Origin of the sequence: Wolbachia endosymbiont (group B) of Villa cingulata (assembly GCF_964028285.1) — a bacterium.
In the GTDB taxonomy this organism is placed as follows: domain Bacteria; phylum Pseudomonadota; class Alphaproteobacteria; order Rickettsiales; family Anaplasmataceae; genus Wolbachia.
Window position 1 is genome coordinate 115,344 of the sequence record NZ_OZ034766.1, and the last position, 57,671, is coordinate 173,014.

At 34.1% G+C, this 57,671-nt stretch carries 59 protein-coding genes and 3 pseudogenes (2 of these 62 cut by a window edge); 37 read left to right on the top strand and 25 right to left on the bottom strand.

Features of this window, described 5'->3' with window-relative positions; all coding sequences use genetic code 11:
* Window positions 1-528, top strand: partial view of an NADH-quinone oxidoreductase subunit C gene (locus ABWU52_RS00650; protein ID WP_214249946.1) — the 3' portion only. The gene continues 48 nt to the left of window position 1, outside the view; 528 of the gene's 576 nt are visible here — the last part of the coding sequence; its start codon lies beyond the left edge, outside the window; it ends in the stop codon at window positions 526-528.
* Between the two features lie 3 nt (window positions 529-531).
* On the top strand, window positions 532-1,476 hold the full coding sequence (mdh, locus tag ABWU52_RS00655; protein ID WP_211907691.1) for a malate dehydrogenase: 945 nt from the start codon (window positions 532-534) through the stop codon (window positions 1,474-1,476).
* A 5-nt stretch (window positions 1,477-1,481) separates the two neighbouring features.
* Here the strand turns inward: mdh and ABWU52_RS00660 are convergent, their stop codons facing one another.
* From ABWU52_RS00660 to ABWU52_RS00670, 3 genes and pseudogenes are all read right to left on the bottom strand, one after another.
* The gene (locus ABWU52_RS00660) at window positions 1,482-2,270 is read right to left on the bottom strand and encodes a TatD family hydrolase (RefSeq protein WP_353277025.1); all 789 of its coding nucleotides are present in this window, start codon (window positions 2,268-2,270) and stop codon (window positions 1,482-1,484) included.
* Complete coding sequence (locus tag ABWU52_RS00665) at window positions 2,260-2,748, bottom strand: RNA pyrophosphohydrolase (RefSeq protein WP_007302261.1); 489 nt, start codon at window positions 2,746-2,748, stop codon at window positions 2,260-2,262. The genes ABWU52_RS00660 and ABWU52_RS00665 overlap by 11 nt, the downstream gene beginning before the upstream one ends.
* Window positions 2,741-3,339, bottom strand: a pseudogene (locus ABWU52_RS00670) (hypothetical protein). Before ABWU52_RS00670 ends, ABWU52_RS00665 begins: the two are co-directional and overlap by 8 nt.
* Window positions 3,340-3,468: 129 nt before the next feature.
* Here ABWU52_RS00670 and rsfS point away from each other — a divergent pair.
* Together rsfS and tyrS are read left to right on the top strand one after the other, a co-directional pair.
* Entirely contained in the window at window positions 3,469-3,786 is a 318-nt protein-coding gene (gene rsfS, locus ABWU52_RS00675) for a ribosome silencing factor (protein ID WP_007302263.1), read from the top strand.
* 230 nt (window positions 3,787-4,016) lie between these two features.
* On the top strand, window positions 4,017-5,279 hold the full coding sequence (gene tyrS / locus ABWU52_RS00680; protein ID WP_264337800.1) for a tyrosine--tRNA ligase: 1,263 nt from the start codon (window positions 4,017-4,019) through the stop codon (window positions 5,277-5,279).
* A 102-nt stretch (window positions 5,280-5,381) separates the two neighbouring features.
* On the opposite strand, the gene ABWU52_RS00685 is transcribed toward tyrS, so the two are convergent.
* Entirely contained in the window at window positions 5,382-6,134 is a 753-nt protein-coding gene (locus ABWU52_RS00685; RefSeq protein WP_353277027.1) for an ankyrin repeat domain-containing protein, read from the bottom strand.
* 509 nt (window positions 6,135-6,643) lie between these two features.
* Here ABWU52_RS00685 and ABWU52_RS00690 point away from each other — a divergent pair.
* Window positions 6,644-7,026, top strand: a pseudogene (locus ABWU52_RS00690) (IS4 family transposase); the annotation flags it as partial.
* 79 nt (window positions 7,027-7,105) lie between these two features.
* Here ABWU52_RS00690 and ABWU52_RS00695 read toward each other — a convergent pair.
* Window positions 7,106-7,657, bottom strand: a complete 552-nt coding sequence (locus ABWU52_RS00695) for a hypothetical protein (RefSeq protein ID WP_353277029.1) — start codon at window positions 7,655-7,657, stop codon at window positions 7,106-7,108.
* A gap of 74 nt (window positions 7,658-7,731) precedes the next feature.
* Window positions 7,732-7,968 carry a hypothetical protein gene (locus ABWU52_RS00700; protein ID WP_353277031.1) on the bottom strand — a complete coding sequence of 79 codons (237 nt, stop codon included), beginning with the start codon at window positions 7,966-7,968 and terminating at the stop codon, window positions 7,732-7,734.
* Between the two features lie 79 nt (window positions 7,969-8,047).
* Between ABWU52_RS00700 and ABWU52_RS00705 the strand changes: the two genes are divergently transcribed.
* Both ABWU52_RS00705 and ABWU52_RS00710 read left to right on the top strand, forming a co-directional pair.
* Window positions 8,048-9,067: an Mrp/NBP35 family ATP-binding protein gene (locus ABWU52_RS00705; protein ID WP_353277032.1), complete on the top strand. Its 1,020-nt coding sequence runs from the start codon at window positions 8,048-8,050 to the stop codon at window positions 9,065-9,067.
* Window positions 9,068-9,216: 149 nt separating this feature from the next.
* Window positions 9,217-9,444: pseudogene (locus ABWU52_RS00710) on the top strand (IS5/IS1182 family transposase); the annotation flags it as partial.
* A gap of 200 nt (window positions 9,445-9,644) precedes the next feature.
* On the opposite strand, the gene ABWU52_RS00715 reads toward ABWU52_RS00710, so the two are convergent.
* Window positions 9,645-10,208, bottom strand: coding sequence for a DNA-3-methyladenine glycosylase (locus ABWU52_RS00715; RefSeq protein WP_353277663.1), 564 nt, complete (start codon window positions 10,206-10,208; stop codon window positions 9,645-9,647).
* 68 nt (window positions 10,209-10,276) lie between these two features.
* Window positions 10,277-11,263, bottom strand: a complete 987-nt coding sequence (locus tag ABWU52_RS00720; protein WP_353277034.1) for a hypothetical protein — start codon at window positions 11,261-11,263, stop codon at window positions 10,277-10,279.
* Between the two features lie 157 nt (window positions 11,264-11,420).
* Here ABWU52_RS00720 and mraY point away from each other — a divergent pair, with 157 nt between their 5' ends.
* Complete coding sequence (gene mraY, locus ABWU52_RS00725; protein ID WP_353277036.1) at window positions 11,421-12,401, top strand: phospho-N-acetylmuramoyl-pentapeptide-transferase; 981 nt, start codon at window positions 11,421-11,423, stop codon at window positions 12,399-12,401.
* A gap of 5 nt (window positions 12,402-12,406) precedes the next feature.
* Window positions 12,407-13,000: a ribonuclease HII gene (locus ABWU52_RS00730; protein ID WP_211907682.1), complete on the top strand. Its 594-nt coding sequence runs from the start codon at window positions 12,407-12,409 to the stop codon at window positions 12,998-13,000.
* A 7-nt stretch (window positions 13,001-13,007) separates the two neighbouring features.
* On the opposite strand, the gene virB9 is transcribed toward ABWU52_RS00730, so the two are convergent.
* From virB9 to ABWU52_RS00750, 4 genes are all read right to left on the bottom strand, one after another.
* Window positions 13,008-13,793, bottom strand: coding sequence for a P-type conjugative transfer protein VirB9 (gene virB9 / locus ABWU52_RS00735; RefSeq protein WP_007302273.1), 786 nt, complete (start codon window positions 13,791-13,793; stop codon window positions 13,008-13,010).
* Window positions 13,794-14,403: 610 nt separating this feature from the next.
* On the bottom strand, window positions 14,404-15,261 hold the full coding sequence (locus ABWU52_RS00740; protein WP_353277038.1) for a reverse transcriptase domain-containing protein: 858 nt from the start codon (window positions 15,259-15,261) through the stop codon (window positions 14,404-14,406).
* Window positions 15,242-16,120, bottom strand: a complete 879-nt coding sequence (locus tag ABWU52_RS00745) for an IS3 family transposase (RefSeq protein WP_353277659.1) — start codon at window positions 16,118-16,120, stop codon at window positions 15,242-15,244. Before ABWU52_RS00745 ends, ABWU52_RS00740 begins: the two co-directional genes overlap by 20 nt.
* The gene (locus tag ABWU52_RS00750) at window positions 16,096-16,395 is read right to left on the bottom strand and encodes a transposase (protein WP_064085359.1); all 300 of its coding nucleotides are present in this window, start codon (window positions 16,393-16,395) and stop codon (window positions 16,096-16,098) included. Before ABWU52_RS00750 ends, ABWU52_RS00745 begins: the two co-directional genes overlap by 25 nt.
* A gap of 122 nt (window positions 16,396-16,517) precedes the next feature.
* Here ABWU52_RS00750 and ltrA point away from each other — a divergent pair, with 122 nt between their 5' ends.
* From ltrA to hemA, 11 genes are all read left to right on the top strand, one after another.
* Window positions 16,518-17,561, top strand: a complete 1,044-nt coding sequence (gene ltrA, locus ABWU52_RS00755; RefSeq protein ID WP_353277665.1) for a group II intron reverse transcriptase/maturase — start codon at window positions 16,518-16,520, stop codon at window positions 17,559-17,561.
* A gap of 314 nt (window positions 17,562-17,875) precedes the next feature.
* Window positions 17,876-19,270: an ankyrin repeat domain-containing protein gene (locus ABWU52_RS00760; protein WP_353277040.1), complete on the top strand. Its 1,395-nt coding sequence runs from the start codon at window positions 17,876-17,878 to the stop codon at window positions 19,268-19,270.
* A gap of 139 nt (window positions 19,271-19,409) precedes the next feature.
* Window positions 19,410-19,997, top strand: a complete 588-nt coding sequence (gene recR, locus ABWU52_RS00765) for a recombination mediator RecR (RefSeq protein WP_353277666.1) — start codon at window positions 19,410-19,412, stop codon at window positions 19,995-19,997.
* A gap of 118 nt (window positions 19,998-20,115) precedes the next feature.
* Window positions 20,116-20,988 carry a hypothetical protein gene (locus ABWU52_RS00770; protein ID WP_353277042.1) on the top strand — a complete coding sequence of 291 codons (873 nt, stop codon included), beginning with the start codon at window positions 20,116-20,118 and terminating at the stop codon, window positions 20,986-20,988.
* Window positions 20,989-21,039: 51 nt separating this feature from the next.
* Window positions 21,040-22,242, top strand: coding sequence for a P-loop NTPase fold protein (locus ABWU52_RS00775; protein ID WP_353277043.1), 1,203 nt, complete (start codon window positions 21,040-21,042; stop codon window positions 22,240-22,242).
* Window positions 22,243-22,392: 150 nt separating this feature from the next.
* Window positions 22,393-24,297 carry a molecular chaperone HtpG gene (gene htpG / locus ABWU52_RS00780; RefSeq protein ID WP_353277045.1) on the top strand — a complete coding sequence of 635 codons (1,905 nt, stop codon included), beginning with the start codon at window positions 22,393-22,395 and terminating at the stop codon, window positions 24,295-24,297.
* Between the two features lie 38 nt (window positions 24,298-24,335).
* Window positions 24,336-25,034 carry a hypothetical protein gene (locus ABWU52_RS00785; RefSeq protein ID WP_353277047.1) on the top strand — a complete coding sequence of 233 codons (699 nt, stop codon included), beginning with the start codon at window positions 24,336-24,338 and terminating at the stop codon, window positions 25,032-25,034.
* Between the two features lie 95 nt (window positions 25,035-25,129).
* Entirely contained in the window at window positions 25,130-26,722 is a 1,593-nt protein-coding gene (locus tag ABWU52_RS00790; RefSeq protein ID WP_353277048.1) for an ankyrin repeat domain-containing protein, read from the top strand.
* Entirely contained in the window at window positions 26,700-27,494 is a 795-nt protein-coding gene (locus tag ABWU52_RS00795) for a hypothetical protein (protein WP_353277049.1), read from the top strand. Before ABWU52_RS00790 ends, ABWU52_RS00795 begins: the two co-directional genes overlap by 23 nt.
* A gap of 149 nt (window positions 27,495-27,643) precedes the next feature.
* On the top strand, window positions 27,644-29,476 hold the full coding sequence (locus ABWU52_RS00800; RefSeq protein WP_353277051.1) for an ankyrin repeat domain-containing protein: 1,833 nt from the start codon (window positions 27,644-27,646) through the stop codon (window positions 29,474-29,476).
* Window positions 29,477-29,540: 64 nt separating this feature from the next.
* Window positions 29,541-30,737, top strand: coding sequence for a 5-aminolevulinate synthase (hemA, locus tag ABWU52_RS00805; RefSeq protein WP_214303449.1), 1,197 nt, complete (start codon window positions 29,541-29,543; stop codon window positions 30,735-30,737).
* A gap of 287 nt (window positions 30,738-31,024) precedes the next feature.
* Here the strand turns inward: hemA and ABWU52_RS00810 are convergent, their stop codons facing one another.
* Genes ABWU52_RS00810 through rimM form a run of 3 tightly spaced genes read right to left on the bottom strand, consistent with a single transcriptional unit; the run spans window position 31,025 to window position 32,844 of the window.
* Window positions 31,025-31,717: an inositol monophosphatase family protein gene (locus ABWU52_RS00810; protein WP_353277053.1), complete on the bottom strand. Its 693-nt coding sequence runs from the start codon at window positions 31,715-31,717 to the stop codon at window positions 31,025-31,027.
* Complete coding sequence (gene efp, locus ABWU52_RS00815; RefSeq protein WP_353277054.1) at window positions 31,718-32,284, bottom strand: elongation factor P; 567 nt, start codon at window positions 32,282-32,284, stop codon at window positions 31,718-31,720.
* Window positions 32,285-32,343: 59 nt separating this feature from the next.
* Window positions 32,344-32,844 carry a ribosome maturation factor RimM gene (rimM, locus tag ABWU52_RS00820; RefSeq protein ID WP_353277056.1) on the bottom strand — a complete coding sequence of 167 codons (501 nt, stop codon included), beginning with the start codon at window positions 32,842-32,844 and terminating at the stop codon, window positions 32,344-32,346.
* Between the two features lie 97 nt (window positions 32,845-32,941).
* Here rimM and ABWU52_RS00825 point away from each other — a divergent pair, with 97 nt between their 5' ends.
* On the top strand, window positions 32,942-33,076 hold the full coding sequence (locus ABWU52_RS00825; protein WP_353277058.1) for a hypothetical protein: 135 nt from the start codon (window positions 32,942-32,944) through the stop codon (window positions 33,074-33,076).
* A 22-nt stretch (window positions 33,077-33,098) separates the two neighbouring features.
* Here the strand turns inward: ABWU52_RS00825 and ABWU52_RS00830 are convergent, their stop codons facing one another.
* The 3 genes from ABWU52_RS00830 to ABWU52_RS00840 all read right to left on the bottom strand — a co-directional run bounded on the left by ABWU52_RS00830 (window position 33,099) and on the right by ABWU52_RS00840 (window position 34,956).
* A complete protein-coding gene (locus tag ABWU52_RS00830; protein ID WP_353277659.1) occupies window positions 33,099-33,977 on the bottom strand; it encodes an IS3 family transposase in 879 nt (292 codons plus the stop codon).
* On the bottom strand, window positions 33,953-34,252 hold the full coding sequence (locus tag ABWU52_RS00835; RefSeq protein ID WP_064085359.1) for a transposase: 300 nt from the start codon (window positions 34,250-34,252) through the stop codon (window positions 33,953-33,955). The genes ABWU52_RS00830 and ABWU52_RS00835 overlap by 25 nt, the downstream gene beginning before the upstream one ends.
* A 545-nt stretch (window positions 34,253-34,797) precedes the next feature.
* Window positions 34,798-34,956, bottom strand: coding sequence for a type II toxin-antitoxin system RelE family toxin (locus ABWU52_RS00840; protein ID WP_353277060.1), 159 nt, complete (start codon window positions 34,954-34,956; stop codon window positions 34,798-34,800).
* Between the two features lie 137 nt (window positions 34,957-35,093).
* Here ABWU52_RS00840 and ABWU52_RS00845 point away from each other — a divergent pair, with 137 nt between their 5' ends.
* Window positions 35,094-35,495 (top strand): hypothetical protein, encoded by a 402-nt coding sequence (locus ABWU52_RS00845; RefSeq protein ID WP_353277061.1) that lies wholly within the window; start codon window positions 35,094-35,096, stop codon window positions 35,493-35,495.
* On the opposite strand, the gene ABWU52_RS00850 is transcribed toward ABWU52_RS00845, so the two are convergent.
* Window positions 35,492-36,337, bottom strand: a complete 846-nt coding sequence (locus ABWU52_RS00850) for a rhodanese-related sulfurtransferase (RefSeq protein WP_353277063.1) — start codon at window positions 36,335-36,337, stop codon at window positions 35,492-35,494. The two genes, ABWU52_RS00845 and ABWU52_RS00850, sit on opposite strands and share 4 nt — an antisense overlap.
* A gap of 130 nt (window positions 36,338-36,467) precedes the next feature.
* Between ABWU52_RS00850 and ABWU52_RS00855 the strand changes: the two genes are divergently transcribed.
* On the top strand, window positions 36,468-38,066 hold the full coding sequence (locus tag ABWU52_RS00855; RefSeq protein WP_353277065.1) for an ABC transporter permease: 1,599 nt from the start codon (window positions 36,468-36,470) through the stop codon (window positions 38,064-38,066).
* A 202-nt stretch (window positions 38,067-38,268) separates the two neighbouring features.
* On the opposite strand, the gene apaG is transcribed toward ABWU52_RS00855, so the two are convergent.
* Window positions 38,269-38,673 carry a Co2+/Mg2+ efflux protein ApaG gene (gene apaG, locus ABWU52_RS00860; RefSeq protein WP_353277668.1) on the bottom strand — a complete coding sequence of 135 codons (405 nt, stop codon included), beginning with the start codon at window positions 38,671-38,673 and terminating at the stop codon, window positions 38,269-38,271.
* A 106-nt stretch (window positions 38,674-38,779) separates the two neighbouring features.
* Here apaG and ABWU52_RS00865 point away from each other — a divergent pair, with 106 nt between their 5' ends.
* A complete protein-coding gene (locus ABWU52_RS00865) occupies window positions 38,780-39,856 on the top strand; it encodes a 5-(carboxyamino)imidazole ribonucleotide synthase (protein ID WP_353277670.1) in 1,077 nt (358 codons plus the stop codon).
* 1 nt (window position 39,857) lies between these two features.
* On the opposite strand, the gene ABWU52_RS00870 is transcribed toward ABWU52_RS00865, so the two are convergent.
* Window positions 39,858-40,886, bottom strand: a complete 1,029-nt coding sequence (locus tag ABWU52_RS00870) for an aspartate-semialdehyde dehydrogenase (protein WP_353277067.1) — start codon at window positions 40,884-40,886, stop codon at window positions 39,858-39,860.
* 137 nt (window positions 40,887-41,023) lie between these two features.
* On the opposite strand from ABWU52_RS00870, the gene ABWU52_RS00875 reads away from it, so the two are divergent.
* Window positions 41,024-41,449 (top strand): hypothetical protein, encoded by a 426-nt coding sequence (locus tag ABWU52_RS00875; protein WP_353277069.1) that lies wholly within the window; start codon window positions 41,024-41,026, stop codon window positions 41,447-41,449.
* A 28-nt stretch (window positions 41,450-41,477) separates the two neighbouring features.
* On the opposite strand, the gene ABWU52_RS00880 is transcribed toward ABWU52_RS00875, so the two are convergent.
* Together ABWU52_RS00880 and ABWU52_RS00885 are read right to left on the bottom strand one after the other, a co-directional pair.
* Window positions 41,478-42,764, bottom strand: a complete 1,287-nt coding sequence (locus tag ABWU52_RS00880) for an APC family permease (protein ID WP_353277071.1) — start codon at window positions 42,762-42,764, stop codon at window positions 41,478-41,480.
* Window positions 42,765-42,834: 70 nt separating this feature from the next.
* Entirely contained in the window at window positions 42,835-44,109 is a 1,275-nt protein-coding gene (locus tag ABWU52_RS00885) for an APC family permease (protein WP_353277072.1), read from the bottom strand.
* Window positions 44,110-44,254: 145 nt separating this feature from the next.
* On the opposite strand from ABWU52_RS00885, the gene ABWU52_RS00890 reads away from it, so the two are divergent.
* From ABWU52_RS00890 to surE, 3 genes are all read left to right on the top strand, one after another.
* On the top strand, window positions 44,255-44,617 hold the full coding sequence (locus tag ABWU52_RS00890) for a hypothetical protein (protein WP_353277074.1): 363 nt from the start codon (window positions 44,255-44,257) through the stop codon (window positions 44,615-44,617).
* A gap of 81 nt (window positions 44,618-44,698) precedes the next feature.
* Window positions 44,699-45,694: a hypothetical protein gene (locus ABWU52_RS00895; RefSeq protein WP_353277076.1), complete on the top strand. Its 996-nt coding sequence runs from the start codon at window positions 44,699-44,701 to the stop codon at window positions 45,692-45,694.
* A gap of 204 nt (window positions 45,695-45,898) precedes the next feature.
* On the top strand, window positions 45,899-46,669 hold the full coding sequence (gene surE / locus ABWU52_RS00900; RefSeq protein WP_353277077.1) for a 5'/3'-nucleotidase SurE: 771 nt from the start codon (window positions 45,899-45,901) through the stop codon (window positions 46,667-46,669).
* Here surE and hisS read toward each other — a convergent pair.
* Complete coding sequence (hisS, locus tag ABWU52_RS00905; RefSeq protein ID WP_353277078.1) at window positions 46,666-47,889, bottom strand: histidine--tRNA ligase; 1,224 nt, start codon at window positions 47,887-47,889, stop codon at window positions 46,666-46,668. The two genes, surE and hisS, sit on opposite strands and share 4 nt — an antisense overlap.
* Window positions 47,886-48,458: a NifU family protein gene (locus ABWU52_RS00910; protein ID WP_353277080.1), complete on the bottom strand. Its 573-nt coding sequence runs from the start codon at window positions 48,456-48,458 to the stop codon at window positions 47,886-47,888. The genes hisS and ABWU52_RS00910 overlap by 4 nt, the downstream gene beginning before the upstream one ends.
* Before the next feature lie 169 nt (window positions 48,459-48,627).
* On the opposite strand from ABWU52_RS00910, the gene ABWU52_RS00915 reads away from it, so the two are divergent.
* The 9 genes from ABWU52_RS00915 to ABWU52_RS00955 all read left to right on the top strand — a co-directional run.
* Complete coding sequence (locus tag ABWU52_RS00915) at window positions 48,628-48,879, top strand: DnaJ domain-containing protein (protein ID WP_353277082.1); 252 nt, start codon at window positions 48,628-48,630, stop codon at window positions 48,877-48,879.
* A gap of 90 nt (window positions 48,880-48,969) precedes the next feature.
* On the top strand, window positions 48,970-49,140 hold the full coding sequence (locus ABWU52_RS00920; protein ID WP_353277083.1) for a hypothetical protein: 171 nt from the start codon (window positions 48,970-48,972) through the stop codon (window positions 49,138-49,140).
* A gap of 14 nt (window positions 49,141-49,154) precedes the next feature.
* Entirely contained in the window at window positions 49,155-49,958 is an 804-nt protein-coding gene (locus ABWU52_RS00925; protein ID WP_353277084.1) for a hypothetical protein, read from the top strand.
* A 258-nt stretch (window positions 49,959-50,216) separates the two neighbouring features.
* Window positions 50,217-51,383, top strand: a complete 1,167-nt coding sequence (locus tag ABWU52_RS00930) for an ankyrin repeat domain-containing protein (protein ID WP_353277086.1) — start codon at window positions 50,217-50,219, stop codon at window positions 51,381-51,383.
* A 275-nt stretch (window positions 51,384-51,658) separates the two neighbouring features.
* Complete coding sequence (locus tag ABWU52_RS00935) at window positions 51,659-52,831, top strand: ankyrin repeat domain-containing protein (protein ID WP_353277088.1); 1,173 nt, start codon at window positions 51,659-51,661, stop codon at window positions 52,829-52,831.
* Between the two features lie 130 nt (window positions 52,832-52,961).
* On the top strand, window positions 52,962-54,188 hold the full coding sequence (locus ABWU52_RS00940; protein WP_211907500.1) for a cytochrome b: 1,227 nt from the start codon (window positions 52,962-52,964) through the stop codon (window positions 54,186-54,188).
* Window positions 54,188-54,949 carry a cytochrome c1 gene (locus ABWU52_RS00945; RefSeq protein WP_353277089.1) on the top strand — a complete coding sequence of 254 codons (762 nt, stop codon included), beginning with the start codon at window positions 54,188-54,190 and terminating at the stop codon, window positions 54,947-54,949. The genes ABWU52_RS00940 and ABWU52_RS00945 overlap by 1 nt, the downstream gene beginning before the upstream one ends.
* Window positions 54,950-55,035: 86 nt before the next feature.
* Window positions 55,036-56,970 (top strand): excinuclease ABC subunit UvrB, encoded by a 1,935-nt coding sequence (gene uvrB, locus ABWU52_RS00950; protein WP_353277091.1) that lies wholly within the window; start codon window positions 55,036-55,038, stop codon window positions 56,968-56,970.
* Window positions 56,971-57,276: 306 nt separating this feature from the next.
* A protein-coding gene (locus ABWU52_RS00955; RefSeq protein WP_353277093.1) for an MFS transporter crosses the window boundary here: on the top strand, window positions 57,277-57,671 show its beginning. 802 nt of this gene lie beyond the right edge of the window; the window shows 395 of its 1,197 coding nt (coding positions 1-395); it begins with the start codon at window positions 57,277-57,279; its stop codon lies beyond the right edge, outside the window.

Sequence of the window (57,671 nt, forward strand, 5' to 3'; positions counted from 1 at the left end):
ATTCAGAAAAATGATGGCACTATTGTAATATATTCAGCTTTGAATGACATTGAAAATCACTTACTCTTTCTACGTGATGATGAAAAGTGTAGGCTTGAATTATTAGTTGACGTTTTTGGAGTTGATTACCCAGATAGAAAAAAACGTTTCGAGCTAATATACAATTTGCTCAGCCTTGTGCACAATATCAGAGTGCACATAAAGCTTCAGTTATGTGAAGGTGATATACCTCTAAGTGCAGCAAAGATATTTAACGCAGCTTCGTGGTTTGAGCGTGAAGTATTTGATATGTATGGAATAGAGTTTTCTAATCACCCAGATTTACGTAGGATTTTAACGGATTATGGATTCAAAGGTCATCCAATGTTAAAAGATTTTCCTCTCACTGGCTACGAGGAAGTAAGATACGATATAGAGGCAAAAAAGGTTGTATATAATCCTATAGACTTACCGCAAGATTTTCGTATGTTTGACAGCTTATCCCCTTGGGAAGGTAGTAAAGCCACAAAAGTAAATATAAAGGAGTAGAAAATGACAGCACAAAGAAAAAAAATATCTTTGATTGGTGCAGGAAATATCGGTGGGACTCTTGCCCATATGATTGCACTAAGAGAGCTAGGAGATGTTATTTTGCTTGATGTAAGCGATGGAATACCACAAGGTAAAGCACTTGACATTACAGAATCATCTCCTATTGATCGATCTAATGTCAATATTACTGGTACAAATAGGTATGAAGATATAAAAAACTCTGACGCAATTATAATAACTGCTGGCATTGCCAGAAAACCTGGAATGAGCAGAGATGACCTTCTGCAAACTAATGCTGCAGTAATGAAAGAGGTTGGGGAAAATATTAAAAAACATTCTCCAAACGCATTTGTAATAGTGGTTACCAATCCTTTAGATGCTATGGTTTCAGTAGTATACAAATCTTCAAGCCTGCCAACTAATATGATTGTTGGTATGGCAGGAGTGCTTGACTCTGCTCGTTTTCGTTATTTTCTTGCAAGTGAGTTAAATATTTCTGTCGAAGATGTATCTGCTTTTGTGCTTGGAGGACATGGTGACACTATGGTACCACTAATCAATTATGCTTCAATTGCTGGCATTCCACTTACCCAAATCATTGAGATGGGTTTGATTACGCGAGGAAAAGTTGATGAAATAGTTGAGCGTACTCGTAATGGTGGAAAAGAAATAGTTGATCTACTTAAATCTGGATCTGCATACTATGCTCCTGCATCTTCAGCCATAAGCATGCTAGAATCATACTTAAAAGATAAAAGGCGTATATTACCATGCGCTGCTTATCTTAATGGTGAATATGGTGTGAAAGACTTATTCATTGGTGTTCCTACTATTATTGGCAAAAATGGAGTTGAGAAAGTTCTAGAAGTTAAAATGAACGATAGTGAACAAGAGATGTTTTATAAATCTGTAAGTGCAGTAAAAGAGCTCTGTCAGCTAAATTAATTGCCCTATAGAATTTCTTTGAGCTCAAGCTTCGAAAACAGTCTAAAAAAATTATTTGTAGTTATTTTTGCTACTTGTTCCGGCGATTCATTCCATAATTCTGCTAAACAATTCACAACATATTTCACCATTGCCGGTTCATTTTTTCTTCCTCTGTAAGGCTCAGGAGATAGATAAGGTGCATCAGTTTCAACTAAAACACGCTCACGTGGCACATTTTGTGCAATTTCTCTTAGTAAGTTCGCATTTTTAAAAGTAATAATTCCAGAAAATGAAATGTATAATCCCAAGTCCATAGCCTTATAAGCAAGCTCTTTAGAAGAAGCAAAGCAATGCATTACTCCACTAAAAGCGTCCTTCTTCATTTCTGAATTTAACATATCAATCATCTCACTATCAGCATTTCTAGTGTGAATAACTAAAGGTAATCCTGTTACTTTTGCCGCTTCTATATGTGATGCAAAATTTTTTTTTTGATTGCTTTTGTTATCAGATTTATAAAAATCTAATCCGGTTTCACCGATACTAATTACCTTTTTGCCCTTAGTAAATTCAATCAATTCATCAGCATTTATACACTCACCTTTTTCCACAGTAGTATCAAGCGGATGTATACCAACGGAGCAGTAGACTTGATCATAGGATGAAGAGATTTTTAATAATTTAGGGATATCATTAATGCTTATACATATGTTATGCAAAATTCTCACACCATTTTGCTCTGCTCTTGAAATTACCTTTGGTATTTCATCATCAGAAAAATAAATTAGATGACAATGAGAATCAACTATCATAAATAGATCCTTTTATGATAGAAGAAAACTCTTCTATCACTTTTTTATAAACTTCTTTTTTGAACGGTATGGCACTGGCTACCAAATCATCCACATTTTGCCAACGCCACTCTTTGAACTCTGGATGATCAGTATAGTTAATATTAATATCCTTATCCTTCCCACAAAATTTCATTAAGAACCACCTTTGCTTTTGGCCAGAATATCTCCCATTCCAGCATATCGGTATAACTTCCTCGGGTAAGTTGTAATATATCCACTCTTTATTTTGAGCCACAACTTCTGCTTCATCAGTACCAACTTCCTCCAATAGCTCACGTAGCGCTGCCTGCTCTAGCTCTTCACCTTCATCAACTCCTCCTTGTGGCATCTGCCAATAAGAGTCACTATCAAAACGTTTTCCAATAAAAATATTTCCCTGTTTGTTAAATAACATTATGCCAACACAAGGGCGATACTCTTTCTCCTCACTAATCACAAATACTCTCTATTGCTAAATTATCTATCATAGAAGTTCCAACTACTTTTTTACTATTCATTTTTTCAACAATTTTTTTTGCAACTTCTTTTGCGCTTAAGTTTGAGTTATCAATTTCAAGTGAACCTTGAGGCATAAATAGTTTCTTTCCTTTAATTCTTCTCATAGCAAAATCTGAATCAGTAATTTTTCTCTCCTGCTCTCTTTCCTTTAATTGAACGCGCTTTACTAGTTCTCCACTATTACAATATAACACCACAGGGAGAATCTCCACGTTCATTTTTTTACTTAAATTCACCACTGAGTTATATACTTTTTGATCATAGGAATCACCTTTTATCAATTCGTTTGTAAATATATAATGCTTTGATTCTATATGGTATTTTTCCAATATTGCTAACATATTCTCTCTAATCACAAAAATTTCTTCCCATATTTCACTTGTAACCTCAGCGTTTCTGAAATCAATCATATCAAATATGGTATCATTAACAGGTTATTGTCTACTATCACCCCATCAATAATATTACACAGCTCTTTTGCAATCGTAAGTTTGCCACTACCCGGAAATCCGATTAAGTAAATGATCATACCATCAGAAAACTATCATATATTACAAATATATGTATTATAAACGTTACACTAGAAACATATCAAAAATAGTTCATATTCAGAAATTTTGAGTGGTATCATTACAGATAAATTATATAATTTAGAATAATGAATGGTGATACAGAATCAATAAAAAATACAATTGTAGATGTAATAGATCAAAACAAAGGTCAAGATATAGTTACTTTTGATGTACAGAATAAAACTGTCATTGCAAAATATATGATCATTGCATCCGGTGATTCGAGCCGCCATGTAAAAGCATTAGCTGAGCACGTGATGAAAAATCTCAAGCAATATGATAAAATAGATGTAGAAGGTATGGATGAAGGTAACTGGGTGATTGTGAATTTTCAAGGTATAATGGTTCACCTATTCAGGCCAGAAGTAAGAGAATATTATAAGATAGAAGAGTTATGGAATTGATTATCCAGGTAGCTGGTATACACTTGCTCAAATGTTGTAATTTTGAAGGCAACCCTTATGAAGTTGGTGGTGTCATTCCAGTGCTTGACACTGGAATCTAGAAAACTTAATCATAAACGAGCACACTATACAACATTTTTGATGAAATTTCATAATAAACTGGATTCCAGCGTCAAGCACTGGAATGACGCCATCGTTAACAACACCGTTTACACACAAAATAACATATTATGAAACATAAATCCGAGTTTTTAAACTTCATTCAAGAAAGAGGATACCTATATCAATGTACAAACATTGATAGGTTAGACCAGCTATTATCACAAGATAATTATATAATTGCATACATTGGGTTTGATTGTACGGCACCAAGTTTGCATATTGGCAGTCTCATTCAAATCATGATGCTCCGTCACCTACAAAAATTCGGTTATAAGCCAATAGTTCTACTTGGAGGTGGCACAACAAAAATTGGTGACCCATCTGGTAAAGACAAAGCAAGAAGCGTCTTGCCGATAGAAGATATCAATCAAAATATACTTGGTATAAAGAAAACCCTCGAGAAGATGATATCTTTCGATTATGGAAAAACTGGTGCAATCATAGTAAACAACGCAGATTGGTTAGATAACATAAAATATATAGACTTTTTGCGTGATATAGGGACACATTTTTCTGTAAATCGCATGTTAGGCTTTGATAGTGTGAAAATTAGGCTAGATAGGGAGCAAAATCTAAGCTTTCTCGAGTTTAATTACATGTTGTTACAAGCCTATGATTTTGTCGAGTTGAATAAAAAGTATGGCTGTCGTCTCCAGATTGGAGGGTCAGACCAATGGGGAAATATAGTAAACGGAATTGAACTTAGCAAAAAGTTAAATTTACCTGAGCTGTTTGGTCTTACCACACCTCTTTTATTAAACGCACAAGGAAAAAAGATGGGCAAAACTGAAAGTGGGGCAGTATGGCTTGATGGCAGCATGCTAAATTCTTATGACTACTGGCAATATTTTCGCAATGTTGATGATCAAGATGTTGGTCGTTTCTTGAGACTTTTCACTGATTTACCAACTGATGAAATTAAAAAACTAGAGTCCTTGAAGGATCAAGAAATAAATGAAGCAAAAAAGGTCTTGGCAACAGAAGTGACAAAAATATGTCATGGTTGCAAAGAAGCTGAACTTGCACGATCTGCTGCAATCTCTGCTTTTGAAAATGAAGATAGTTCATTGCTTTCTGGTTACACTATCACAAGAGAACAAGTTGCAAATGGCATACTCCTGATAGACTTGCTTCATGACACCGGTTTTGAACCTTCAAAAGGTGCGGCAAAGCGTTTAATACAGGGAAATGGATGTAAAGTTAATGATAATACTATAAACGATGTTAACTATACAATAAACTCTGAAAGCTTTGAAGGTCAGCCATTTATCAAATTATCTGCAGGAAAGAAACGCCATATTAAAATTTTAGTGAGTGAAGTAAGAAAGTAAATTTGTCTCTGTTCAGAAGAATAGCAAAATAAGGTAGCCAAGAAAAGACAATTATAGGGACAAATGGATATCATTGAAGCAGCTGACACTGTGGCAGAATCGCTAGGCAACCCTACTATCGCTAGCAGTTTCTTGCTGTCGATTTGCTGAGATTGGTTTATCAACTTGAGCGTCAGGCTTTGACAATTTATATATAGCATTGCCAACTATTAATGCTGTTGCTGTAATTGCAACTACTGCTATAACTATAGGTATTAACTCAGCTGTAATTGCTCCGGCTGTAAAAAGTGCTATAGATATAGCAGTGCCTAATAATGCAGTTACTCCACCGGCAATCCACCCTTTCTTAATTGCTGGACAATTAAGATAGTATAAAGGAGTCTCTCCCCACATATCTACTGCATTAACATTGACACCTCTTTCTACAAGAGCATCTATTATGGCCATACTGCGAAATAAAGCAGCATAGTGTAAAGGAGTCCTTCTCCATATATTTATTGCATTAACATCTGCACCTTTTTCTATGAGAGCGTTTGCTATGTTTATACTATCAAGATAAATAGTATTATGTAAAGGAGTATCTCCTTTTACATCTTTTTCATTAACATTTGCCCTTTTTTCCATGAGAGCCTTCGCTATATTTTCTAGGTTAAAGGAAGCCACCAAGTGCAAAAGAGTCGCTTTTTCACCATCTTTAAATACATAATTTATATCAAAGCCAGACTTTTCCCACTCTTCATATTCCTTTGAATATCTTTTCAGCTCATTTTGTATTTTTTCAATTACGTTATCTTTGCTTAAATCTTTGTCAACATTAACTAAACTCAATAATTCGTGCCAATTTGAAATTTCCATTGCTATAACCTTACCTTTAATTTTCAATAATGTATTTAATTATATGATAAGAAGTCAATTTAAATAAATTACACATGCATGGAACTTATCAGATAAATATATAATATGAACTAGATTCCAGCGGGCTTTGTTGCATCACTATCTATGAAAGGCTAACTATACAAGCAGCTTATTGAAAATCTTATTTTTTGCAATCAATCTGATTAAATTTAAGAATAGTAATTTATTGTTTGTACTAGTAAATTTAATTCTACTTAAAATAGCTAAAGCATTGAAATTCTTGAATTCTAGCTAGATTAGTGAATGATAGTAAAACTTCTTTTACTTAAATTTAGATATTTACTGACTGTCCTTACTATAAATGCTAGAATAATAAGCTATTGATATTCTAGATTTTATCTTTTATCCATCGTAGACAGCGATGCAACAAAGCCCAATGGCGTCAACTTAAGGAAAGATGTTAAGGAGTAAAATACTGTAAAAAATAGGACCTTTGGTTTCTATTTTATTTCAATAAAGAAGATATCAGTAAAGCTTATCTATTAAGGTGTCACATAGAGGAGTGCTATAAACGACTCAAAGTAGAAGTAGAATTAGAGAATTTTTCTGGGATAAATTTAGAAACAAGAATTTTGTGCAAACTTGGTCATGTGCAATACTTCATATGTGTGATGCACAAGAGCCTTGGAACCCAGATCAAATTGCTGAGTATCGTTTAAATTTTTCAGTTTTATTTGGTGTAATGAGACAGAAACTTTATCAGGTACTTGTTGGAACCAAAAAATTTCCAAGCCCTTTTTAAGTATACGCACTAAAGTTAACGTGAAGATTGTATAGCTGCAATAAAGTAGATAAGCCTAAACGCCATCATGCCTTTAAGAGAGCTTGCTAATTTATTCTCTTAAGTTAACGCCATTGCCTGAACAGATACATAAAAAAGTAGTACTTGCAAGAAAGAGTTACTTAAGAAATTAACTAACTTTGCTATTTTCTCTAACATACCTAGAAGAAATAGATACATTATCTAATGCAGTCCTAATACTAGCATTGTTCTCATTAACAACTACAGCTAGCTCACAAGCATTCAAAGTATATCTACCATATGGAAACAGTACAGTACTTACTTCAGTAAATGCATCTTGTAGCATACTACTATTTTTAGCTCGTATTAAAGTAGAATTGACACATTCATTATTACCTTTATACATAGCAAAGGCAAGTGGTTTAATGACATACGTCACTCCTGTAAGCTGCACAATATCTTTAGAAGTAAGGATATTTCGCAGTGTATCACTATTTTGAGCTCGTATAAAAATAGAATTGATACATTTGTTATTGCCTTTATATATAGCAAAGTTAAGTAGCGTTAAAGTATACGCTATAATATTTAAATACTGTACAATATTTCTAGAAGCAAGAATATTTTGTAATATACCATTTTCTTGGGCTTTTGTTAAAATAACATTAATATACCTTCCCTTATTATGATGTATGGCAAAGCCAAGCGATGTTAAGGTGTACATCAAACCATTTTGATAGTTTATAATATTTGCAGTAGTAAGAATATCTTGTAGTATACCATTGTTTTGAGCTTGTTCTAAATAGAATTAACACATTCATTATTGTCTCTATGTATAGCTAGGCTAAGCAGTGTTAAAGTGCGTCCTCCATCTGTTGGAAATCGTGTAGTATATCCTATTGTAAGAACTTTTAGTAAATCATTCTCTGAGGCTACTTTCAAGATATTACTAATTCCCTCACCATTTGATATTACCTTTTTCAACTTAAAATACAAATTTCGTTGTGCTTGTGTTAAGTTGTTATCATTTAGCATATTCTTGTAACCTCGCTTTAAAGTCAGTGCAGTTTAATTATTCTATGTTAGTATACACCAATAGAAAAAATTTCATCATATGTTCTGGAAAAAATTTACACAGGTTAATGAGGAAATCGTAAGAGAAAGCCTAAAAAAGGTTATAGAGAAGAAAAGTGGTAAGAATGTTGGTGTAGTATCCTCAATTGTTATTAAGGGTAAAGATGTTGCTTTTGCTCTTGAAGTTACTGAGCCAAATGAAGAATTAAGAAAAAATTGTGAGCAAGCTGTTAAGGCGATACCGGGAGTAGGAAAGGTTACTGTAGTTGCTACTGGTCAAAAACAAGCTAGGCAACAAAAAGCTAAACTTCATATCGAAGGAGTGAAAAATATAATTGTCGTTGCTTCTGGTAAAGGAGGTGTGGGTAAGTCGACAGTTGCACTAAATCTAGCTCTTTCGTTAGCAGAATTAAAACATAAAGTTGCGCTAGTTGATGCAGATATATATGGTCCTTCGATTCCTAAAATGTTGGGCACTGAGAAATTAAAACCAGAAATACAGAGTGGTAAAGCAATGCCTATAGAGAAACATGGTCTCTATACTATTTCAATTGGCTATTTTATTGATAAGGACCGCGCAGTAATATGGCGTGGACCTATGATCACAAAAGCACTTTACAATTTGCTAATGGGAACAAGGTGGTCTGATATAGAATATTTAATCATTGATACACCACCTGGCACTGGCGATATACATTTAAGTCTGATGGAGAATTTTAGTTTAACTGGAGCAATAATAGTTTCAACTCCACAGGAGCTTGCTTTAGTCGATGCACAAAAAATTTATGATATGTTCACAAAGCTCAGCGTGCCAATTATCGGCATTGTGGAAAATATGAGCTATTTTGTTCAAGATAATTCAAAAATACACATATTTGGAAAAGGTGGTGCAAAAAAAATGTCTGAAGAGCTGGGAGTCAAACTCTTGAGCAGAGTTCCTCTAGATCCGCAAATATGTAGTGCTTCTGATTGTGGAAATCCTTCAATACTAAGTGAGGATTTAGTAAGGATTTATGAAGGCATTGCTAAAGATGTTAGGTCTTTTGTATGCAGTCTATAAAGTTTTTTTAAACTACTTTTAAAATAGGTAGAATGTAATTTTAGGTGAATAAAATATTTCAAATGGCAGCAGCTACCTCGTATCTGAACAGGCAATAGACTTCTTGGATAACTTAAGAAACAAGTAGTAGAAGCAATATTAGGGAAGGTATAAATTTTGAGCAGGTAAGTAAACTTGATGAAGAGAAGCTTCGAAGACTAAGAGGAGTAAAAAGAAAAACATTGGAAAAATAATAGAAATTTTAATAGAGGAAGAGGCCAAGAAAAAGGCAAGAGGAGGAAAACCAAATATATTTATTAATAGCACTCGAATATTTGTGTAAATACCGTACATATTTCCATATAGTGCAAAGCTATGGAATAAGTGAAAGTTCTTGCTAACGGCTGAATAGAAGATGCATTGATAAAACATCCAGATTTCAGGAAGATAAAGAGCTATTAAAGTTAAATAGGAGTATGCAAAAGTTTTATAAAAAGGGAATGTTCAACTCCCCCATAGAAGATCAAAAAATATCCTTAGGTTATCCAAGAAGTCTATTGTTGGTAAACATAAAAGGCTATTTGCCTTTTTATCTAGTTTATGCAGAAGGTCTATATTTATTGTTGAGTGTGATTTTAGGCATTTCTGCTAAAACGCAACTTTTAAATCGCCAAAATTTCTCCTTGCCTTTACTAATTCCGATTCTTGGAGTGCACACATAATCTGGTTTGAGGTGATATTCATAGAGACAAAATTCATGACTTGTAGTAAGGTCTTGTTTATTATGTTCTTTTGTAATGTTTAATTTTTTGCACAGTATGCCTGGCCCGCCTAAATTTGCTTCAAGCGGTTCAGTGAGCTTTAATCCTCGTATTAACACTGCTGCTGGGAATCCTTCTGCTTCTGTTACAATATTTAGACAATAGTACATTCCATATATAAAATATACGTACGAAAACCCTGGCGTACCAAACATTACTGAGGTTCGATTAGTATAGCCTCTTGCTGCATGACAAGCTGGGTCATCCATTCCTATATACGCTTCAACTTCAGTTATTATTCCACTAAAATTAGAAAATTTCAGAATCTTCCCTAGCAGCTCCCCAGCTACGGTTAAAGTTGGCCGTTCATAGAAATTTCTTGGTAATATTGTGTTATTCATCATAGAAGTACAAGTTACTTACATTTGTAAGCAAGTTATACTATTTTTGCTTTTTCTTATTTATTTAGTCAAGAGCATCTCTGAGAAGTAGAAGTTGGTGTTGTTGTCACATTTGTTACATCTGTTGAAGGCTGCTGTAAAACCTTGACTGATTCAGAGCTCTTTTGTTGCAATTGCGGTACTAACGCTTCATATAAAGATTTTGGCTCACGTCTCTTACCTATTTTGACTTCTTTATTTGCACGCAACTGCTCTGCAGTAACACCGTTGCCTTCAAGGAGAGTTACACCATTCTTACCATCAATGTTAACTTTAACTTTGCATTCTCTTCCATCAACATACCACTTTAAAGTCATTTCATATAACCCACTAATTATTTCATAAACTTTTTCCTCATTATCACTATCATTATTAATATAGAAAGATGCCCCCCTCTTTTTTTCTTGATTAGGATGACAAAATGTAATTGTTCTTACACCATACTCTTTACATATACTACCGCCTAGAAGTTTAGCTATATCTACTCCTTCTTTATTGGCATGTAGCACAACTCTCACGGTAGGATAAACAATATTCTTTTCCCTTTTGCCTTCTTTTATCATTATGGACCCTATAGTATGATTTTTCATACCTTCAGATATCTCTGCTTTAATTTGGTCAGCAATTTTACCTATGATCTCTTTGCCATGATAGTGAGATTCTCCTTTCTTCGGAGAAAAAGGCTCTTTGTTCGTAGTATTAGTGTCTGGATCATTCTGTAACTCAAAGAATTCATCCCATTCTTCATCACTGTCTAATTTGATATATCCACGCTTGTTCTTGCCTGATACTGCATTCTGAATACTAGACGATCCTTCTGTTACAGTTGTACCAGAGCTATTGCTTTTACCTTTTAGAAGAACAAGATGCTCTTCTGACCTTTCTTCCTTACTCAACTTTGAAGCTGCATCACCAAAAGAAGGTTTCTCTACTATATGCGTGTAAGAATTTTTAACTCTACTCTCATTATCAGGTACTGTAGTAGCCCACAAAAGCTTTTTAATATAATCTAACATATGCCACCTCTTACCATTAACTAAATATCAGTATGCAAACTTTGCTATAACTAATCAATAACTAAATTTACTCCAAATAAAATGAGCTGATAAAAAGGTATAAATTGAGATTAGGTAAAGCTTTTGGTATAATATCTAGTTAATTTTGAATAGGCAGGTGATCTCAGCTACAAAGACGTTTTTTATCTCATTTATTTTTGGGTTTATTCTCTTTCCCTATTTTATAAAACTTCTAAAAAAGATAAGTAAAGATGGACAACCAATCAGATCATATGGACCAGAAAGTCATTTAATAACAAAAAAGAATATACCACCTATGGGTGGAATAATAATACTAACTTCTGCTTTATTACCAATCCTGCTTTGGACTCAATTAACACCAGAAATTTCATTGCTGGTATTTATAACTCTATTTTTTGCTCTACTTGGATTTATTGATGACTATTTAAAATTGAAGACAAATCACCACCGAGGTTTAAGTGCAAAAACCAAAATACTTATTCAGTTTGTCGTTACTCTGGTCTGTATGTTTATACTTAAGCTACAATCTGCTGAAGGTTTTACAAAAATTTCTCTATTTAGAGAAGTAGCAATCGACCTTGGCTATCTATATCTTCCGTTTGCTGCATTTGTTATTGTTGGCTCTGCCAATGCTGTGAATCTCACAGATGGTTTGGATGGCCTTGCTGCAACTCAAGCCATTACTTCCTTTGCTTTTTTGGGACTAGTTGCATACATCACTCAGACAGATGTAAACATTACTTTATTCTGCATTGCATTTATAGGAGCTATTTTAAGTTTCTTGTGGTTTAACACACATCCAGCAAAAATATTTATGGGTGATGTTGGAAGCCTATCAATCGGTGCAGCTTTAGGGCTCGCTAGTGTTCTAATTAAAAAAGAGATACTTTTCGCCGTTATTGGAATAATCTTTGTAATAGAGACTTTATCTGTGATTATTCAGGTATCATATTTTAAATATACAAAATTTAGATATGGAGCAGGAAGAAGAATTTTCCTTATGACACCAATACATCATCACTTTGAAAAGAAAGGGTGGTCAGAAAATACAATAGTTATAAAATTTTGGATAATTTCTATCGTTTGTTCGATTTTTGCTTTAACTTTCTTATTATAGGAACTATGAAATATCCAGATTTCACATTAGAAAATACATTATCAGGAATTATAGCAGGAGTAGATGAAGTTGGAAGAGGTCCGCTTGCCGGTCCAGTGATATCTGCAGCTGTAATATTTACTGATAGAGATACGGTTATTGATGGAATAAACGACTCAAAAAAGCTAACCCCTAAGTGTAGGCAAGTTCTATACGAAAAAATAACGTCTGTTGCAAAATTTGGTATAGGAATGGCAAGTGTAGAGGAGATAGACTCATACAATATCTTGCAAGCAACAAAGCTTTCAATGAAACGTGCGCTGGTAAATTTAGATTTAGAACTAGATTATGTGTTAGTTGATGGTAACCAACCACTTGAAGTGAAATGGCAAACAAAGTCTGTAGTGAATGGTGATAGTTTAAGTATATCAATTGCAGCCGCTTCAATCGTTGCAAAAGTTACAAGAGATCGACTTATGGAAGAATTGCATAATAAACATCCTCAATATAATTGGTATAAAAATAAAGGATATGGAACAAAAGAACACCTCAGCGCTATTGGCCTTCATGGAATTACGAAGCACCATAGAAAGAATTTTGCACCTATAAGAATACTATAGCCTTTAATCACTTACCTTTTTTGAAAGGTATGTTTTCATTAAACAGGCAGACTGTACTTGATCCGTTTCTTAAGGTAAATACCGAGCTTACTCTTTCAATTATCAGGTAGTCATCAACTGTACGAAAATTTATCAAGGATTCATATCCTGCAGAATCAACCATAAAAACTGCCGGGAAATCAGAGTTTATTTTATTAAATTGTAGATATGTAAATTTTCCGTCATCAAAAACCTTAATTGGTATTATTGATTGACTGCCTTTAACGTGCGAGATGGAATAGTTAAAATTCAAGCCTTTCTTTATAACCTCAATATCACTTATATCAGGGATAGTGGTATGACTAGCTTGCTCTAGAATATCACCGTTACTCGTTGAATAAATTTCATCACTGTTGAACAGTGGATAAAGAAACCTTACTTCATATGCTAACCTTGGATCATCTAGCCCGTTTGCTTCTTCAGCATGAAACTCGAAATAATAAACTCTTTTATTGGTAATTATAGTTGCATTAGTATCGGCAATATCATCTATAGGCTTAATAAATAATCTATTACCTTGAGGAAGGAGTTGCCAACCGGTTGCATCACCCATTGAAAGACTCTCTATTACCTCCCCTGGCTCAAACAATATGCTGGATTGATAACCATAAAAGCCCGTGTACTTATGTATAGCCTGTGGATTATAATTCATTACCTTTATGTGGTTATCACCAGCTATTGGTCTTGGTTCCTGTTTTGCAAGTGCATAACCACCACAAAAAAATAATAGTGCAACAAAGAGTACCCTAATCATAGCATCAAAATAAACTGATCTTTATTTTATCATTGATAGACATGTACTGCAACTATCAAACTATCCCAGTAGTAAGCGACAGAAAATGCAAGCTTCATAATAATTCATTACTGCAGGAAAAAATTCTTTAAACATTATTTTCATATATGTTAAAATGAGTTGTGAGGTAAATTAGGGAGTGTTAAATAAACCATACGCGTCAAGTTAAGGAAAAGTGGTATAAGGAAGAAAGGAAACGAAAAAAAAACTATTTTATATATTAAGTAATAAAGTTATTAATTTATAGATTCTTCTGAAAAAATTATCTTCTTCTAGATAAGAACTCCCTAAAAAAATAAATGTAACAAATAAAATGCCCATCTCAAATGTTGCTATATTTCACGATATTTCCTTAACTTGACGCGTATGGTTTATTTAACACTTCCTGCAAATTAACTACAGATTTTATGTCTAAGTTACTCCACAAAATTTTTCCTTTCCTTATCCAAGATTCAAATTTATAGTATCGATTCCCTTTTATGAAATATGAGGAGAGTAGACCGACGGAACTTCCCCACCAGTCTCTCGCAGAACTGCACGGAAACCTCTCGGCTTATACAGCTCCCATTATTTAGCCTTTTGATCCTAACCCAAGTGTCCAATGATAGAAAATACTTGGAGACCTCTTTCTCACTTTTCCTAAAAATTGCTTTGCTAGTCTTCCGTGATCACGAAGTTTCTTATATTTTGTCCTGACCCATCTTATGAGGTATCTCTCTATATTCCTGAGAGATGGATACATCTCTGATTTATAAAACCTGCCATAGTACTGAAACCAGCCTCTGACTATTGGATCTATTTTCTTCGATATTTCCTCTAGTGTGGTCCATGTAATCCGATGTATTCTCCATGACTTTATGGTTTTCTTGATCTTCTTCTTGGCTTTGTTACTAATTGCAGGTAGAAATGAGATGAAATAATTCCTCATCTTATTCTTTGCTACTCTAGGTCTAAAAGTATAACCTAGAAAATCAAAGCTTTGTTTAGGAAATTGTTCTTTTCTATCATCATCCTTACTGTACACAATCTGTGTCTTTTCAGGATGTAACTTCAATTTACACTTAGCCAATCTTTCTTCAATCATTACTTTCATAAATCCTGCCTGTCTTTTAGTTCTGCAGTGCACTATCGCATCATCTACATATCTTTCAAATGGTACTGTTGGATAATTTTGTTTCATCCACATATCAAACGCATGGTGCATAAATATGCTTGAAATGATTGGGCTTATTGAACCTCCTTGCGGAACTCCTTTATCCCTTGTTACCCTACTGCCATCTGCTTGCTGAATGGGGGCTTTCATCCACCTCTCAACATACAGTATGACCCATTTGCAGTCTGTGTGTTTCTTGATAGCCTGCAGTGTGACCTTACCCAGAAAAAGTAGACAGAAAGTTAAGACGTTTTTGCTATGAGAATGATGAATCAAAAAGCTCAGGAATGCAATAGTTAATAGTAGAATGTCTACGCTGTTTATTATAAAAAATTTCTATATATTCAAATATTGCGGTTTTAGCTTGTTGTGCAGAGTGTTGTGAAGTATCAATGAGTAACTCTCTCTTAAGTGAACTAAAAAAGCTCTCTGAAACAGCATTATCATAACAACAACCTTTGTGACTCATACTAGAAGTAATATTTTTTGTACTTAGTAAAAATTGATAATTTTTAGAGGTGTATTGCGATCCTTGATCGCTATGAAATAGTAGATTTTTAGCAGATTTGCGCCTACCAATAGCCATGAATAACGCATCTATAACTAATTGCCTATTTACTGCATTACTCATTGACCAGCCAATCACCATGCGTGAATATAAATCTATTATTGCTGCCAAATATAACCATCCTTCATTAGTTTTTATGTACGTAATATCAGTTACCCATATCTTGTTAGGTTGATCAGCGATGAAATTCTGATTTAATATGTTAGGAGTTATAACTCTATTGTCTATTTGTGGTTTTTTACTTTTAAACTTTCGTCTAAGCTTAGCTTGAATGCCATTTTTCTGCATAACATTTTGCACTGTTTTGATGTTATAATTTTTACCTAAAGCCTTTAATTCAGCGTGAATTTTAGGAGCTCCGTATCTGCATTGTGATGCTCGATATACCTTCTGAATATCTTGTATGAGCTCTTCTCTTATTGATTTTTTGTTGTTTTTTTCCTTAGTAATCCATTTATAATAACCACAAGCAGATACGTTCAAAAATCTGCATGATTCCCGTATTTTATAGCATTTTTTATGTTCTTTTATAAAAGAATATTTTACTCTTTTTGGTTTGCAAAATATCCCAGGGCTTTTTTTAAAATGTCTCTTTCCCTCGTTACTCTTGCCAGCTCTTTCTTTAAATCAAACTTTTCTTTGTCACAATGAGCTACTTTCCCTTTTCCTGGAAACGCATCTACTCCAGACATTCTATCATTGTATGTTTTTACCCATCTGCTTAATGAATCACCGCTAATACCCAAATCTCTTGCTATTTTTGCTGATGATTGACCTGTTTCTTTTACTAGTCTTATAGCTTCAATTTTGAATTCTGCTGTATATTCTTTTCTTTTTGTCATACCACACCTCTTTGAAAAAACGTTTTATTTTACTTCAAAAACGTCTTAACTTTCTGTCTACTTTTTCTGGGTAAGGTCAGTCATCCGGAAGTTATTTTCCAGAGCCGGTAAAAGCTGTTGCGATACCAAAAGATACAGGAGGGCAAAGAATTTTATGTGTGCCTTCAGTATTCGACAGGATAGCGCAAACAGCAGCTACAATGTATCTTGAGCCGTTAGTAGAACCGAAATTTCACGAAGATTCATATGGTTATAGACCAAATAAGTCTGCGCTGGATGCGGTATACACAGCACGGAAGAGATGTTGGAAAAATGATTGGACGGTAGATCTTGATATATCTGGGTTTTTCGACAATCTGGACCACGATTTAGCACTGCAGGCTATCAAGAAACACACAGACTGCAAATGGGTCATACTGTATGTTGAGAGGTGGATGAAAGCCCCCATTCAGCAAGCAGATGGCAGTAGGGTAACAAGGGATAAAGGAGTTCCGCAAGGAGGTTCAATAAGCCCAATCATTTCAAGCATATTTATGCACCATGCGTTTGATATGTGGATGAAACAAAATTATCCAACAGTACCATTTGAAAGATATGTAGATGATGCGATAGTGCACTGCAGAACTAAAAGACAGGCAGGATTTATGAAAGTAATGATTGAAGAAAGATTGGCTAAGTGTAAATTGAAGTTACATCCTGAAAAGACACAGATTGTGTACAGTAAGGATGATGATAGAAAAGAACAATTTCCTAAACAAAGCTTTGATTTTCTAGGTTATACTTTTAGACCTAGAGTAGCAAAGAATAAGATGAGGAATTATTTCATCTCATTTCTACCTGCAATTAGTAACAAAGCCAAGAAGAAGATCAAGAAAACCATAAAGTCATGGAGAATACATCGGATTACATGGACCACACTAGAGGAAATATCGAAGAAAATAGATCCAATAGTCAGAGGCTGGTTTCAGTACTATGGCAGGTTTTATAAATCAGAGATGTATCCATCTCTCAGGAATATAGAGAGATACCTCATAAGATGGGTCAGGACAAAATATAAGAAACTTCGTGATCACGGAAGACTAGCAAAGCAATTTTTAGGAAAAGTGAGAAAGAGGTCTCCAAGTATTTTCTATCATTGGACACTTGGGTTAGGATCAAAAGGCTAAATAATGGGAGCTGTATAAGCCGAGAGGTTTCCGTGCAGTTCTGCGAGAGACTGGTGGGGAAGTTCCGCCGGTCTACTCTCCTCATTCTGGTAGCTGGGATGACAAAAAAGAAAGCACTGGTTTCAATATGTGCACATTAGCCATGCATCTGAACGGATACAATTTTTAGCTATAAAATCTTCTAAAAATTTAACACAAAAATTAGTGTCATAAATATTTTTATCAAAAACTATTTTAAAAAAATTTAAATAGAGTTGAAAAATTTTAAAGATGAGATACCCTACCTGAAATGCAACTTCTGTAAAAAAAGAAATATGAAAGGTGAAATAAACGCTGCAGCAAATTTTCAATCAGAAGACTTTGTATCTAAAAATACGGATTTTGATTGTTTAGCTAACCCTATAAGTGCTTCGAATGCAAAGCTAGAGAATAGTGTTAAAGCTAAAGATAAAAAGAATGAGGCGCCTTTTTCCAGTAGAAGAGGCAGCTCGCATGTTTTAGAACTTTTTTCTAATGAAAATGTTGAGATTCACATTCAAGATAAAACGCCTTGTGCTGCTTGGAGTGAATCAGGTATAGCTGGAATATTTAGAGGTATAGCTGGGTTGTTTAAAGGTAGGAATAGTATTAACGTAACCTTTTATCAATCTAAAGTGCAACGTAGCTCTGCAATTGATTACAGTACTACAGAAAGTATAGGGTCACGGCTACTAAATATCTGTAAAGGAGAAGAAGATATCTCTTTTGATCAAGAGATTAATTTTTTATATAAAGAGGGTTATTTGTATGATGTCTTATTGTTGCAAGACGATGAGAATCATGACACACCTTTACATGTAGCTATAAAAAGAAATCGTACTTGTTTTGTAGAAAAACTTTTGTGTATTCTTAAGGAACCATACTGTTCCAGTGAGTTTTACAAACGCAAATATTTTGAACGTAAGCAAGAGAATGAAAAGCCGCTTTTCAAAGTTATTAATACTAAGAACAAGGATGGAAAAGATGCAATTACTCTGGCTATTGAAAGCAATAATTCAGAATGCATTTCAGCTCTTTTTAACTACTTAACTCGTGAAAATATTAACAGAAGAAAAGATGTTGAAAATGAGTACACACCTCTACACGAAGCTGTGCTTCTTAACAAAAATGAAACAATCAAAGAGCTTCTCAAATCAAAGGATATAGATACTGAACTCATAGATAAGGAATCTTACAAAGCATATAATTATACTAATAACCAAGAGGCAATAGAATTGTTTATTAAGCACTACAGTAGTAAAATTAGTGAGTTGCGTATAAAATTAGAAGACAATAATAAAAAACTAGCGCGAATTAAGTGCGTCCTAAACAAAACAAAACTTACTTGCGTATGCTTAGCAGCCTTCGGCTCTTGTTTTAGAATGTATAGAAATTCTCATGACATAATAAATGAAGAAGTGAGTGAAGATATGTTATATTATTCTCTTGCATTGCTTTTCAACACTACAGGTCTAATATTATTTTTTAATTATTTGATAGATACAATACTTTCCAAGTATGAAGAAAAAAATTCTAGTTTGAATAAAGAATCAGACAATTATGTAGAAGAAAGAAACATGTTGAAAAATAAATTGCGTCACTTTCAAAAAAGAGGTACTGGAGTAACTACGCAAATGTATGAGATAATTTCAGTTACACCTGAGTCAGACTTAAGTTACAGTAGATTGTGATTACATCACTTTTTTCAAGACAGGTTATGAAAAAAGTGGGAAAATTTTTCTATAGCTAATCAAGATAAAGACTTACTACTTCCTTTACGAAAGGTTTGATGTTATCATTTTTGAACTATCTTGAATTTACTGAATGAACATTAATATAAGGAATTTAGTTCATGCTTTTTCTAAATTGCCAAGTTTAGGGCCATCATCATCACGAAGGTTAGTTATACATTTGCTCCAGAACAAAGAGAAAGTCATGCTACCGCTTGCATTTTTGATTAGAGAGCTAGCGGATCTTATAATAGAGTGCAAAATTTGTGGAAACCTAGATATTAAATCGCCGTGTTCTATTTGTACTAACCCAAAGCGTGACACCAAGTTAATGTGTGTAGTAGAAGAGTTGGGTGATCTATGGGCATTTGAAAAAGGAAATATATATTCAGGTATGTATCATGTTTTGGGTGGAAGGCTATCAGCAATAAATGGTATAGGTCCAAAAGAACTGAATCTTGATAACATTCCCAAAAGAGTTACAGAATTTAAAATTGAAGAGGTCATTATTGCAATCAATCCGACATTAGAAGGCCAAGTTACTGCGCAATATATAATTGAATTGCTAAAGAATTCGAATGTAAAAATATCGCGCCTTGCTTGTGGTATACCGATAGGTGGAGAAATTGACTACCTAGATGAAGGGACGCTGAAGATAGCGCTTACGTCAAGACAGGATATTAAATAATATTCCATTTCTTCTGAGCAACATACCTTAAAAATACTATAACATACTTCAGCCTAGAAACTTGCTTACTAATTGAAAATATTATACATTTAAATATGATGTTTTAAAATGAGGGGTTATGTTAACTTTTGCACTAGATGGAGTACGTTATACTTATAATTGGTTAATCAAAAAATCAAGATCAACCGCTCTTGATTTCATTGCGCTATTTAACAAAGAATACGCAGATAGTAAACGAATTGGATATATAATAGAAGATCATCTGGTTAAAAAAGATCTGATAAATATTGAGCCTGAACTTGAAATCAAATATGAACTAAAAAGAGATCTGATGAATATTGAACCTAAATTTAAAATCAAATATGACCCATATATCACAAAAATAGATTCTTCAAAAATGTTTAAAGTAATGGAACAAGAGCATAGATCTATTGAAAATCTGAAAAATGTGATTCGAGTAAGAATTGATGATCAAATTAGGTCGGGGGTGTCGAGGTTTAGTTATTCTTATGATGGCAAGGATCCTTATTTTTATGCAAGCGTTCAGGCAAGTAAAATAAGGGGGATAACAAAAGATAATACGGACCTAGTTCTTCTTTTGTGGCTAATGTATATTCATGTGCCTATAGATGAACATGGAAAACTATTAGAGGATCTTGTAAAGAACCACTCCGGTAATAGAGCTGAGATGATAGAAAAGTTATATCTACTTCAACAAGAAGGTAAATTATCAATAACCAATCGTGAGAGCCTAGATAGGATAATTAAAATATCCCCACTGATAGAGAAGGAGTATATTTCAAATGGGAAATTTTCTGTTATGGGAATGATAAGTTCTGGCAATGTAGATGGTTTAACACAAAGGTTAACAAAAGATACAGAAGGAAGGGTAAAAGAATTAACCGGCATAGATATTCAATATAGTCCCGAAAGCAGCTTGAAGAACCTTTCCATTTCTGCAGTGATAGAAAATTATGGATTATTTAAGTAAACTGATTCTTAACTTATAAAATACTATAGTAAAATATAGTGTAAGAGTCTTATGTGCTTAAAAAAACTTACATCCCTAATAACCTTCAGAAAAAAAGAAACGGAACATCTACCCAAGGTAATAACTTGGGAAGGTGATTGCTTAGGCTATAAGCAAGTTGCAAGTAGATTTAGTAATATAATTAAGACAATTGATCAGTCTTTTTCGATCGTATCCTTAGAAGGATATAATGAGTGGGGTAAGACATTTTTTTTGAAAGAATGGGTAAAGGATCTAGAGCAGCAAAATGAAATTGCAGCTTATTACAGCGCATGGGATATTAGTGCGCTAGATCAACCATTGCCTTCTTTTTTGCATTTCCTGTTTGAGGATCTATTTGCATCATACGAAGTAAAAAGAAGCGTTATACAGCAGTTCAAAAACATAAACCAAGAACTATTTTCTCTCAATACATTAGGAAAGCTAATCAGTAAATCTCCACTCGCTATGCTTTCAGTATTTCTCGATGCTGCAAAAGAGGCTGATAAGAAAGACATAGGTTTTGTCTTGGGTGAATTAAATCTTCTCCAAAGGAGAAAAGAGAACATTAGAGATTTTAAAATACAACTAGCAGATGTGGTTAACAAAATCAGAAAAGGTAAAAACATTTATATAATGGTCGATAATCTTGATATATGCCGTCCTAAATTCATTGTCGATTTTTTAGAATCCATAAAGTACATGCTTGATGTTGAGGGACTGGTTTTCATTATCTCTGTTAGTCAAGATAAAAGTAACGTGCAAAGAGCAATCAGCACAATACTTGGACCAAATTTCAGCCTAAAATCTTTTACTGATCTCTCTTTGCATTTGCCAAAACAGCCAATAGAGAAATTTACAAGAAAGCTGTTTCAAAATATTGAATTGCCGAAAAAATCAAAGAGCTTAATTATAGATAGCTTTATATTTTATGCAGAAAGCTTCTCATTATCATTGCAGGCAATAGAATACTGCGTAAAGAAAATAAAGCTATGTTATGCGAAAATTGATCCGAATTTATTTACATTTTTAGTAATACTACAGTCAGTAAACACTGATTTGTATGAGGAATTATATTCATCACCTCAGAAGGCACTGGAGAAGATTGAGAGCGCTTTGATTCTAAACGGTCAGGAAGAATGGGAAAATCTTAAAACTTCTCTTGAGACTACTTTTAAAGAAAAAGAATCAAAGACTCACAAATCTTTGAAGCAAATAAGAGATATTTTATTCTAAGAATAAAGAGAATTGTAGAACAGAACCCTCTTCTTATCATTTCAGCTTGCATGACAAATTGGCTCACATAAATTTTAGCATATATGACCTTGAAAGATCGCTGTGCAATACTTAAATTATTAGAATAGCAGGCTAATAATGGAGCTCAAAATGCACAACATACAAGAAACTGAAAGTTTAAAATTTGACGCTGAAGTAGGCAAAGTACTAAATATAGTAATTCATTCACTTTATACCAATAAGGATATTTTCTTGCGTGAGTTAATATCAAATGCATCAGATGCATGTGATAAATTGCGCTATGAATCGCAATTAAATCCTAATTTACTAGATTCAAGCGATGAATTGAAGATTACTATTAGCTCCAGTAAAGATAAGAATGAGCTGTATATAACCGACAATGGAATTGGCATGAACAGGCAAGATTTAATAGATAATCTTGGCACGATTGCAAGTTCTGGTACGCAAAAATTCTTGGATGCAATTAAGAATAATAAAGATTCAAACCAAGCTGTAGAACTGATTGGAAAGTTTGGTGTTGGTTTTTATTCAAGCTTCATGGTTGCCTCAGAAGTTATAGTAGAGTCAAGGAAAGCCGGAGAAGAAGAGTCTTGGGTATGGAAATCTAAAGGAGATGGAGAATATTCAATCAGCAAGTTAGATGGTCAAATCTCTCGTGGAACAAAAATTACGCTCATCATTCGTCCTGAAGAAAGCGAATTTTTAGACAAATTCCGTATTGAAAACATTGTTACTACTTATTCAGATCACATAAATTTTCCTGTTGAATTTGTAAATGAAGAAGGGAAAAGTGAAAAATTAAATAGCAAAGCTGCAATTTGGACTAAGCCAAAAAATGACGTTACTCAAGAAGAGCACAACGACTTCTTCCGCGGTGTTGCGCACGTAGGTGGTGAGCCTTGGATGATACTGCATAATAAAAATGAAGGTGCAATAGAATATACGAATTTGCTTTATGTTCCTTCTATCAAGCCTTATGATTTGTTTCATCCAGATAGACGCTGCTCTGTAAAGTTATATGTCAATAAAGTATTTATTACTGAAGATAATGTACAAATTATACCACAATACCTGCGTTTCTTGAAAGGTGTGGTTGATTCACCAGATTTGCCTCTTAACATCAGCAGAGAAACACTGCAGAATAATCGCGTTGTTGAGCAGATTAGGAAATCCCTAACTAAACGCGTGGTATCAGAGCTCGGCAAAAAAGCAAAAGATAATTTAGAGGAATACACAAAATTCTGGGGCAATTTTGGTGCGGTGTTAAAAGAAGGTCTTTGCGAAGCTATGCCAACTGATGAAAGAGAAGCATTGCTTTCCATTTGCAGATTTCATAGCACCAGTGATGATAAGCTAGTTAGCATTGATGATTATATAAGCAGAATGAAGCCTGAACAGGAACATATCTACTATCTCACAGGAAATAGTCTCGATTCAGTAAAAAACAGTCCACAACTTGAAGGATTCGTCAGCAAAGGGTTGGAAGTGCTTCTATTTGTTGATCCAGTTGATGATTTCTGGACTAGCGTGATTCATGAATATAAAGATCAAAAATTTAAATCTGTAACTCGTGCTGATGTTGATTTAGAAAAATTCTCTTCAGAAGAAGGTAAGAAAGATGAAGAAAATAAATCAGATGAAAACAAAAGCGAAGAAAACGCGGATTCTATACTCGAATACTTCACCAAGGTTCTTGGAAGCTTAGTAAAAAGTGTAAAGATCTCTAAGAAATTAACCGATAGTCCTGTGTGTCTAGCAGTTGATGAAGGAACTATGGATCTTCGTATGGAGCGTTTTTTACGTGAACAGAAGCAGCTAAATTACCGCACGCCAAAAGTACTTGAAATTAACATTAAGCATCCTTTGATAAGAAACATAATGGAATCTCACGCTGAAAATGGTGAAAATCCAACACTTGGAGATATGATTTACTTATTGTTCTATCAAGCTTGTATAGTGGAAGGTGAAGAGATGGGAGACGTAAGTCTGTTTGCTAAAAGACTCAATAATTTGCTTGGCAAAATTTCTGTTTAATGCTATAATTAACTTAGCTAATGGTCAGGGGGTAAATCATGGGTGGTTGGAATTTACTTGGTGGGCTCATGCCGCCAGCAGTAGATACTGCAGAAGAAAGGAAGCGTCGCCATTCTGGAGATTCAGGCACTGAAGAGGAGTTTGAAATTTTAGGGCGAGAAGAAATTAAGGAGCGTCGCTACTCTGGAGATTCAAGTAATGAGAGTCAAGAAGAAGCTGATGTGAGGGATTCTGATGTTGAACCTAGTGTACCAATTACGTTACAGTTTCAACTAACACAATCTCTGCTAAGTCAAGTAAAGGCAAGTGAGAATAATAGGGATGCAAATTCTGGCAAGCAAGCTTACAAAGACCTACCCAGGATGGATTTTGTAATTAATGGTCAAGTTATAGACAAGAATTTCGTTAGCCAGCTTCGTGATAAATGTAATCAAAATGACCAACGCCAAATTGCAAAACATGTTTTTACAAAAATGTTTGAACATGCTAAAGCAGAAATTCCAAATGATAATCTATTAGAAGAATTAATTACTAGTTGCAATCAGGCTGGTTATGATGGCTCTTTGTTAATGCAGCTCTCTCCTATATTTTTGGGACACGATTTGCAATTGCCTGATGCTAATGATAGACATATAGAGATTGTCTGTAGTGATCAGGATTCTTTAAACATTAAATATTGTCCAAATATGCCTGTTAAGCAACTGGGTAAAGAAATATGCAGGGTTGATGCTATTTGAGAGTTCACCCTTAAGTTTCGAGATAGTAAGGTAAAGTATGAAAACGGCAAAGTAACATTTGCCATTCCTGAACAATTAAAGCTGATGGCAAAAGTTTGTTAGATGAAATAAATAGGCATTTCGAAGATGAGGATAATAGAATTACAGAGACTCTTGAGAAAAATATGAATGAAGGACCTAAGTCATTTGCTGCTGAAGACTTGTCTATTACTGAGAGTTCATCTGATAGTAGTGAAGTAGCAAACAAAGTAGTTACTGATCCAGGCATTTTAGGTAATGTTGCGAATGTATTGGTAGGTGTTGCAGAAGTTACAGCAGTTGTAGCAACAGAGTTATTTTGGCCTCAAGATCAGGTTAATATAGAACCAAGGCATAATGAAGAAGAATTTACCATTATCCCTAAAAATTTAACCTTTGATGGATTAATAGACGTTATAAATAAAGCAAAAAATTATGGTGATTACGCAGGTTTAGATAAAACTATAAATAATATAGAGGAAAGCGATAGATTTATTACTGATTTGAATTGTGGTAATTTGAAGGATTTTTGCTCTCAACAGCTTAATTTGACTGATCATATGCACAATGTGCTGTTGAATAATAGCTATGATGAAACAAATGGTTATTATAATTATTCAGTAAAAGAGCTTTCACTACTAGCCATTGCAGCTGATGACACACTTGTGGAAAGGTATGCAGAAACGCATAAAAGTATATTATTTACGCAAGATGAAGGGCTCGATAGGCTACTTATTGGTGTTGGTGGACAGCGCTATACTAAGCTTTTATTAGAAGATTTGGAAAAAAATCGAAGTACTATTCTACCTTGGCATAGCATATGTGAAAAACTTCGAAGGGCGTTGTCTATTCGTAATCAAGAATGCGTGAAAGCGGTATTAGATAAATTTAAAGATACTGAAGCCAGGTCTAGAGTTTCTGATATGTCAGAAAAATTTTTGCACTATGCTATACAACAAGATTTTATAGATGTAGCAAAGACTATTATTAATCATAAAATTGCTGATATTAATAGTATAGACAATTCAGGGCATGCACCTTTGCATTGGGCTGTGGCAAGTAATAATTTAGAATTAATCGGCTTACTTATTAAAAATGGTGCTAATGTTGATGTTCAAGATGAGAGGCATGGCAGAACAGCTTTACATTGGGCTGCTTACCATGATAAATTTGAAATAGTAAAATTACTTGTAAACAAGGGAGCTGATTGGAACATTAAAGATAGAGATGGCAAAACAGCTTTAGATCTGGTAGGAACGAAAAGTTTATATTTGGTAAGGGAAGAAAACAGGGAAAAATCTTCTAGTGAATCAAAAATCACAAAATTTCTTGAAGGTTTAGATGATAAAACACCTTTGCATTTAAATATTAAAAAAGATCCAGAATCCAAAAATATTGATAATCAACAGCCGCAAAGAAACATTGTTGATAAAGTAGAGAATATTATGAATAATGAAGAGGCTTCAATAGAAGAAGCTATAGGTAATAATTGTGAGGAGGGTAAAATGCCTGGAAATGAAAAAATTATAGGAGAAAAATTGTCTGATGCTGTCGATAGAATCAATCGTGATACTATGATAGATTTATTAAAGAAATTAGATGATAGTGTATATAAATCCACTTTACAGAAGCTCTTGAGTCAAGCAAATGACAAGCTTGGGAGAGGGTAAGCAGAAAGGGGATCTTGCACAAATAATAGCATTGCTTAAAAACGAGCTCGAGCACATTGATGCATCATCAGTAGGCAATGATGTAGAAGCTACTGCAAGTGGTCAACAAATTCCTGTGGAAAAGGTTAAAGAACGTGAATCAGATTCACCATCACTGAGTTCTGAAGATGATGATTTTTCTAAACTTGAAGGTAATAAAAGTGATTGCTCTGCCGGAACTTCCTCAGACTCTAATAGTAATTCTCCATTTGAAAAAATTAGTGAAGAAGGTCATGAAACAAGAATATCTGTAATTGACACAGTGGAAGCTGAAGCAACAGCTAATGGTACTGTTTCTAGTAATTCTGTTCCTTGTACTTTAAGAGTAGAATTAACAAGTGATGATGAAGATGAACTTCTTTCGATTGAAATTGAAGATGTTAATAATGATATTAACGTTAATCAACCTACTGAGCATGTAGAACAAGTTGCTAGCGGAAATGGACAGCCAAAAACAGAATTGCCAAGAATTAATGAGCAAAGCAGCAAAAGTGGCCTCAAAAAAAATCCACAAAATACAAAGAAGTATGTTGTAGCTGCTTCTGCGCTTGCAATAGCCGGTATTGTTTCAGGGGTGGCTGTTGCAGTTTACTTGGAAATGTTAGCGGTAGGAATAGCAGTTGCAGCTTGTTGTCTTATTGCAGCTACAGTTACATACTGCTGTAGACCTAAAAGCTTAATTGAGAATGGTGAGCCTGCAGAGATTGTGTTCAAGGAAAGGTCTGTATACTAAATATAGTAGTCTATCATTTAATAATTTATTATAATTATATTGATTGTTAATAGATAAAAACTTGGTAGACTACGAAGAGATGCTTGCTAAGTTGACAAAATTGCCATTTAATGCTACACTTAGCTTAGCTACTAATTAAGAGGAAAAACATGTTAGGTTCAGATTTTGTATCACAGGAATCAAACAAAATTTTAAAGAAATCAGATTCTAGGGATTCGGGAACTGAAGAAGGGTTTGAAATTTTAGAACGAGAGGAAAAAGAGCGCCGTCGTTCTGAGGATTCAGGTAATGAAAGTCAAGAGGAATCTGGCGTTAATAATTCTGATACTAAATCTAGTGCAGTAACTACGTTAGAATTTCAGCTAACGCAATCTCTGCTGGGTCAAGTAAAGGCAAATGAGAATAATGAAGATGTAAAGTCTGGTAACACAGCTTATCAAGACCTATATAGAACGGATTTTTTTGTAATCAATAATAAAACTATAGACAATAGGTTCATTGTAGGGTTGTATGATAAATACAATCAGGAGAGTGATAAACGTCTGTTTGCAAAATGTGTTTTCACAGAAATGTTTAAATATGCTGGAACAGAAGTTCCAAATGACTATATACTGGAAGAGTTAATTACTAGTTGCAATCAGGCTGGTTATGATGGCTCTTTGTTAATGCAGCTCTCTCCTATATTCTTTAAGCATAAACTAATCTTGCCTCATGCCAATGATAGAAAGATAAGTATTGTATATAATAGCCAAGGTTCTCTCAATGTTCAGTATTGTCCAAGTATGCCTGTCAGGGAACTTGATACAAATAGGGAAATATGCAGGGTTGATTCTATTTTAGAGTTCACACTTAAATCTCAGAATAGTAAGGTAGAGTATGGAAACGGTAAAGTAAAACTTATCATTCCTGAAGAATTAAAAGCTTATAGAGAAAGTTTACTAGACAATATTAATGAATATTTCACAGATTATGATAATAATGGATTTACTCCCTTACAAGTTGCAGCACAAAAAGGTGATGTTGAGCTTGGCAGGCATTTACTAGAATGTAGTGCAAATATCGAGATAAAATCAAAGACAAAAGCAAGTGGTGACACCGCACTTCATTTAGCTGCCAAGAGTGGTCATAAAGATTTTGTGAAGCTTTTACTTGATAATGACGCAAATGTTAATTCAGTAAGCAGTACAGGCAGCAGAGTAACTCCTTTACATGAAGCAGCATATAAAGAACATTCAGATGTTGCAGAATTGCTAATAGAGCGTGGTGCAACAGTTGATGCTAAAGATCGGCATAACTTTACTCCTTTGATGTATGCTTCTGCAGAAGGTAATTTGGAGATGGTGAGATTGCTTTTACAAAACAATGCAGATCTTTATTTACAGAATAATAATGATGAAACTGCACTGCACTTAGCTGCTGATAATGGCCATCCTGATGTAGTTGCTATTTTAATAAGTGCAGCAGAAGATAAAGAAAGGTATGTTAATGTGCAAAGCAATAATATTGGTACTGCGTTGCATGTTATAGCTTATAATCGAGAAATAAATGAAGAACATAAAAAATCTGCAAAATTGCTACTAGACAATGGTGCAAGCCCGTATTTAGAAAATGATCCAATCATTAATACACCATTAGATACTCTTTTGAAAGGAAGCTCTTTAGATATGGCAAAAAAACGAGGAAATAAGGGATTTTTGGAATTTATGTCATCTTTAGGCTATTCAGCAACCGTACCAAGCAATTCAAAGAATGATCCACAAAACACAAAAAAGTATGTCGTAGCTGCTTCTGCGCTTGCAATAACTGTTACTGCCTTAGGAGCAGCTGTTGCAGTTTACTTGGAAATGTTAGCAATAGGAATAGCAGTTGCAGTTTGTTGTCTTATTGTAGCTACAATTACGTACTGCTATAGGCCTAAAAGCTTAGTTGAGGATAATCAGGTCAAAAAGGTTATACAGACAGAAGAATGTCAGTCTAAGTAATAAATATAGTAGTCTATCATTTAATAATTTATTATAATTATATTGATTGTTAATAGATAAAAACTTGGTAGACTACGAAAAAATATTCTTAAATAAAATTAAAGATATAAAAGAAGAAGGGCGCTATCGTGAATTTACGCATTTTGCGTCATTACCTGGCAAACTTCCCTATATTATGGATTATGAAAGAAATAGAGAGGTTATTGTCTGGTGCAGTAATAATTATCTGGGAATGTCACAAAACGATAGTGTCATTGCTGCTATTCAAAATTCATCTGTTGGTGCTGGAGGAACAAGAAATATATCAGGTACAACAAAGGAAGTTGTTGAGCTCGAGAAGTCTTTGGCTGACTTGCATCAAAAAGAAGCTGCTTTAACTTTTGCTTGTGGCTATCTTGCCAACCAAACTACACTTAGTACTTTATCGTCTGTTATTCCGGGCGTGGTAATTTTTTCAGATGAGAAAAACCATTCTTCAATGATAGAAGGTATAAAATCAGGAAAAAGACCGAAGCACATATTTAGGCATAATGATGTTGATCACTTAGAGCAGTTGCTAAAGTCTATAGATATAAAAACGCCGAAAATAATAGCACTTGAATCTGTATACTCAATGGATGGTGATGTAGCACCGCTTGAAGCGATATGTGATCTAGCAGATCAGTATAATGCAATTACCTATTTGGATGAGGTACACGCAGTTGGCATGTATGGACCGCGCGGTGGCGGAATTGCAGAAAGAGAAGGTTTGATGGATAGAATAACTGTTATTCAGGGTACATTATCAAAGGCTTTTGGAGTGATGGGTGGATATATAGCGTCTTCAAAGAGCTTGGTGGATGTAATAAGAAGTTCAGCCCCAGGATTTATTTTTACTACTGCTATGTCACCCGTTTTAGCAGCAGCAGCAAAGGCAAGCGTTGAGCATTTAAAATCGAGCAATGTTGAAAGAGAGAAGCAAAAGCAGTCTGTTGAAAAGGTAAAAGACTCACTGAGAAACGCAGGAGTGAATTTTATGCAAACAGAAACTCATATAATTCCAATCATAATTGGCGATCCTGAGTTGTCCAAAAAAGCATCAAAATTGTTATTTGATGAGTATGGAATATATGTACAACATATAAATTACCCAACAGTTTCAAAGGGGACTGAGCGCTTCCGTATTACTCCTACGCCTTACCATACAAATGAAATGATAGAGCATTTAACAAAATCTCTTGTAAAAGTTTTTGAGAAATTGTCTGTTTGTGTCTGTTGTTGAGTTTAAAGTTGCCAAGAATAAGGTATCTATTTAAAAGCATGGTTAATGTACAAAATCAGTGCTTTATTTCTTGTCATGAAAGTAGCTAACACTGGGATCCAACTAAGTTGGTAAACACTTTACAATGTTTTTTGTGCAAAAGGACTAGATGCCATTGTCACACACTGACTATTTGTTCCTATAGTTGTCTTTTCTCGTCTATCTTATTTTGCCACCCTGCTGCAATGAGGGGTAGGTAAGACCATTTATTATTTTCACTACGTGGCTTTTGCTCTTTTGAATGAACTTTAGTTTATATCTCCAGCAATGATGACTCCGTTCTCTTCCTTTAATTTTCCACCGCTTTCTTGAAGAAAAAGTTTGCCTAGCAAGGTTTTGTATTTGTTAATTCCAGAGTAAATTATTCCATTGTATCTTCCGGCAGCAAGATATGCAAAACCTAATACCGTTGAGCCAAGGGAGCGCAGATTATTATTGTCAAGTGGTAATTTATTTAACAAATTACCACTTATGTCTATTATTCCCCCTTCACGAGCTTTCATCCGCATTTTTACATGGCGAGATTTGAAATCTTCAAGAAAAGCTCCTTTCTTTTCCTCTGCCCAGAAAGTTTCTCTAAGGGCTGGAGCATCAATCACAGCTGCTACAACTCTGTTTTTATGAATGAGACAAACTGATACTGCAAAATAAACCATACAACTAAAAAGGTTTTCCTTGCCTTCTATAGGCATAATAAACCAAGTATAACTGCCTTCTTTTAGATCTTGGCCTACATTGTCTTCAAAAATAAAGTCATAGTTCTGGTTGTAGTTTTTCAAGCAATCGTACATAAGTTGCTTGGATTTCGAATAAGTTTTATTGATAAAGTCTGCTGACTTAACGCTTGAAATTTGCAATTCATTAAAATCACGTATAAGCTGCTTGGAGGCACTGCGTACAGAATCAAGCATCACATTGATTCGTGGTGATGAAATTGCCATTTACTCTTTCACTCTTTCGTAATAGCTGTTATCAGGAGTATGTACTACAATTTTATCACCTTCTTTTATAAATTGAGGGACGTTAACGCGTATTCCGTTTTCCAAAATTGCAGGCTTATAAGAAGCAGTAACAGTCTGCCCTTTGATAACAGACTCTGTTTCTTTTACAGTTAGTGTAACGTGATCAGGCACATGTGCAGAAATTATTTTATCTTGATAAGTTACTACTTTAATTTTCATATTATCTTGCAAATAAGCCTTCTTTTCTCCTAATAAGTCTAAATTTATAACAATCTGCTCGTAATTACTTAGATGCATAAGATTTACGATATTTTCTTCAGTAAAAAGATAAACATATTCATCTTCATCCAAAATAGCCCTTCTGATTGTTGCATCAGAGCGGAATCTTTCATAGTGCTTTGCTCCAGTTTTGATATTTTTCATTTCGGCTTGTATGTAAGCACCACCCTTACCAGGTTGAGTATGCATAATACTTATAACCGAAAATAAACCACCGTTATGTTCTAGTACCTGACCTGGCCTAATATCATTAGCCCTTTCTGCCATAATTACACTTTTAATTTGGTCTGATTATTATAAATAACTTTATACAAATATCAAAATTTTTATTGGCCAATGAATTCTGGCATGTTGATTACTATATACCCTTCCTTTATATTTATATGTGGAAATGTTTCTTTAGTGAAAGATAGCATAATGTTTTTTTTTGTGCTGATAACCAAAATTTCTAATATATCTCCTGAACCAAAATTATGTACAGATTTCACATGGCCATATAACTCGTTATTTTCTAACCTTACTTCCATGTTTACAAGATCATCTTGGTAAAATTCATCCTCATCATTTAACTGTGGTAGCTTATTTCTTTCTATATAGAACTTTTTATTTCTAAAAAGTTCTGCTTCATTACGGGAATTCACACCGCTAATTGTTGCTATTACTAAATTATTACTGACAACAGACACCAAGCTTATTTTATAATTTTCACTTCCGATTATTAGTTCACCATATAGGAAAATATTTTCGGGCTTTTCAGTAAAGGTTTTTATCTTAACAGCTCCTTTGATTCCATGGGGAGAAGTAATTATTCCGAGGCATATATTCATATTAATATGATAGTTGAAATCAGCTTTTTGTCTATAGAATTGACAATTTACTGAATTAACATACAATTAATATTGTGATAATTATAGTGGGTAATGTGTGAGTTCTATCAGCAATCAAGAAAAGCAAAGTATTACAAGTGGCTTAGAAGAAATCAACTGTAAGTTGCAAGGTGAATCTATAAAACTTGATGATACAAAGGAATCTATTAATGACCTTACCCAGAAAAAGTAGACAGAAAGTTAAGACGTTTTTACTATGAGAATGATGAATCAAAAAGCTCAGGAATGCAATAGTTAATAGTAGAATGTCTACGCTGTTTATTATAAAAAATTTCTATATATTCAAATATTGCGGTTTTAGCTTGTTGTGCAGAGTGTTGTGAAGTATCAATGAGTAACTCTCTCTTAAGTGAACTAAAAAAGCTCTCTGAAACAGCATTATCATAACAACAACCTTTGTGACTCATACTAGAAGTAATATTTTTTGTACTTAGTAAAAATTGATAATTTTTAGAGGTGTATTGCGATCCTTGATCGCTATGAAATAGTAGATTTTTAGCAGATTTGCGCCTACCAATAGCCATGAATAACGCATCTATAACTAATTGCCTATTTACTGCATTACTCATTGACCAGCCAATCACCATGCGTGAATATAAATCTATTATTGCTGCCAAATATAACCATCCTTCATTAGTTTTTATGTACGTAATATCAGTTACCCATATCTTGTTAGGTTGATCAGCGATGAAATTCTGATTTAATATGTTAGGAGTTATAACTCTATTGTCTATTTGTGGTTTTTTACTTTTAAACTTTCGTCTAAGCTTAGCTTGAATGCCATTTTTCTGCATAACATTTTGCACTGTTTTGATGTTATAATTTTTACCTAAAGCCTTTAATTCAGCGTGAATTTTAGGAGCTCCGTATCTGCATTGTGATGCTCGATATACCTTCTGAATATCTTGTATGAGCTCTTCTCTTATTGATTTTTTGTTGTTTTTTTCCTTAGTAATCCATTTATAATAACCACAAGCAGATACGTTCAAAAATCTGCATGATTCCCGTATTTTATAGCATTTTTTATGTTCTTTTATAAAAGAATATTTTACTCTTTTTGGTTTGCAAAATATCCCAGGGCTTTTTTTAAAATGTCTCTTTCCCTCGTTACTCTTGCCAGCTCTTTCTTTAAATCAAACTTTTCTTTGTCACAATGAGCTACTTTCCCTTTTCCTGGAAACGCATCTACTCCAGACATTCTATCATTGTATGTTTTTACCCATCTGCTTAATGAATCACCGCTAATACCCAAATCTCTTGCTATTTTTGCTGATGATTGACCTGTTTCTTTTACTAGTCTTATAGCTTCAATTTTGAATTCTGCTGTATATTCTTTTCTTTTTGTCATACCACACCTCTTTGAAAAAACGTTTTATTTTACTTCAAAAACGTCTTAACTTTCTGTCTACTTTTTCTGGGTAAGGTCAAAGTTCAGAAGACTAAGAGTTGGCGATTACCGTATTATGTATTGTGCAGACACAAAAAAACATGAAGTAACTATCGTTACAATAGGACATAGGGATATCATTTACGAGAAAGCTTTGAAGGTACTTAAGAACTATGTTTTTCAATAAACTCTGTTTCGTTAAGTAAGTAAATTATAAATATTATATTATACAGCCCTCTTTCCTCTCCACCTTAGGTGGCTTTGCTCAGCTCAAAAATAACTCATTTTTTTGGCTACCCCCTATAATTTTACTACTCTACAGAGACAGCTACTATAAAATAGGCTCTAATAACGAATTAGAGATCAACGTTACAAAGAATAGGAGTGGATCAACCGGAAAGGTTACAGTAAGTTAATACTGGAAGGATATTAGTATGGAGCCTCAGATTCGTAAATGTCTTTTCTGTGTTTTATTGAAACAATGGTTACTTCATACTTTGCAGCATTTACATGATACGATAATCGCCAACCCTTAGTCTTCTGTATCCTTTGAGTTTGTAACAAAACGATTCACCAAAATCAATTGGATTAACTGTAAGTCGCTCTTTTACTATCTCTTCAACTCTTAACTTTATTGTTTTTAGAAAAGCTCTTCTTACTAACATTTTTCAGGAATTTAATCTTACAGCGCTTTAGTCCCACCTATAGTGGTAAGATTATCTACTTATTCTTGTATGGGAATTTACCAATTATTAAGACATTAAGTGTAGTAAAAATATATTCTAATAGTATGGATAAATAAATGAAATTTGAACAATGTGTAAAAGATGACGAGATAGATTTATCTCATCTTCATGACAAAAAAATAGGTGATTTTCTCACTTTTATGGACAAAAACCCAAATATCAATTACTTTAATTGGGCAGATAAAGATACCAGTAATAGTATAAAATTTGAGAGAAGTAGAAATATTAGTAATAACATGAAACTTAGGTGCATAGGTGCAGGAGTTGGTTTAGTTGCTGGTCTAGTTGCAGGATGTTGTTTAGGGCAAGAAACTTTAACTCTTATCGGTGTTTCTGGTGTAGTGTTGATTGCATTTGCTATAGTTGGTGCATTACTTGGAGCTGGAGCGGGCTATGTCGTAGGTAAATGCCTTGACAAAATTAAGGTTACAAATATGCAAGGAGAAAGAAGTTGTTAAAGGTTCGTGTTATATTCTGAATTTCTTTCAATACTTAAAGATTTACAATCAGAGCAAACCACTTGGCCACGTGGAACTGATTTCAGCTCATCAGTTGAAACTTTACTTGAGCAGAATATGCATTTTATTTTATCACTTGGGGCGAGTGAGTGATCAACAGCAATTCTATCATCAAAAACAAAACACTCGCCTTCCCAATTACCACTTTTATTACCAGTTTTTTCAAGATAGGAAAGAATACCGCCTTTAAGATGGTAAACATCTTTAAATCCAAGGCTTTTCATATATGCTGTAGATTTCTCACATCTGATTCCACCAGTACAGTACATAGCTACTTTCAGGTCTTTACTCTCAGAAAATGACTCTGCCCACTGAGGAAAATCGCGAAAACGCTGAGTGTGTGGATTGATTGCATTTTTAAACTTGCCTAGTTTTACTTCGTATTCATTTCGTGTGTCTATCACTAAAACATCAGATTGAGAGACAAAATCATCCCAATGCTCTGGATCAACGTACTGGCCTCTAATGGAAGTACCGAGATTACTTACACCAATATTCACAATTTCTCTTTTTAATCTCACTTTCATCTTACTAAACGGTTGGTATCCTGCCGCACTCTCTTTCCACGTAAGACCTTTTAGCCTGTCATCAGAACGTAGAAAATCAAGTATTTTATCAATTGCGTTTCTTTCTCCAGATACAGTTGCATTAATACCCTCTTCTGCAAGGAGTATAGTGCCTTTTAATCCAACGTTGTCGCATGCAACTTTTATTTCGTCTTTCATGTCATAATAATTAGAGAGTTTTATAAAATGATAGAAAGTTGCAATGACAAAACTCATAATTAATTAGTTTATCGATTTAAAACATAATATATAAAATTATGAAGATATTCAATAGGACGGCTGTTAATTACTGGATATCTTTAGTTTTTGCATATAACATTTTAATATCAAATATAGATTCAAGTTAATGTTTCTGAGAGTATTTAAAAATATATTCTTGTTTTTAGTAAGTGTATTATTTGTCTGCCCTATACTATCGTTAATATCGATTCTATTTACAGAATCAGCAAACTCTGGATGGGTAATTAGTAGACTTTTTCCTGAATATATACTCAATACGTTGATTTTGATGGTAGGAGTAGGAGGAATATCCTTCATATTTGGAGTAGTTCCAGCTTGGCTCACTACATTTTTTTCATTTCCTGGAAGTAGAATTTTCGAGATTGCTTTATTCTTTCCGATATCAATTCCTGGATATATAGTATCGTTTGTTTATGTAAACACGCTAGAGTTTTCAGGTCCAGTTCAGAGCTTGTTAAGAGATACTTTTCAATTGAGCAAAGGTGACTATTGGTTTCCCGAGATCAAATCCCTAGGTGGTGGAATATTAGTAATGGGATTTAGTCTATATCCATACGTTTATATGTTGGTCCGCTCAAGTCTAAAGAGCGTTAGTAACTCAGTCACTATTGCATCAACACTTGGGTTCTCCTCATTACAGAGTCTGTTTTCTGTCATCATACCCTCCATACGTCCATCAATTATAGCTGGGTTATCCTTGGTACTAATGGAAGTAATTACAGATTTCGGCACACCACAGTTTCTTGCTATCGATACTTTCACGACAGGAATATACCGTACTTGGTTTTTACTGCATGACAAATATTCAACTACTGTTTTGGCAATTGCAGAACTGATTTTCGTTGCAACACTAATAGTTATCGAGAAAAAACTACAAAAAAGAGAAATATCTTACTCTTCAATCAATACTAATGCAGATTATCACAATAAACGTAGTATAAACGGTTCTATATCGTTGATCTTTTCTTATCTTATGTGTTTATTGCCGATATTAATAGGCTTTATTTTACCAATGATTCCACTTATATATTGGAGCATAGAGAAAGGCTTTTTCATATACGAAGCAAGATTTTATAATATAATAACAAACAGTATTAGTTTATCATTTATTACCGCGCTAATCTCGATCAGCATTGCAATAATTATTGGATATACAGCACGTAAAAATAAGGTAATAAACAATATAGCACGTCTCATTTCTCTTGGATATGCAATTCCAAATGCAATTATTGCAATTAGCATAATAATGTTTTTAAGCAGAATATCTTCTTTTATTACTCAATATATTGTAGAAATTAGCTTGGTAGGAACTATTGGCGCATTAGTTTACTCATATTTATTTCGTTTTTTTGCTATATCTTTCAAGGCGATAGAGTCGGGACTCAAAAAAACAACAAATGAAATTGAATGGACTGCATATACTATGGGTCATGGGCCTATTTCCACGTGCCTGAATATTCATATTCCCCTTATCAAGAAAAGCATACTATCGGGATTTCTGCTCGTGTTTATGGATACGGTAAAAGAACTCACGGCAACACTAATTATCAGACCATTTAATTTTGAAACTATATCAACTAGAGTATATGAACTTGTCAGCGATGAGCGTTACAGAGAAGCTGCCCCATTTTCGTTAATGATAGTTATTATAGGTTTAACCTCTACAATAATCTTATTCACACTTGATGATAAGAATCAAAAATAAACTATTTTGCATCTGTTCAGCAGAGTAACAAAATAAGATAGACGAAAAAAGACAACTATAGAAGCAAATGGTCAGTGCTTTCGTGTTTATCAACTTAGTTGGATCTCAGTATCAGCTACTCGGATGACATTATGGAAGCTCAAATGACAAAACAAGAAGCATTGGTTTCAGATGCACTTAAACAAATACACTATCTTGATGATCAATGAGGTCTAGTGTTAACGTATGGACTGTCTAAGGAAAAGGGTGGTACCATAACATCAAAGGTTTTTATGCTCTCTTCGTTCAGAAATTCATATTTACCCTGCATTATTCCTGATGGTGTATTTAAGTATGTTCCACTTGTATATTTGAATACCTCTCCAGATTTTATTACAGGTTGTTCTCCAATAACACCAACTCCGGCAATTTCATTTATTTTGCCCTTATGATCTATTATTTGCCAATAGCGACTTAATAATTGAATGGTTGATGAGCTTTTGTTTTTTATCTTAACATTATACATCCATACGTAACAATTTTCATAAGGAATGGATTGCTCTTCAATATAAATTGGCAAAACTGTAACTTCAACATAATTAGTAATAAGTGTGTATTTCATGGTCATCGTAAAGTGTTTATGATAAAAATTTAACACACTTCAATTATACACTTTTTTCATGGATTTTCCAAGCATATTATCGTACTCTAACTAGGAAGTATTAATTTACATGATGAACAAAACAGATCCACTGGATAAAAAAGTGATAGGAATAATAGGAAGTGGGCAATTAGGTAAAATGACTGCTATCGCTGCAATAAAACTTGGGCACAAAACGCATATTTTTGCCAGTGCTAAAAACGATCCAGCTTATTCTGTTGCTGATGATTTAACAATAGCAGACTTCTGTGATAAGAGGGCGCTTGAATCTTTTGCACAGAGTGTGGATTTAGTCACTATTGAGTCTGAAAATATTCCATGTAGTGCAATTGATATTGTGTCGCAGCATACAGATTTTTATCCAGGCAAAAAGGCGTTACACATTTCGCAAAATAGGCTGAGAGAGAAAGATTTTATTAGAGATTTAAGCATAAAAACTGCTGATTACAAAAGTATACAAAATTATAATCAGCTACTAGAAAGTAGTGAAACTTTTAGCTATCCAGTGAGGCTAAAAACAACAGAAATGGGTTATGATGGAAAAGGACAATATGTGATTGAAAATGATTCTGAACTGAAGCAATTTGCTTCCTTCGATTGGAATAAAGAGTACATTCTTGAAGCAAGTGTTGATTTACTGAAAGAGGTTTCAATAGTCGTTGCAAGAGATAAAAACGGTAAAGTAGCTTTTTTTCCCATAGCAGAGAATCACCACGTTGACGGAATACTTAATACTTCAATAGCACCAGCTAAAATAGATAATAAATTAGCCCAAGAGGTACAAAAAACTGCAGAGAAAATAGCAACTGCGCTTGATGTAGTAGGAATTCTAGCTATTGAATTTTTCATCACTCAAAATCATGAATTACTAGTTAATGAACTGGCCCCAAGACCCCACAATTCTTGCCACTGGAGCTTGGATGCATGCAACGTTAGTCAATTCGAGCAGCTAGTTAGGATAATATGCGGGCTATCTATGCAGGAAGTAGTATTACGCTTTCCTTGCATGACAAAAAATATAATAGGTAATGATATATATAATTCTCACAAATATTTGAGCAACGAAAAAGCTAGTTTAACCATATATGGGAAAAAAGAGGTTAGGGACAAGCGTAAAATGGGACATGTCAATATAGATTTAAGTTATTGAGCTATAAATGCTCTTTGATCAAGATCTCCAAGATCTGCACTATATTTAGTGCTGCACCTTTGCGTAGATTATCAGCTACTATCCACATATTGAGTCCATATTTTATGGTACTGTCTTGTCTGATACGCGATACATATACAGCATCCTCCTGTACAGTATCAATCTGAGTCATATATTCACCGTCTTCACGCCTATCGTACACTAAAATTCCACTATCTTCGGCTTCACTGAGCATTTCACGAGCTTCCTTTTCAGTTATATGCTGATCAAATTCTACATTTACCGCAATAGCGTGTCCAATAAAGACAGGCACTCTTACACAAGTTGTAGTCACTTTTATATTCTCTCCTAAAATTTTTTTTGTTTCCTCTTGCATTTTCCATTCCTCTTCTGTAGAGCCATCTTCCATGAACCCTCCTATATGGGGAATGCAATTAAATGCTATTTGCTTAGGAAATATTTCAGATTTTTTAGCTTCGTTCATGAATATTTTTTTTGTCTGGTTGTAGAGTTCATCCATTGCTGCTTTACCTGCACCAGAAGTTGATTGATAAGTTGAAGCAACGATTCTCTTTATTTTTGCTTTTTGGTGCAATAAATGCAATGCCAACAACATCTGTATTGTAGTACAATTTGGGTTAGATATTATATTGTGATTCTTATATTCCGTAATTTTATCTTTATTGATCTCTGGAATAACTAGTGGCACGCCTTCTTTCATCCTAAAACAAGAGGTATTATCTACGACAATACATCCAGCTTCAGTTGTAATCGGTACGTATCTCTCGGAAACATGAGACCCAGCACAGAAAATTGCTATATTAATTCCAACAAAATCGTAGTTCTCAAGGTCTAAGACAGTTAATTCTTCATCGCCGAAACTTACCTTTTTTCCCTCTGATTTTTTTGATGCAAATACAATAACAGAATCTATTGAAATTTTTCCTTCGTCTTGAAACTCGGCAAGCGCGCTTAATACCTCACGCCCTACTCTTCCTGTTGCTCCAATAACAGCAATTTTATATCCCATTAGATAAACCTCTGACTTTAAAGCTATATTATATTTTTACTGATAAAATTTACAATTACTTTAATATTTTTACCTTGCAATTAACCATAATTTAGTTATAATTATAAGATACTAGTAATATTGCATGGTAGAATGAAATGAGTAAAAAACATGATGACACTAAGGTCAAACCTGCAGTATCTGAATTTCAAAAGCCTGAAAAAGTCAATAGATTAGAGATTCAAAATGTTCTTTCGAAAAAAAGCAAGCCAGCGATAAATTTTGATGATAAAAAGTATGGTGTGAAAATTTCTAAGATAGACCAGCATCTTTCAAACAAGAAGCAAGAATCTTTTGGATTAAGAGATTTTTTAAGTTCAATACCAATAATGGGAAGATTTTTAGTGAAAATTTTCACGCCTGAAAAAGAAGAGTATAAAAAACTGCAATCGCAAATAGGTCTTTCTAATAAAGCAAAAAATGAGATCTACATAGATAATAAACGCACAGAAGAAGTAGGTAGCAAACTTGAGAATGGTAATATTGAACAAGTAGATAAAGAGAAAAAAAATCTTGGCCCATAAATATTAACCATTTAAAGTGTATCTCTCACTACTGAATTTGTTGCACAGAAGTTTTGCAGTACCAAAATAAGTAAATGGGTATGCCACTTGCAGTGAACAGGCTCGAAATCAGCAGAGTACCTACAGGGGTTTCTAATATCACCCAACAACAAAAGGTTGTTGCTATGCTACCAATTAAAAGCTTATAACAACTCCTCTCCTGTATAATAACCTTTAGAAAGGCAAAACAGCACGCAAGATAAACGAACAAAAATGAAATTACAGAAAAGTCAATAATCGACGTAATCTGCTGGGCAAAATTGTTGTTTGAAGTGAGAATTAGTAAAATTGCAGTTCCAATTGAACTAACTGTTATTCCCCAAAAAGGAGAGCCATGCTTGTTCCTTTTAGCAAAGAATTTTGGCATTAGTCTATCTTCTGCAAGACCAAAAGCAACTTGTCCACTAGATAAAACCCAAGCGTTTAGACTGCCAACACAAAAAATGAATGCAACTATAGAAACAATTAAATGCCAATTACCAGAAAACATAATTTTTATCGCATCAACATATGGTGCTCTTGAACTTGCTAAATTGTTGCCATTGATCAATCCCATAATTGCAAAATTGTTGATAAAATATATAACAGCAACACAAACTGTGCCAAGCACCACAGCTTTTGGTATAGTTTTAGCTGGATTATCAACTGACCCTGCAGGTGCTGTTGCCAATTCAAGTCCAATAAAACACCATAAAGTAAGGAGTGTAGAGCGGGCAAGAATTTGCGATGTTGTAAGACTTAATATCTCTTCACTTATGATAAAATTATTTCTATCGAAAAAAAACAACGCTGCTACAGGTATTGCAAGCAATACAGCAACCTTCACAACCGTGAGCAGAAACTCAACATGCCCTGCAGTAGCTATTCCCCTTAAATTTATTAATGTAATGATTGTAAATAACAACAGCTCTAAAAATAAACTCATACTTTTGATATCTTCATGGAAAAATGGTGTAAGATAGCCAACACCCACAACTATTAAAGCTGTTGTACTAACCCATGAGATTACCCAATATGTCCAACCAACAAAGAACGCTGCAGCAGGACCAAAAGTATGTTTCACATAAACGTGAGGACCTCCTGTTTCTGGAAACTTTGCACATAGCGTAGCAAAAACTAGCGCAAGAGACACAGCACCAGCTCCTGATATCATCCAACTTATAAGGCTATAAGCGCCATATGGAGCAAGGCTAATTGGAAGCATAAAAACCCCAGAGCCGATCTGACTACTAATGACTAAAGCAAAAACAGCCCAAAAACCTATTTTATTTGACACAATACCTCTTAATTCTATTAATGTAAGCCAGTAGTATAGCTTAAGGATTTTAGCAAATAAAAAATTTAAGTTAAGTTTTTAGTTTATGATACCAAAGTAGATAAATAAGTGTTCCGCTTAAAGGGAATAGACTTGATATTAACAATGTTTTTATAGAAGTCTCGTATATTATCCAACAGCAAAAAGATACAGCCACACCTCCAATTAAAAATTTGCAGTAGCTTTTGTCTTGTATATTAACTTTGAGAAAAGCAAGGCTACATGCTAAGTAGATAAACAAAAATGACACCACAGAGATATCAATTATTGAAGTTACTTGCTCAGCAAAACTTTTGTTTGACGTTAGGATAAGTAAAACTAACACCCCCAAAGTACTGAGTATTATTCCCCATAATGGAGCATCATGCTTATTTTTTTTGCCAAAAAATTGCGGCATTAACTTGTCTTTTGCAAGGCCTAAGGTGACCTGTCCATCAGCTAAAAACCAAGCATTTAAATTACTTACAGAAACGATAAAGGCAACAACAGAAATAATTAAATGCCAATTACCTGGAAACATAATTTTTATCGCATCAACATATGGTGCTTTTGAACTAGCTAATTCATTACCACTTATCAATCCCATAATTGAAAGACTATTGATGAAATATATCACAGCAACACAGACTGTTCCAAGCACTATAGCTCTTGGTATTGTCTTAGCTGGATTATTGACGGATCCTGCAGGTGCTGTTGCTGATTCAAGTCCAATAAAACACCATAGAGTAAGGAGTGTAGAACGAGCAAGAGTTTGTGATATTGTAAAGTTTGATACTTCCTCGCTTACAATAAAATTATTTTTATCAAAGAAAAACAACCCTGCAATAGGTATTGCGAGAAGTGCAATAATTTTAAAAATGGTCAGCAGAAGCTCAACATGCCCAGCAGTAGTTACTCCCCTTAAGTTTATTAGCATAATAGCTAAAATTAATGTTATTTCTAAAAGCAAACGTATATCTTGTATATCATTATGAAAAAGCGGGGCTAAATAACCGATACTTGCAATTGTCACAGCTGTTGAGCTTACCCACGAGCTTACCCAATATGTCCAGCCAACAAAAAAAGCTGTTGTAGAGCCAAAGGCATGTTTCACATAAATATGAGGACCACCCGTTTCTGGAAATTTTGCGCAGAGTGAAGCAAAAACTAAAGCAAGAGATATAGCGCCAAATCCTGATATCACCCAGCTTATAAGGCTATAAGCGCCATAAGGCGCAAGGCTAATTGGGAGCATAAAAATTCCAGAGCCGATTTGGCTGCTGATCACCAAGGCAAAAACAGCCAAAAAGCCTATTTTATTTGACACGACAATGTTTAATTTTTATCTGAATATATTAACAATATAGCTGAAGCTCGAAAATTTCAATTGATCTTTTTTGTATAAAAATTTGCATTTTTTTAATTTAAGCATATAATGAGAAGTATATTAATAGGTTATTAAGAAGTGGTTTATGAATCCGAGGTTAAAAACATTTTTGGTTGTTTGTGGGTATGTTCTATTAGTTGGTGCTACTATTGGAGCAATTTTTTTATTTGACTACTTACTTGAGATCTTTATTGATGCGCTTTATGCATTCCTTCTTGCCAAAACTTCAAGTGAGGTGCTAGCTGTTTTTGGAGCACTTGCAGTTTTACTTGCCACTTGTGTTTTGTGCTACGGACTGCATAAGCTCTGTTCTATTTTTACAGAAAAGATTACAAGTAGCTATCAATCTTTCAAAAATGAAAATAGTGATGATAACATTTTTTCTGAAGTATATAATGATCCGACAATAGGGTTGAAAGATAAGATTTTATTTTTTTCTATATACTAAATATATTGTATCCAATTACCATTTTTGTATTGTTCATCGAAGATATCAGAGCTTAGCAGAACATTATCAAATAGTAGAGCGTTGGGTCTTAGAATATGTTTAGTGCTTATTAATACTATATTATTGATCCCAGTAGCACTTCTTGAGTTAATAAAGTATCCATTAATAAAGCTCTTCTCGCCTCTGGGTTTAAGTGTAAAGCAAATGAGCTTTTTGTTTAATGTAAGTGATGTAGGCACCGTCAGCCAGAGTGTTCATACGAGTAGCTTTCAGCAAAGCATTATTGAGTGTGCAAAAAAATTAAAGGAAGAACATGGCACTCCATCAAATGAGCTGGATGAAGAGTTTAAAAACTATATAGGCGGTTTGACAAATCAGCAGAAAGAACTGATAGCGCCTTATTTGAAGCTAGATAATTATAGAGAAGGAGAATGGGTAAGGTGGGTAGATTCTAAAACCGGATTGACATTAACACAGGCTATAAATTTAGTTTTAATTACAGCAAGAAAGCAAAATGCAGATGTAGAGCTGTTGAAATCCATATTACTGGTTCGTTTTGAGGAAAGTAATCGCCAGTGTGGCCCTGGAATGCTTAATCGTATCATTTATGCATTAAGTGGCCTTGAAGCAGAAAATAATTTTGCAGCTCAATTAGAGCCTCAGATAATAGGAGAGTTGGCCGGTAATACTACTAAAAGATTTCTTGAGCAATCTGTAGATAAGCACTACTTTAAAATAAAGATTTTAAAAGAAAGTTTTGATGACTTTTATTCGCTAGGTTCTGGAGTGGATTTGAGCAATGCAAATGATGAAGTAAAGGAAGGAATTTCTCATATGAGAGGTACTATAAAAGAATTTGTATTTAAAGAATTATATGTGAAGTTTCATAATGACTATGGAGAACATATTCGAAGAGGGCAAATAAAACAAAGGCTAAGAGAATTAATAACAGATGAAGTTATAGATACAGCAATATCTTATAAGATAGACGAGATAGAAGTTCCTGCAGAACCATCTACTTATCTTGAAAGAGTGAAAGCATTTTTGGGAAACGTGGTAAGGTTTTCTGCTGCTTAGCATTCCTCTAGAGTTTGCTAAACTTTGATTGTGAGTTAGGCGTGAAGCTAAAATTGGTATTTACAATTAACTCACAGCAACCTAGGCGATGGCAATCTGGCCGCCTTCTAATTTTTCCTTATTGATTTGTAGCAGGTTCTTTGTTATGGTTATGAAAAGAAACTTCAAACCTCATTAGTATACTTTGATAGGTGAGTATTACATATGATAATATTGATAACAAATGATGATGGTTTTGAAAGTGAAGGAATAAGACTACTTAAAGAAATTGCACACAATTTTGCATCGGAAGTATGGATAGTGGCACCAGATACTGACAGGAGTGGATCTGCAAGATCTCTTGATTACCCAGTGAAACAATCTATTAGAATAAACCAACATAGTGAAAGGGAGTTTAGTGTGTCTGGTACTCCCGCAGATTGTGTTATTATCGCGTTAAATAAAATTATGAATAAGAAACCAGACTTAATATTATCTGGAGTAAATATTGGATCAAATGTCGGAGATGACATTTGTTATTCAGGCACAATCGGTGCTGCAATGGAAGGTGTTGCAAGATCTATACCTTCTATTGCGCTGAGCCAAGTTTATCATGGTAAAATAGACTGGAACAATACAAAGATTTTTGCACCAAAGGTTATTGCCAAGCTAATGAAAGTTGGTTGGCCTAAAGATATAGTGATGAGTATAAATTTTCCTGCTACAGAAAAAGTGAAAGGGGTCGAATTTGCTGAACAAGGTGAATATAACATTGATGGTGATTTAACTTTTACTGAAAACTTGAATGGTTCTTTGAGCTTAAATTGGTCTCGAGAGCACTCAGGCAGTGGTAGTATAAATAAAATAAAAGGAGGTTTTATTACTATTACACCGATAAAATTAGATTTTACAGATTATGATATATTAAATGCTATGAAAAATTCTTGTGCAGAGGAATTTTCTTCTATAGCTAACACTCCTATTGCTTCTGATTAGATATTTTCTACGATTTTATCGCTAGCAATTATTTTTTCTTCACCCGTATCCATGTTTTTAATTTTTAAAGTTCTACTGCTTAGCTCTTCATCACCAAAGATTAATGCAGTTTTTGCATTTGCTTGATTTGCTTTTTTCATTCGGGTTTTAAGCGTTCCACTATATTCATAAATCACATATAAATTGTTTCTGCGCAATTCACTTGCAAGTACTAGAGCATATTCTTCAGCCTCTCTACCAATTGGAATTAGATAAATAGGCTTCTCTTTCTTTTCAGCATAGCTGATTAATTCCATTATACGCTCAATACCCCCTGCAAACCCTATTCCTGGAGTATGCTTTCCACCTACTGAAGATACTAGATTATCATATCTTCCACCGGCAAAAACTGCCCCTTGTGCACCTAAATCTTCTGTGACAAATTCAAATACTGTGTGACAATAATAGTCTAGACCTCGAACTAATTTGCTATCTACAGTGTAAGGTATGCCAAGAGCTTGCAGTCCATTTAACACCTGGTCAAAGAAATATGAAGATTCTTTTGTATAATAATCACTGATTTTTGGTGCGTCAGAGATTATTTCTTTATCTGTCTTATCCTTAGAGTCTAATATTCTGAGTGGATTTTTAATCAATCTATTTTGACTATCTTCTGATAGGTCATTTTGAAACTTTTTTAAATACGATATCAAAGCTTCTCTATATTTAGTTATTGTTTCACCATCACCCAAAGAATTAATTTCTAGTTTTACATTCCTATTGATGCCAAATTCAGTTAGTAGGTGCTGAGCAAGTGATATCAATTCAATATCAAGTCTTAGATCTTCTATACCAAAAACCTCAAAATTTATCTGATGAAATTGTCTTTGTCGTCCTTTTTGTGGTCTTTCATAGCGGAATGTAGGTCCTGTTGAGAATAATTTTATTGGTGTTTGCAGTTTTTTTTCAATGAGTAACCTAACAATAGCTGCAGTGAACTCAGGACGCAGAGTTATGCTCTTTCCCCCTTTATCAATAAAAGTATACATCTCTTTAGTGATAATATCTGAGCTATCACCTAAAGTCTTTGTAAAGACTTCTGTGTATTCAAATATCGGAGTTTGAACAGGTAAAAAGCCGTATAAACTTGAGATTCTATTTGCTGTTTGCTCTATGTATTTAAATTTATACCATTCATCAAACAGAAGATCTTTCGTTCCTCTAACTGTTTGATTAGTCATAGCATAGTCTCTATACCTGAAACTTCTGGTATGTGATAGCTTAGCATATTCTGCACTCCTTGTTTTAAGGTAATTGCAGCACTTGGGCACCCAGAGCAAGCTCCTTGCAGTTCAACGTAAACTATTCCGTCTTTATAGCCACGGAACTTGATATCACCACCATCTTGAGCAACTGCAGGTTTAATATAACTTTCCATCAATTCTTTTATTCTATTTACAATTTCTATATCATTTTCATTAAAGAATTCTTCCTCTAGCATTTTATTATCACTTACTCCTTCTTTATCAAATGCTTTTCCACCAGAAGTAAAGTGATCCATAATTGTAGTTAAAATTTCCACCTTTACTATATCCCAATTCATTCTATCTGATTTTGTTACCGAAATAAAATCATGACCAAAAAATACTCTTATAACATGTTCTATTTGAAAAAGATTTACTGCTAGTTTGGAGTTCTTTATTTCATCTGCATTTGAAAAATCAGCTGTTTCTCCTTCGCTCAGAATTTCAAAACCAGGAAGAAATTTCAGCGTGTTTGGGTTTGGTGTTTCTTCAATCTGGATAAACATGTTATTTACCATGACAATTATAATTGTTACTATTTAATCATAAAATGATAAAAAAATATACATGTCATTCATCTTCTTCCTTTTTTTGATATTCACAATAATCACGTTTGTTTTACCTAGCGTTGTTGTATTTTTTCTCTTTTTGGCAAAGAGAAATAACATAAGTTTTATGATGAACTCTATATTAAGTAAGTTTTTGAACGAATTTAACAGCAGTAAAAGTTACACCAAAAATTACACTGGTGATAATATGTCCAAAGATGAAGCATTAAAAATACTGGGGCTGAATTCCGAGGCAAACCAAAATGAAATCAATAAGGCATACCAAAATTTAATGAAACTGGTCCATCCAGACAAGGGAGGATCGGAATATTTTGCACAAAAGTTAAACGCAGCACGTGATAGGTTGATGAAGACCTAATTTTAACCATTGTTTTCTCTGTAAATTTTGCTTGTACATATTAAGTTGCATGATATAAAGCCGGAAACATTATTCTTTAGGAGGTATTTGATGAAAAAACTTGAGAGATTGAGAAAGAATTTATTTGCGGCTATAGATGAGCTTAATATTAAGAAAGTTAAAAGATATGTTAAAAAGGCAAGATATATAAATAAAGAAAAAGAGATTATTAATGGTAAAAAAGATGGTCTATACATCTTGCTGTTTATAAAGGTAGCTTAGAGATAGTGCGGTTTTTGCTTAAAAATAATGCTAATATTAATGCTGTTAGTGATGGATGTCTTGTTCCTTACTCGTACGTTACTACCATGAGTAGCAAAACAGAAATAAAAGAAATGATATATCATTGTACTAGTAGTACCACTTCCCAAGTAATGCAAGGTTTTACAGCTTTACACTTAGCCTTTTTTTATTGTCGATTAGATATCGCGAATCTTCTGCTCAATAATAACATTATTAATGTTATTATTAGAAATGCAAATGGCAAAACGGCATTTGAGGTTATCCCAGGTTATGAAAGTCTTTGCAGTGATGGCTGTGACATGAGCAAAATATACTTAGATTTATCAAAATTTCATAAAAATAATTGTACAGAACTATTACTCTCTGCTAGAATAAATACTAAGTTAGAATTAGAAGCTGGTGATACTCCAGATCCTGCACCAAGCAGTGCAGTAAAACCTTTTTCTTTTATTAATAGTATATTTAATTGGGTAACCACTGCCACACTCAATGGCTTATTCAGCAGTGCTCCTACTTTACTTCCTGCACAGCAATCTGTTGATCACTTGGCTGGTAGCCCAATTGGTTCTTCACAAGTTGATTTTAATGCAACAGCTCTACTAGTTGATGTAGTGGTCAAAAAGTTCACAGGGAAAAAGTATTCAAGGCTACTGGACAATCCACCTCTGACAAGACTTTCTATTATAGAAAAAAAACTCGAGACGGCAATTAGTAGTTGTGAAAAACTTTATCAATGTCCTGAAAGTTCATTAAGCAATTTAACGATATCTAAAGGTATGCATCAAAAGTCCCTTTAAATCAGTTAAAATAAGCACTCTAATTCGAGTGCTTATTTACAAAACTTATCCCTTATTTCCTTTTCTAAAGCAGATTGCTTCTTATTAAGAGCAAAAAAATTTGAATAAGGAAGCTCAGCATATTTTGTACAAAAGTTAACGTGGTAGGTTGCTGAAGACCTAATTTTTAATTATTGAAATTTTTCTCTGTAAATTTTGCTTGCACATATTAAGTTGCATGATATAAAGCCGGGAGCATTCTCTTTTAGGAGGTATTTAATGGAAAAACAAAAAATAATTGAGATTTTAGGAAGAAAATTAGTTTCTGCTATAAGCAGAGGTGATTTTCAGAAAGTTAAAGAATGTATTAAAGAGATAGAGTATAAACAAATAAAAAATGAAGTTTTGAATTATGAAAGATACTATATGAAACCTATACATCATGCTACTCTCTTGGGTAATTTAAAGATATTAGAGTTTTTATGTAACAGCGGTGCTGATGTTAATACTACTATTAGTAATCGATATTTGAGTACTCCCTTGCACATTGCTGCTAGACATGACAAACTAGAAATAGCAAAGTTTTTACTTGATCGTGATGCTAACATCAATGCTACAAATTATAAAGGCTTTACACCTTTGTACTTAGCATCTAACGATTGTCATTTAGATATGGTAAAACTCCTACTCTGTAGAGGTGCTGATGCTAGTATTCAAAGTCGTTACGGCAAAACAGCATTAGATGTTGTTGGAAATGCTAGAAAAGATGAATGTAGTAGTGAAATTCAAAAAATAGAATCTGTATTGAGCAGTGCTACTGAAGCTGACTGTGAAGCAAAATTAACTTCTATAAAAGCAGGTATTAAGGTAGGGTTAGACGCTAACAAGGGCACAGATTCGGTAAGTAGTGCAGCGAGTCTTCAATTATCCCCTACCAAAGCAATTAAGATAGAATTGGAAGTTAGTAATACCAAAAACTTGGCAAGTAGCACAGTGAACTCTTCCTCCACTCCTACCAGAGCAGATTTTAAAGAAGCTAGCAGCATCACAAGCGGCGCAGTAAAACCTTCTTCTTTTATCAATAGTATATTTAGTTGGGTAACCACTGCCACACTCAGCGACTTATTCAGCAGTGCTCCTGATTTACCTCCTGCACAGCAATCTGTTGACCACTTAGATTGTAGCCCAATTGGTTCTTCACAAGTTGATTGTAATGGAATAATTCTGCTAACTGCTGCAGCAATAAGTAAGTTCACAGGAAAAAAATATTCAAGGACACTGGACAATTCACTTCTCACAATAGAAGAAATTAGAGAAAGAAAGCTTAACACTATAGAAAAAAACTTCGAGACAGCACTTAGTAAGTGTAAAAAACTTTATCAATGTCCTGAAAGTTCATTAAGCAATTTAACGATATCTAAAGGTATACATCAAAAGTCCCTTTAAATCAGTTAAAATAAGCACTCAAGCTTGAGTGCTTATTTTCGTATAATCCTCTTTAAGTTTAAGCTCTTATATGTTGGGAATAAGCTGCTACGAAACTTAAGTAAATTAAGGAAGCTTATAGCGTTTTGTACAAAAACTAAATGTAGCAGGGTATACACAATGAAATAAATAATCTCTTGCGTTGTGGAATTTCTTTAGCTTTACATATAAATTTTACTAGTATATGCATAAATTATGTGATATACAATCAAAAGTTTTACTCTTTAGGAGGGGTTATGGTTACAAAAACAGAAGTTGAAAAATGGAGAGACGGGCTACGTTCTGCAGTAAAGGAACATGATTTTCAAAAAGCTGAGAAGTATATTAGAGAAGGAAAGACACATACTACTAATGTTATTAACTCTAAAGATAGAAATGGTAACTCACCTTTATCGATTGCTGTTAGTAAACAAGATTTAGAAATGATGAGGTTTTTAATTGAGAATGGCGCAGATGTTAATATTGAGGACTTTTTTCGTGTGCCTCCTATATACTATGCTGTTACAAAGGACACCACAGAAATGATAGAGCTTCTAATCGATAAAGGAGCAAGCATTAGTGGTTATTTTTCATATGCTGATAAAAAACGCACTCTTGTAGGTTGGGCTATAGACAAGAATAGTCCGGAAAAAGTGGAGGTCTTACTTAAACATGGTGCTAGCCCAAACGGCAAATTTGATCTTCTTGCTTATTCACAAAATTCATGCCTACATGCTGCTATTGAAAAAAACTACTCAAGAATAGTTGAGCTTCTTATTGAATATCGTGCTAATGTCAATGTTCAAAACGAACAGGGACAAACACCTATATATTTGGCTATTAGTTCAAAACGTCCAAAAATAATTAAGCTATTATACGATAATGGTGCTGATATTGATAATGTTAAGAATATAAGGAACGAGACACCATTAGATTATGTTAAGTTATTTTATCCAGGTAAAACGATAAAAGAAATTGCTGCAGAGGCAGAGAGTATCAATGTAAATCCAGATCCTGCACCAAGCAGTGCAGTCAGGCCTTCTTCTTTTATTAATAGTGTATTTAGTTGGATGGGAACTTCAACAACTGCTGCACTCAGTAGCTTATTTCAGAGTGCCCCTGCTTTACCTCCTGCACAGCAATCTGTTGCACATTTGACTGGAAGCCCAATTGATTTTTCGCAAGTTGATTTTAATGGAACAGCTCTGCTAGCTGACGTGGTAATCAGAAAGTTTATCGGGAGGAAATATTCAAGACCATTGGATGATTCACTTTTGACATTGGAGCAAATTAGAGAAAGAAAGGTTAGTGCTATAGAAAGGGATATCAAGATGGTAATTAGTGAGTTTGAAAAACTTGATCAATGTCCTCGAAGTTTATTAAGCAATTCAACAATATCTAAAGGTGTATGTCATCAAAAATCCCTCTAAATCAGTTAAAACAAGCACTCAAGTCTGAGTGCTTGTTTTCGTGAAATCTATTATTTAAATTAAACTTTTTATTGTGCGTTGTAGGTAAGTTGTTACAATAAAATGAGTTAAGATGAAAAAACTTTAAGTTATGGAAGATGATAGCAAGAAAGAAATAACAGAAGAAAAAGGTATATTAGGTTGGATAGAGTATAGACTGCCTATATTTTCTTTTCTAAAACATACTGCTTCTTATCAAGTACCAAAAAATTTAAATTATGCTTGGAATTTTGGTTCTTTGGCTGGTATAGCACTAATTTTGCAGATAATAACAGGTATATTTCTTGCCATGCACTACACTCCGCATGTTGATCATGCATTTAATAGTGTGGAGCGTATAATGCGTGACGTAAGTTATGGATGGCTGATACGTTATACTCATGCTGTTGGGGCGTCACTCTTCTTTATGGTGGTCTATGTTCATATCATGCGTGGATTATATTACGGATCTTATAAGAGACCGCGAGAAATGGTGTGGTTTATTGGCATATTTATATTCTTTGCAATGATGGCAACTGCCTTTATGGGATATGTTCTTCCATGGGGACAAATGAGCTTTTGGGGTGCAACAGTTATAACTAACTTATTTTCAGCCATACCTTTAATTGGCAATAAAATAGTTATATGGTTGTGGGGTGGTTTTTCCGTTGATAACCCAACACTTAATCGTTTTTTTGCCCTTCATTATCTTCTGCCCTTCATTATTATTGCTTTAGCTATGTTGCATGTTGTTGCTCTGCATAGATTTGGCTCTAATAACCCAAGTGGAATAGAAGTAAGGTCAGGTAAGGACACTATTCCTTTTTATCCTTATTATATAGCAAAGGACTGCATAACTTTTGGTTTATTTTTTATAATTTTGTTTGGATTTGTTTTTTATGCCCCTAATTATCTTGGTCATCCTGATAATTATATAGAAGCTGATCCTATGGTAACTCCAGTACACATAGTACCAGAGTGGTATTTCCTACCTTTTTATGCGATGTTGCGCTCAATTCCAAATAAGCTTATTGGTGTACTTACCATGTTTGGATCTATTTTAGTTTGGTTTCTTTTGCCTTGGCTTGATAAATCAAAGGTTAAAAGTGGTGCTTATCGCCCATTATTTAAGAAATTTTTTTGGGTTTTTGCAATAAATTTTGCATTTCTTGCTTGGCTTGGGGGGCAGGAAGTTAAAGAGCCTTATATTACTTTAAGTAGGCTCTCAACTCTTTATTATTTTTCATATTTTGTGATAGTTTTACCTTTACTTAGTAAGTATGAGAAACCAAAAAAATTACCAAAAACAATAAGCGATTCCGTTCCGGAGATGAAGTGATGCTGTTGGTTAAAGTTGCTGTATTTTGTATATTATTTCTCACTAATTCTTTGTCTGCAGAGGAGTTTAAACCTTTACCAAATAAGAAAATCGACTGGAGTTTTGATGGAATTACTGGATCTTTCAATAGAGAGTCAATTCAGCGTGGCTATAAAGTATACAAGGAAGTCTGTGCTGCTTGCCATTCAATGAATAGAATAGCGTTTCGTAATTTGCAAGATGTTGGTTTTTCTGAAGAGGATGTAAAACAAATTGCAGCCTCTTACCAAGTTAAAGATGGTCCGAATGATTTGGGTGAAATGTTTGATAGGTCGGGAGTGTCTTCGGATTATTTTATTGCACCTTTTGATACAAAAGAAGCAGCTGCAGCAAGCAACAATGGAGCAATTCCACCGGACTTATCATTAATTGTCAAAGCAAGACATGATGGTGCAAATTATGTCTATTCACTACTAATTGGTTATCAAAACGGTGAACATGATGAGAACGGTTTATATTTTAATCCATATTTTTCAACAGGCAGGTTAGCTATGGCACCACCATTATCTGAAGGAATGGTAGAATATGATGGTACAAGGCAAGCCACAGTTGAAAATATGGCATATGATGTGGTAAATTTCTTACAATGGGCAGCAGAGCCAGAACTGGAGCGCCGACATAAACTTGGGCTAAAAATAGTGACATATTTTATAATTTTGACGGTGTTTTTTGTTCTCACTAACAATAGAGTTTGGAGCCAACTCTATAAAAAAGGAAAATAGAACTTCATTTACGCTCGTTTTTATACCTTACTCATAATATCATGTGTATTATGTAATGATAAATATATTATGAAAGTATAGGGATTATGGCATTTCAAATAGTTACAAATTTTCAGCCAGCTGGGGATCAACCACAAGCAATAGATAGTTTAGTTGAAGGACTAAATAACAAAAAAAGAGATCAGGTTTTACTTGGAGTAACTGGCTCTGGAAAAACTTTTACTATGGCAAATGTTATTGCAAGAACAAACAGGCCTGCGTTAATTATGGCGCATAATAAAACTTTAGCGGCACAGCTTTACGAGGAGATGAGAGGATTTTTCCCCCACAATGCTGTTGGATACTTCATTTCTTATTATGATTATTATCAGCCTGAGGCTTATTCGCCACAAACAGACACTTATATTGAAAAAGACTCTTTAATAAATGAAAGAATTGATATGCTACGCTATTCTGCTATATGCTCTCTTTTGGAGCGTAGGGACACGATTGTAGTTGCGAGTGTTTCTTGTATATATGGTCTTGGTTCGCCTGAGAGCTATCTCAGCATGACCTTGACTTTAAGTGCTGGAGATAAGATTCATGTTAATGACTTTCTGAATAATTTAGTTAATCTCCAATATAAACGTTCTGATGTCAGATTTGAGCGAGGATATTTCAGAGTGCGCGGCGATATTATTGATATATTTCCTGCCTATTATGAAAATAAAGCTTGGCGTTTATCATTGTTTGGTGATGAAATAGAGGAAATTTCTGAGATTGATGCCATGAACGGCAATATTATCAGACGCATATATACAGTCACCATTTTTCCAAATAGCTATTATACTACATCACGTGAGACTCTTTTGCAAGCAGTTCAATTGATTAAAAAAGAACTACATGAACGCCTGGATTATTACTATTCACAGAACAAAATTGTTGAAGCAAAACGCCTTGAGCAGCGTACTAATTTTGATATTGAAATGATGATGGCAACGGGAGTGTGTAAAGGTATTGAAAATTATTCGCGTTATCTTTATGGAATGAAAGCCGGAGATCCACCGCCTACATTGTTTGAGTATTTACCTAAAGATGTAATTTTATTTGTTGATGAAAGCCATGTAACCGTTCCCCAGATAGGTGCAATGTATAGCGGTAATGAAGCACGTAAAAAGAAATTGATAGATTATGGTTTTAGGCTACCTTCTGCTTTTGATAACCGTCCATTAAAATTGGAAGAGTGGGAGGCAATACGGCCACAGACTATTTACGTTTCGGCTACTCCAGGAAAATATGAATTAGAAAAGACTAATCACGCATTTATAGAGCAAGTTATCCGCCCAACAGGACTGACAGATCCCATCTGCATCATAAAACCAACAGGGAGTCCGGTTGATGATGTGATTCATGAGGCACAAGTGACGATAAAAAAAGGATTTTGTATTCTAATTACCACATTGACAAAAAAAATGGCTGAAAAACTAGCTGAGCATATGAGTGAGCTCAGTATGAAAGTAACTTACCTACATTCAGATATTGGTGCACTGGAAAGAATTGAAATTATATGCAAATTAAGATCTAAAGAAATAGATGTTCTTGTTGGCGTTAACTTGTTGCGGGAAGGTCTTGATATTCCCGAGTGTGGATTGGTTGCAATTTTAGATGCTGACAAAGAAGGGTTTTTACGATCAGAGACTTCGCTCATTCAAACGATAGGTCGTGCTGCACGAAATGTTGAAGGCAGAGTAATTTTATATGCAGACAAAATTACTAATTCTATGGATCGTGCACTGAAAGAAACTGAAAGGAGAAGAAAGAAACAGACAGAGCATAATACACTGCATAATATTGTACCAAAAACTATAATAAAGCCTATATCAAATACTTTACAGGAAAAAGTGGTAGTTGAGAATTTTAGTCAGGATGATCTAAATAGTCTGAAAAAGCAAATGTTGAAGCATGCTGAAAATTTAGAGTTTGAAGAGGCGGCAAAAATAAAAGGTATTATTGAAAGATTTAATAATAGGCCCGTTGCATAACTAGAAAAAAGATAAATAATTAATAGTTAAACCGACTTTGATTTACCAACAATTGAAAGAACATCATTCGAGTGGCAGAAAAATGAGCCAGTTCATGATAATTTCAAATTTTCACCTTTTATCTTATAGGTAATGATTGTTGAACTTATTTCTTTCTCGAGATTATGTACAGACTCTAACAAATTAAATCTCACAACAAATTTGTTGTTTCATAGCTTTTATATCATACTATAATTGCAACTGTTTTAACAATAATCAGAGCCTAAAAGAGGTTTATTATCAATGGACTATTTATAAAAAAATCTTATGGAAAATAAAGCTTGGTTCATTTGGCTAATCAGTAACTTGATTGTTGTATTCAGCAATATGCAGATAATCTACACCTTTATAAGCGTGAATCTTGAAAAAGAACTTGGGCTCACAATCGCGCAAGTTGCACTAGCTAATTCAGCATATACTTGGACTTTTGCTATCTCACAATTTTTTAGTGGGGCAATGTTTAATGTTTTTTCCAGCAAAAAAATTTATTTTTTCTCATTATCAATCATGCTCTTTGTTTTTTTTGTCCTTATCAAGAGTGACAATTTTGCCCATTTAATTTTATCTCAATTTTTGATCGCAATTGGAGCATCGTTTGGTTTTATTGGCGCTGCTCATGTAAGTAGCACATATTTTCCCCTTACTCAATTTGGACTGATGTT

Coding starts and splice junctions, on each gene's coding strand:
- apaG (WP_353277668.1), bottom strand. CDS start 38,673: ATGACCATGAAATACACACTTATTACTAATTATGTTGAAGTTACAGTT.
- ABWU52_RS00850 (WP_353277063.1), bottom strand. CDS start 36,337: ATGAGTTTTGTCATTGCAACTTTCTATCATTTTATAAAACTCTCTAAT.
- ABWU52_RS00760 (WP_353277040.1), top strand. CDS start 17,876: ATGAAAGGTGAAATAAACGCTGCAGCAAATTTTCAATCAGAAGACTTT.
- ABWU52_RS00770 (WP_353277042.1), top strand. CDS start 20,116: ATGTTAACTTTTGCACTAGATGGAGTACGTTATACTTATAATTGGTTA.
- ABWU52_RS00930 (WP_353277086.1), top strand. CDS start 50,217: ATGGAAAAACAAAAAATAATTGAGATTTTAGGAAGAAAATTAGTTTCT.
- ABWU52_RS00935 (WP_353277088.1), top strand. CDS start 51,659: ATGGTTACAAAAACAGAAGTTGAAAAATGGAGAGACGGGCTACGTTCT.
- ABWU52_RS00800 (WP_353277051.1), top strand. CDS start 27,644: ATGTTAGGTTCAGATTTTGTATCACAGGAATCAAACAAAATTTTAAAG.
- ABWU52_RS00920 (WP_353277083.1), top strand. CDS start 48,970: ATGAAAAAACTTGAGAGATTGAGAAAGAATTTATTTGCGGCTATAGAT.
- ABWU52_RS00810 (WP_353277053.1), bottom strand. CDS start 31,717: ATGGCAATTTCATCACCACGAATCAATGTGATGCTTGATTCTGTACGC.
- ABWU52_RS00865 (WP_353277670.1), top strand. CDS start 38,780: ATGAACAAAACAGATCCACTGGATAAAAAAGTGATAGGAATAATAGGA.
- ABWU52_RS00750 (WP_064085359.1), bottom strand. CDS start 16,395: ATGACAAAAAGAAAAGAATATACAGCAGAATTCAAAATTGAAGCTATA.
- ABWU52_RS00660 (WP_353277025.1), bottom strand. CDS start 2,270: ATGATAGTTGATTCTCATTGTCATCTAATTTATTTTTCTGATGATGAA.
- ABWU52_RS00870 (WP_353277067.1), bottom strand. CDS start 40,886: ATGGGATATAAAATTGCTGTTATTGGAGCAACAGGAAGAGTAGGGCGT.
- ABWU52_RS00915 (WP_353277082.1), top strand. CDS start 48,628: ATGATGAACTCTATATTAAGTAAGTTTTTGAACGAATTTAACAGCAGT.
- uvrB (WP_353277091.1), top strand. CDS start 55,036: ATGGCATTTCAAATAGTTACAAATTTTCAGCCAGCTGGGGATCAACCA.
- ABWU52_RS00775 (WP_353277043.1), top strand. CDS start 21,040: ATGTGCTTAAAAAAACTTACATCCCTAATAACCTTCAGAAAAAAAGAA.
- ABWU52_RS00685 (WP_353277027.1), bottom strand. CDS start 6,134: ATGGAAATTTCAAATTGGCACGAATTATTGAGTTTAGTTAATGTTGAC.
- tyrS (WP_264337800.1), top strand. CDS start 4,017: ATGAAACATAAATCCGAGTTTTTAAACTTCATTCAAGAAAGAGGATAC.
- ABWU52_RS00795 (WP_353277049.1), top strand. CDS start 26,700: ATGACAAGCTTGGGAGAGGGTAAGCAGAAAGGGGATCTTGCACAAATA.
- ABWU52_RS00715 (WP_353277663.1), bottom strand. CDS start 10,208: ATGAATAACACAATATTACCAAGAAATTTCTATGAACGGCCAACTTTA.
- ABWU52_RS00720 (WP_353277034.1), bottom strand. CDS start 11,263: ATGTTAGATTATATTAAAAAGCTTTTGTGGGCTACTACAGTACCTGAT.
- ABWU52_RS00835 (WP_064085359.1), bottom strand. CDS start 34,252: ATGACAAAAAGAAAAGAATATACAGCAGAATTCAAAATTGAAGCTATA.
- ABWU52_RS00705 (WP_353277032.1), top strand. CDS start 8,048: ATGTTCTGGAAAAAATTTACACAGGTTAATGAGGAAATCGTAAGAGAA.
- ABWU52_RS00940 (WP_211907500.1), top strand. CDS start 52,962: ATGGAAGATGATAGCAAGAAAGAAATAACAGAAGAAAAAGGTATATTA.
- virB9 (WP_007302273.1), bottom strand. CDS start 13,793: ATGATTAGGGTACTCTTTGTTGCACTATTATTTTTTTGTGGTGGTTAT.
- ABWU52_RS00890 (WP_353277074.1), top strand. CDS start 44,255: ATGAATCCGAGGTTAAAAACATTTTTGGTTGTTTGTGGGTATGTTCTA.
- htpG (WP_353277045.1), top strand. CDS start 22,393: ATGCACAACATACAAGAAACTGAAAGTTTAAAATTTGACGCTGAAGTA.
- ABWU52_RS00840 (WP_353277060.1), bottom strand. CDS start 34,956: ATGTTAGTAAGAAGAGCTTTTCTAAAAACAATAAAGTTAAGAGTTGAA.
- efp (WP_353277054.1), bottom strand. CDS start 32,284: ATGGCAGAAAGGGCTAATGATATTAGGCCAGGTCAGGTACTAGAACAT.
- ABWU52_RS00945 (WP_353277089.1), top strand. CDS start 54,188: ATGCTGTTGGTTAAAGTTGCTGTATTTTGTATATTATTTCTCACTAAT.
- hisS (WP_353277078.1), bottom strand. CDS start 47,889: ATGACTAATCAAACAGTTAGAGGAACGAAAGATCTTCTGTTTGATGAA.
- ABWU52_RS00700 (WP_353277031.1), bottom strand. CDS start 7,968: ATGCTAAATGATAACAACTTAACACAAGCACAACGAAATTTGTATTTT.
- ABWU52_RS00875 (WP_353277069.1), top strand. CDS start 41,024: ATGAGTAAAAAACATGATGACACTAAGGTCAAACCTGCAGTATCTGAA.
- mdh (WP_211907691.1), top strand. CDS start 532: ATGACAGCACAAAGAAAAAAAATATCTTTGATTGGTGCAGGAAATATC.
- ABWU52_RS00785 (WP_353277047.1), top strand. CDS start 24,336: ATGGGTGGTTGGAATTTACTTGGTGGGCTCATGCCGCCAGCAGTAGAT.
- surE (WP_353277077.1), top strand. CDS start 45,899: ATGATAATATTGATAACAAATGATGATGGTTTTGAAAGTGAAGGAATA.
- ABWU52_RS00910 (WP_353277080.1), bottom strand. CDS start 48,458: ATGTTTATCCAGATTGAAGAAACACCAAACCCAAACACGCTGAAATTT.
- ABWU52_RS00695 (WP_353277029.1), bottom strand. CDS start 7,657: ATGTACACCTTAACATCGCTTGGCTTTGCCATACATCATAATAAGGGA.
- rimM (WP_353277056.1), bottom strand. CDS start 32,844: ATGAATATATGCCTCGGAATAATTACTTCTCCCCATGGAATCAAAGGA.
- ABWU52_RS00845 (WP_353277061.1), top strand. CDS start 35,094: ATGAAATTTGAACAATGTGTAAAAGATGACGAGATAGATTTATCTCAT.
- ABWU52_RS00855 (WP_353277065.1), top strand. CDS start 36,468: ATGTTTCTGAGAGTATTTAAAAATATATTCTTGTTTTTAGTAAGTGTA.
- ABWU52_RS00730 (WP_211907682.1), top strand. CDS start 12,407: ATGAAATATCCAGATTTCACATTAGAAAATACATTATCAGGAATTATA.
- rsfS (WP_007302263.1), top strand. CDS start 3,469: ATGAATGGTGATACAGAATCAATAAAAAATACAATTGTAGATGTAATA.